A 56,930-nucleotide genomic window follows, 5' to 3' on the forward strand; every position below is an offset into this window, starting at 1 on the left:
CTCATCGCCGACGAGATAACCACCATGCTGGACGCCGTCACGCAGGCCCAGATATGGAAGGTCATACTGGGGAAGGTGAAGGAGAGCGGCCTCGGAGTGCTGGCCATAAGCCACGATGCCTCCCTTCTCAGGGTGGTGGCCGATCGCGTGGTGGAAATGAGGGAACTTTCCCCTTCCGCGGGGAAGGCTTCGTGAAGCGGGTCGAAGCGGGACGGGCATGTTCCTCCCTTGGTCGATTCACGCCTTGCGGGCGAGGTTTCAATCCCTCGAAGACCTTATGCGCCGGGCCTTCCTGCCGTCCCTCGCCTTCCCCGGCCCGCCCGCCATCCCTTCCATGGCCAGGCGGATGCATTGCCGTCCCGCTTCCCGCAGGGAGTAGGAGCCGTCCACCAGGCACCAGGCGAAGAGGGTGCCCACCATGCCGCGGTAGAGAACGCGGGCCAGCTCCTCCGCGCCCAGGTCCGTCCTTATCTCTCCCGCCTCCTGGCCCTCGGCGATCATCCTTTCCAGTTCCTGGTGGGGCCGGAACATGTCCGCGGTGGCCAGGGAGTACTTGAAGCCGGGCTCGATCTGGGTGGCGAAGGCCGTCTTCAGCGCCTCAGGGCCCGCCTCCTCGATGTACTTGAAAAAGAGGTCGGCGTAGCGGGACAGCCTTTCCAGGGCGCTGCGACCCTCCTCCCGGGCCCGGTGGTTGAGGGCCTGGTAGAATGAGTCCACTTGCCTGGCGAAGGGGAGGTACCTCTCCAGGAGGATCTGGTCCTTGGACCGGAAATAGTGGTAGAAGGCGCCCACCGAAAAACCCGCCTCGCGGCAGATATCGGCGATGGTCACCTTGTCGTAACCCCGCTCGTCGAAGAGGCGGACGGCCGTCTCCAGGATCCTGCGACGCGATTCTTCCGCCTGTTTCTTCCTCCGATTGGCTCTTTCCACGTCCCGGCCTCCTTCTCCACCCCCCGACCTTCGCGGCGTTATCTCCTCCGGGGGTGAATCATTGACAACACTGTCTGCCTTTATCATAATGCAGAATGTATTCGGCGAATGTATTCGATAAATGTTCCGCTGGGCGGTGGGTTAGATTTGACCGTTCCTGGGGCGGCGCATCCTGGACGACCAGGGCGCGTAGACGCACCGTGGGTTCGGGCGGAAAAAAATGACCCGTGAACCCGGGCCCGAGGTCGAAAATCGTGTAATTAACGGGAATCCCGGGAACGGCGCTCGTCGACCCAGGCGTATGCGGGCAAGTGAAGACATGCCGCCCACCGACGGTGAAGTCGGACCGGTAAGCCGGGCTCGAAGAAGGAAAGGGGGTTGCGTCCATGGGTTCCCTGTGGTTGGAAAGCCACCCCGCTGTGCTTTCCGAGAGGATAAGGCGTCTCAAGGAGGAGGCGCTGGCCAGTCCTCTGCATATCGACCTGGCACGCATCCGTGCCTACACCAGGGTTTGGAAGGAAATGGGGGAGGAAGGGGAAAGGAATCCCTGCCTCCGCGCCGCCCTGGCCCTGCGCGAGACCCTGCGCACCGTTGACGTGACCATCGGGGAACACGACCTCCTGGTGGGCACCAAGGGCGCCAGCCTGATGACCGATATCATCCCCATCGAGAGGTACAACTTCGAGGGCGCAGCCAACGCCATATCCCTCCTACCACTGTACATCGCCATGAATCCCCCCACTCAGAGGGAGTTCATCCGCGCCCTGGAGGGATGCAGGGAGGAGCTGGACAGGGACATCCTACCCTTCTGGAGGAAGAGGACGGCCCAGGAGAGGAAGATGGAGGCCTGGAGGAACGAGGGTCTCTACCGTCCTCTGGCGCTGCCCCTGAAGAACCCCCTGGACATGCTTCGGGCTTACCGTGCCTTCGGGGGTTGGCAGAAACTTAAGGGCATCGCTTCCGTGGCCCGGGGAGACATGGAGGGAGGGGTGGGAACGCAAAGAGAGGAAGCACGCAGGTCCCGCCCGGCGTTCCGGGAGAGGGTGCGGCGCCTCAAAGCCGCCTGGGGGGAGGCGCGCACCGCCCTGGGGATGTCTACCTTCCGGGGGGCGGTGCGCTTGCCCGCGCGCATCCTGGCCTTCATGAACGAGTGGTTTCCCTATTTCCTGTGGTTCAGCGGCGCCATGCAGGGTCACCTGATTCCCGGCTTCCACCGCGTCCTGGAGCTTGGCTTCGAGGGCATCGCCAAGAGGGCCCGGGAAGGTCTCTCGCGCCTGGACGAGGCGGACCCGGATCACCATCGCCGGCGCGACTTCCTGGAGTCGGTGGTGGTGGCCGCGGAGGCCATGGGAGAGTTTGCCGGGCGCTACGCTGACCTCGCCGAACGCCTGGCGGAGGGCGAGGAGGATGCTGCCAGGCGAGAGGATCTCCTGAAAATAGCGGAGAGATGCCACCGGGTTCCCATGAAACCGCCGCGGGATTTCATGGAGGCCCTGCAAAGCCTGTACCTGACCCACGTGGCCCTAATCATCAGCTACGGTTTCGACAACGTTTTCTCCGCAGGAAGGGTGGACCAGTATCTCTACCCCTATTACCGCCGGGACCTGGAGACGGGGAGGATAACCAGGGAGCAGGCTCTGGAGGCCCTGGAGGAGTACCTTATAAAGATATCGCGCAACAGGTTCTTTGGCCCCAACAACGTGACCATTGGTGGACTGGACAGGGAAGGCCGGGACGCCACCAATGAGCTTTCCTACCTGTTCCTGGAGGCCTTCGAGAACCTGGGAGGAGTGGGCAACGGCCTCTCGGTGAGGATATCCCGCCATACCCCCAGGGACTTCCTGGTGCGGGCCTGCGCCGTGAACCGTCGCACCGCCGGGATATCCCTCCTCAACGACGAGGTTATCATCCGGGACCTGGTGGCCGACGGCTACGCCCTGGAGGATGCCCGGAACTACAGCATCGTGGGATGCGTGGAGCCTCACGGCACGGGGGACAGCTATTCCCCCACCGCCCTTAACGGGTTCTGGCTGGCCGGGGTAGTGGAGATGGCCCTGAACGGCGGGAGGAGGAAGGTGACCGGGTCACGCCGCATAGGCGTTCCGACGCCGGACCCGCGCAGCTTTCGGTCCTTCGAGGAGGTGAAGGAGGCCTTCGCGAGGCAGCTGTCCTTCGTGATGGAGAAGGCGGCACGCATGAAGGAGTCCTCCGACCGTGTGTTCGCTGACTCCTTCCCCAATCCCCTCCTCTCCTCAACCATCGAGGGATGCCTGGAGTCGGGGATGGACGCCACCTGCGGGGGAGCCCGTTACAACCACGGTTGCATAAACATCCAGGGACTGGGAACGGCGGCCGATTCCCTGGCCGCCGTCAAGTGGGCCGTTTTTGACGAGAAGATAGTAACCATGGACGAGCTGCTCCGGGCCCTGGACAATGACTTCCGGGGCCACGAGTCCCTGCGGCAGACCCTGTTGCGCAAGGCGCCCAAGTACGGGAACGATGACCCCCGGGCCGATGAGATAGCGGCATGGATATCCCGCGTATTCACCGAGGAGGCGAAGAAATACCGCAGTTTCCGCGGGGATCCCTACCGATGCAGCTGTGTCTCCTCCGCCACCCAGCTGGTGGAGGGTTATTTCTGCGTGGCCACCCCGGACGGGCGGCGGGCCCTGGAGCCGGTCTCCAACAGCATGTCCCCGACCAACGGGATGGAGAGGACCGGGCTCACGGCGGTCCTCAAGTCGGCGGCGGTGGCGGGAGACGCTAATTACAGCGACGGCACGGCCCTCAACGTCCGGGTCAACCCCCTCGCCCTGAGGACCGGCGAGAACGTGGAGAAACTAGCTTCCCTGGTCGAAGCCTACTTCGCGATGAAAGGCAGGCATGTGCAGCTGAACCCGGTGGACGCGGCCACCCTGCGGGACGCCCAGGTGCACCCCGAGAAATACCCGGACCTCACGGTCAAGGTTTCGGGGTACTCCGCCCGCTTCGTGGAGCTTCCCCGGGCGCTGCAGGACGACATCATAGCCCGCACGGAATTCGAAGGGCTTTAGGCCCCGGCTCGGGGTGGTGCCGCCCTGCGGGCGAGGATCGTGTGCCGCATGTGATTATAGGGGAATTCTGGCTTCAGGCATGGAAACGTCAGGCCTTGGGTTTACCATCATGGCCATCGTGAGCGGACGTCTACAGAGAAGCTCTTAGGTGCGGACACGCAAGTCGAGTACGCCGCGGTGGTAATGGCCGTCGCGAGGGGGCATCTACGGAAAGGAGGTCCACATGTTCGTTCCTAATATAATCCCTTATACCCGGGAAGCCGAACAGGCCCTGGAGCAAGTGAGAAACATCTCCAATTTACAGTGGTCCATCCTGCCCCTGGTCGCCGTCCTGCTCTACGTTTATGCCCGGGAGATCCAGGAGAAGAATTACAACACCTTGTTCACCTGCCTCGCCTTCGCGGGATGCGGCCTGCTGCTGGAGATGCTCAACGCGCTCATCCTGCACTGGACGGGGAGGGCGGCGCTGTGGATGGCGGCGGGCGAATCCTCTTACCTGATCTTCGTGGGCATCAACATCGAGATAATCCTGTGCTTCTCCATTATCTGGGCGGCCGCCGCCAGGGTGTTGCCGGAAGATCGCGAATTGAAGATCTTGGGTATCCCCAACCGCCCCCTCTTCGCCGCGACCTTCGGTTTCCTGAGCATGTGTACCGAGGCGCTGCTCAACCGGGCGGGACTCCTAGTCTGGCAATGGTGGTGGTTCAAGTGGCCGTATGCGCTGCCGCAGATATTGGTGTTCTACACCCTTGCCTGGTATGGACTCATCCGTTTCCAGGATTCCGGTATTTCCTTCAGGGACAGGTGCAAGGCGGTAGGTGTCATCTACGCCGTGCTGATACCGGCGTTTATCGTTTTCGCCGTGGTCCTGAAATGGGTGTGAGAGGCTTCAAGGGAGGCGCGAACCCCTTTCACCCTTGCATACTCCTGTTTCCGGGCGAGCCCGAAGAAGGGGGTGACGGGATTCGCGGGAGGCCTGTCGCCGGGAAAAGATCGCCGAGGAGACGCGGTGGAGGACGTTCCCGGCGGGACGGAGACGCGGTGAAGCGGGTGAATTACGAAAGGGATCGACGACCCGTACGGATGGAGGGAAGGAGAGGTCATGATAGGCAAGCTTTCCCCGTACCAGGTAAAGATGGCTCTCAAGTTGACGGATTTCCTGGACCGGCATCCCCGCCTGGTGAGAAGCCTTCTTCGGCCCATCGCCAATGCGCCCTTGCTTCGGAGATACCTCTGGGTGGGAATAAGGGGATTCATGGGGGCCTCCGCCTTCGACTGCCACGTCATCGATGCCTCCAACGGGGTGGTCGATTTCGGAGGTGTCAAGGAGACCTTCTACCCGTCATGCATGACCACCATCATGCGGGAGACCCTGGTGCAGAAGGTCGGAGAGGAAAAGGCGGAGGAGGTCATCAGGAGAATCGCCCGGGAGTCGGTATACATGGAGGTGAAATTCGGCACGGAGGGCCGCTGGTTCCCGAGGCGGTTTCTCTCCTTCATGGGTGATTCCTCCGCCCTGGAGGCCATAAGGTCGGATCCCCACCTGCTCCGCCTGGTGACCAAGGGGTTGCACCTCACCAACCGCTTTATACATGACGAGGGCGGCTACGGCCGTATCGAGGTGGATCTCGCGGCGGATCCCATCCGGATCACCATCACCAACTCCCTTTCTGCCAGGCTCGCGGGACGTTCCGACAGGCCGGTTTGCGCCGCGAGTTGCGGCATGATGGAGGGCGCCATTAGTTACATGCTTGGAAGGAACTTCCGTGCCAGGGAGGTTCAATGCGCCGCCATGGGAGCTCCGCGTTGCGTCTTCGAGCTGAGCGAGGAGAGCACGCCCTGATGCAGATGTGGCTGCGGGCAAGCGGGATCGTAAGGTGCGAAGGAGGCGGAAATGAAAGCGGGCATCTCACGTGAAAAAGCGCTTAAATACCTTGGTTTCATCGAGTTCGCGAGAAATCATCCCTTGTTGTGCCGCGCGGTGTTTAACCTGGCGTACGGAATCCCGGCGCTGAAGAGAGCCCTGCCCATTTCCACGAAAATCTTCATGGGCGGGAGAATACTGGAATCATCCCGGGTGGATACGGGTAGGGGAGAGATAGGCTTCGCCGGCGTCGACAGGCAGATCGTGGGATCGGAGTTCCTGGAGGTGGTCTACCGGAACCTAAAGGAGCTGCTGGGGAAGGAAGAAGCGCAGAGGATTATGTACGACATGCATTTCCGGGTCATGGAGGAGCAATTGAAGAACCTGGATCTCGATGAAATTTTCCCGGCTTTCTGTGCCCCCCTTTTTCGCGAGCCCGTTGATCCGGCGCTCCTGGAAAGCGATCCCTCCCTGGCGCGCCTGTACGGAGAGCTTGAATCCATGCTGCTCAGGTTGCTCTTCAGCGAATCGGGATGGGGAAGCCCTGAATTCGATTCCACTCCCGTTCCGACCAGGGTGACGGTGCACGGATCTGTGGAGTCGGAATGGATACGGCCTTCCGCGGAGCCGGTTTGCTACGCCATGGCGGGGTCCCTGGCCGCCTTCGTGAGCTTTATCGCGGGGGAGAGATACGGAGCACGCGAAACGCGTTGCGCGGCCACCGGGGGGCCCGATTGTGTTTTCGTCGTGGAAAGGGAGGCATGAGCGTCTTTTGGTCCAGTTTCGGGACGGGTGTAATAAAATGGTTGTACGTGGTGGGCGCCTGGCTTGGACCCGGGAGGCCGGAGGTAGCTTGGCGGGAGCCGGAATAACCCCGGAGAGGAAAACATCGGAAGGAGGCGCGCATGGGAGAGCACCTGGAAGGAGTTTCCAGAGCCCTGGCAGAACTGGACCCGGACGCGGATATCGCCGCCATGGTTGAGGAGGCGCTGCGAGCGGGCGAGAAGGCCGGGGATATCCTGAGGGCCATGAGCGAGGGCATGGTGGAGGTCGGGAGGCGCTTCGAGGCCGGCGAATACTACCTGGCCGACCTGGTCCTGGCCGGGGAGGAGATGAAGGAGGGCCTGAAGATGCTGGAGCCCCACCTGGAGGTGGGGGATACTGGAAAGAAGGGAACGGTGGTCCTGTGCACCGTGAAAGGTGACATCCACGACATCGGGAAGAACCTGGTAGGAACCATGCTCAAAAGCGCCGGTTTCCGGGTGGTCGACCTGGGCGTGGACGTCCCGGCGGAGAGGGTGGTGGAGGCGGCGAGGTCGGAGTCGGCCTTCGCCGTGGGCCTCTCCGTGCTGCTGACCACCATGACCGGCTCCATAGGCGAGGTGGTGGAGGCGCTGCGGCGTGCAGGCCTGCGGGACGGCGTGAAGGTGGCCATCGGAGGCGCCTGCACCACCCCGGAGATGGTGGAGCGCTACGGGGTGGATGCCCTGGGACGCGACGCCGTGGAGGCGGTGCGCATCTTCTCCGAATGGGCGGCATGAGGGGACGGCGCCGGTCCCTCGGATGGAAGGAGGTGGAAGGATGGCTTTCGTGGCCGGATTCATCGCTCACGCTCCGGACGCGGATCCGGAGAAGCACCGCTGCGTGATAGACACCGGGAAGTACCGCCTGATCGTGGTAGTGGTGAGCAATCAGGAACAGGCCCTGGAGCAGAGCCGCAAGATGGTGGAGGAGGAGGGCATACACTCCATTCTCCTCTGCCCGGGGTTCACCCACGCCGACGTGGCGGCCATCGCTGAGGCGGTGGGGGGAAACGTGGGAGTCAACGTGGCCCGGGGGGACGGGCCAAGCAACCGCATCGCCGTGCAGACCATCGCCCGGGAATGGGGTTCCTTCCCGCATGGCTGAGAGACCCCGCGCTTTCGTAGCATGACCTTGATCCACCGCTGGTGAGGCATGATGCTTGGGACGACCCGAACCCAATCCCGGAGGGGAATGGCGAACATGCCTCCACCGTGCGGCGGAAGCCCCCGGTTCGATTAAGCGGTTGCCCCTTCCCTAGGTGTGCAAGAAAAGAAGCCATGGTATCCGGCGAGTCATGTCGAGGGGTTGCGTTGTTGGTGGCCGGGTGGGGTTTCCCTCCGCCGTGAGGGTGGGGTAAAGTTCCCGGGTCGTGGGCGAGGGAAAGGATGCCAGTGGTTCCGTGCATGAGTTGATGCACCGGACAAGGATGCGGCGTCTCCCTCCGCCCCCCGGCCGCGCGTGGGGGCGGGGGCCTGGGGAAGGAAGTTTCCACCTTCCCTCTCAAGCGGGTTTCTCGGCCTTGATGATGCCGTACCCGAAGAGACCGTCCCGGAAAAAGGAGTCCAGGATCTCGCACCCGGCGATGAAATCCTTCACCTTGTCCTCGGGGAACGCGCCCGGTTTCTCCTGCAGGGCGCGAAGGGCATTTTCCCTCCAGAGCCTGGGGGTAGGAAGTACCCGGTCCGTGATGTCCAGGATGGCCACTTCCCCGAAGCCCGCCTCCACCAGGCGGTCGGCGTAGGTGCCCATGGTGGGGAGCTGAGCGGGACCCCAGGCCTTGAGTAGCTTGTAATATTTTCCCAGGTGGACCAGAAAGAAAAGCAGCCCCTTGTGCGGCGAGAGCAGCTTGCGTTGCATGATATCGCACATGATCAGCGTACCTCCCTCGCGGAGGACGCGATGGCACTCGGTGAAGAGCCTGCGCTTGTCAAACATGGTGTGGGCGGCCTCCATTATCCAGACCAGGTCGAATGATCGGTCGGGATATCCGTTGTCCATGCCGTTGGCCACCCGGAAACGCACCTTGTCGTATCCCCGCTCCCGGGCTCCCTCCAGGGCCAAGCGCACGCACCGTTCGCTGGTGCTGATGCCCTCCACGAAGCACCCGTACCTCTCGTGGAGGCGGAAGGCCGGCGTGCCTATACCGCAACCCACGTCCAGCACCCGGGTGTCCGGGGTTATGTCGCACCACTCGGCCATCCTCTCGATCATGGCCTCGGCGGCCTCGGAGAGTTCCGTTTCCGGCCCGGCGAAGTAGCCGAAGTGAAAATTGTCCCCCATGAATTCCTTCCAGGCGTCGGTGATATTGTCGTAGTGGGTCGCAGAGTCCACCGGCATCGAGAAACACCCCCTTTTCGCTTCCCATCCCGCCCCGGGATCGAAATTCTTCCAGGACCACCCGCCGCCGAGCAATTTCCACGGCCCCACATCAGGTGACTTATTAATTATCCCCGTTGGGTTCGGTGGGCGCAACGGCAGTCGGCGATAAGGGGCACGGCTTGCGGGCCCCGCCCCGGAATACCCTTTCGACCCACGACCTTCCGCCGGGTTCGATGAGGGGGGAACTTTCCGCATCCACCGCTTGAGCCTGCCGGCGTTCGTCTTTGCGGCGCTTTACCGTACCGGAGGCGTTCCACCACGGCGGGATCATCGGGGCAGGAAACGTGGGCCTCCCGCCGCTCCGCGGGTCCTCCCGCTTGCTGTCGGGATCGGGGTTGCCTCCGTCACCTGAACGTGTCGTCCTTCGGGCGACCTCAAGGTTTGTCCCGGCCGGGGGCATGGTGTAACTTATTTGTCGTGTTCCCGTAGGATCCCGACGCTTCGGTTGCGATTGGAAAAAGTCGAGAAAAGAGAAGCACGTATGGCTGGAAAAGGCGCTGACCGACTCGGCCGTCCGCCCGGAAAAGCGGTGTCCGGGAAGGGGAGGATATACGGCGGGCTCACGCAGGAGAAGCGGAGGGAAGCCCGCAGGAACCGGCTGCTGGAGGCCGGACTGGAACTTTTCTCCAGCGAGGGCTATCACCGCACCCCCATAGAGCGGCTCTGCGAGGTATCCCACGTGACCACCCGCCACTTCTACGAGCTGTATCCGGGTAAGGAGGAGTTCTTCCGTGACCTGCTCGACACCCTCATCGAGGACTCCCGGCGTGCGGTGCTCGAGGCCCTGGGAAAGGAGTTCGCGGACCCCGTGGAGACGGCAAGGGCGGGGATATCCGCCTTCGTGCACTCTTACCTGGACGACCCGCGCCGGGTGCGCGTCATCCTGGTGGAGGCGGTGGGTATAAGCCCGGAGATGGAGCGGCACCGGCGGGGGCTCATCCACGACTTCGCCGGTATCATAGAGGCGAAGGCAAAGGAAATGGCACGCCGCGGCATGATTCCGGAAAGGGATTATTCCCTGGGGTCGCTGGCCCTGGCGGGGGCGGTGAACGAGCTCATGATCGACTGGGTGTATTCCGATTCACCGCCTCCCCAGGAAAGGGTCATCGAGGAGATCGTGGACCTTTTCCGCCTGGTGATCTTCGGGTTGAACGTTCTCAGGGGCAGGCTTTGAGCCCCTTTTCGACGGCGCGGCTTTCTACTTCACGTACCACTTCGCCGGGTGGGAGTCCTTATCGGACCGTCTTCAGGAAGGGCGGAACGGGGGCGTTCCTACCCGTACGCGCATGGCTTATAATGGACACAGGTGGGCGACTGCCGGGGCAACACGCGGAAGGGTGACCGAGCTGGCCTAAGGTGATCGCCTGCTAAGCGATTGTGCGGGTAAAACCGCACCGTGGGTTCGAATCCCACCCCTTCCGCCAGCAACCAGCCGGGAGAAGGACGCGGACTCTCCCGGTTTGCTTGTCCTTGAATCCGCTTCGGGCTGGGGGAGTCGGCCCGCTGAAAGGCGGGACCGTGGCGGAATGGGTATTCGCCGACGGACCGCATGGGACGGGCAGAAGCTCCACGGCCGCAGGGAAAGGATCCAAACCGGTCGGGAAAGGAGGAGGAATTGACCAGGAGAAGGCTGCGCAAGATAGTCGCCCGGGAGATGGGGCGGAAGTCCGTCGGGCGGGAGAGGCACCGGGAGCGGAGGAGGGAGAGGAGGCGCCGCGGGAGCAAAGTGGCTTTCCTGCTGGGTGCGGGAGCGGGGGTCCTTGCCGCCCGCGCCTACTTGGAGAGGCCGATCCCGGGCGCGGGAAGGGTGACCCTGGCCGATGAACAGCCCGGGCCCCTGAGCACCATGATGGCCGAGCTCATGAAAGGGCTGCTCAAGGACCCCCAGAAGAAAGCCCTGGCTGACGGCCTGAACCTCTCCTTGGCCCTGCAGGACCTGAACAACCCCGACCTGGCCGCCACCATGCGTTTCGCGGGAAGCGACGTCACGGTGAGCAACGGCGTGGCGGAGGACACCGACGTGTACGTGGGGACCGAGCTGGGAGTGCTCCTGAGCCTGGCCAAGGCGGGCAAGGGCAGGCAGTTCATCGAGTGGCTGCGGTCCGAGGAGGGGAGGAAGGTCGTCGAGGCCGTGCGCGGGGGGCGTTTCAGGATAAGGGGCGTGGCGCGCAAGCCCCTGCAGATGCTCCGCTTCCAGAAGCTTCTGACCCCCTCCGGCTGACATACGGCAGCGCGGGAGGTTTTTCACCGCCGGGAGGAGCCGTTGCAGCCCGGTTTACCTCCGGGAAAGATCAGCCTCTTGACCGTCTCGCGCAGCTCCTCGAGCTTGAAGGGCTTGGTTATGTAGGCCTCCGCGCCCATCTCCCGGCATCTTGCCCGGTCCTCCATCCCGCTCTTGGCGGTGAGCATGATGATGGGGATGTCCCTGGTCTCGCCGGAGGCCTTGAGCTGCCGGAGGACCTCGTAGCCGTCCATGCCGGGCATCATGATGTCCAGCAGGATGATGTCCGGTTTTTCGGCGGCCGCCAGGCGCAGGGCCTCCCGGCCGCTGGGCGCCGTGTACACCTTGATGCCTATCTTGGCCAGGTTGAGCTCCAGCAGTCGGAGGAACAATTGATCGTCGTCCACCACCAGGGCTCGAGCTTCCATTATTTCCCTCCGAAGCCCGGCCGACACCCTACCCTATTAGTTTACCCCGCTCTACTTCCCGCAAAACCCGCTTTTCCGGGAAACGAAGTGCCCGGTACCGCTCCGGGTTTCCTTTCCCGCCCCGCTTCATGCGAAACCCGGTACCTCGCAGGTGGCAGGATCTCCCAAGCTACCATCCTTTTCCCATGATACATTTCCTCGGCAGCCATGTTTTCGGAAAATGAACCCCCCTTCAGGTATCCCTTGAACGGGATCTCTGCCTGCCAAGTGGTGAATCTTGCATGCATCTGCTCCTTGGCGCTCCACGCGCCGGCAGTTGAGGGCTTCCATTGGGCACGGGGAGGAGACGGGAGAAGCAATCGGCGGCAAGGAGGGGATCCGGGCCGGTACGGCCTTTGGCAAGGTGACCGGAAAATGACGGAAAGACGCGGTTATCCCGCATGTTTGGCGGTATTGAATTGGATTGACACCGGCTTTCCTCTTGCAAGTTTTCGATTATCGATCTGCCGGATGATTCCGGGTGGTCCTCCAGGGACGAGGCGGACAACCCGTGGCAGGGGAAGCAAGCACCGGGATATCCCGTTTTTTGACCCTCGGTCCCGGAGCTCCGCTCGGACCTCAAGCCGCGATGTGTCGGGTCCCGTTGACAGCCCGGGGAGCGGACCCTAATATATGACTGACTGTCCAGTTTTTTCCGATACTATGAAATGTATGCCGCAAAGGAGGAAGGCTTTGGCGCGAAAGAAAAACCAGGCGACGAAGAAGGAAGGCGCAAGGCGGTCCGCGCCGGGCTGGGAGGCGGAGGAGTTCCTGCGGGTCTTCCGGAGCCGGACGGGAAACGCCGTTACCCGCAACCGGCTGGAGCGCTACCTGCGGGAGGGGCTCGTGTTCCCGCCGGGGAAGGATGGCCGTTTCGACGAGACCCACCTGGAGCGTCTGCAGATGCTTGAGCACCTGCGCTCCCGCTACGGGATGAGTATGCGGGACATGGCGGGGATATTCGGGGTGCTGGAGGGTAAGCGCGAGGAGCCCTCCCGGGAGGGGGCGGCCGAGAGGGGGGATGACCGGAGGAGGAAGATCATCGCCAACGCGGCGCGCCTCTTCGCCGGCAAGGGCTACCACGGCACCACGGTGGACGAGATCGTGCAGGCCACGGGGATCGCCAAGGGGACCTTCTACCTCTATTTCGAAAGCAAGGAGGACCTGCTGGTCGAGGTGATCAAGAACCTCATCGACGAGACTCTGCAGAGGATAGACGAGAAACTGCGCGGGAAGGGGAGGAGCGATTTCATAACCCGCATCGAGGCCAAGGGGGAGGAGCTCCTCGGGCTTTACCTCGAGAACAGCGAGCTACTGTACATGCTGCTCGGGGAGACGGTGGGCAACCACCGCCTGCAGGAACAGCTCCACGAGGTCTACGAGCGGCTCGCGGAGCGGCTGGAGGAGGACCTGCAGTGGGGGGTGCAGGAGGGGGAGATATTTCCCTACCAGGACCTGCGGACGGTGGCCTACGCCCTGGTGGGCATGGGGCAGACGGTGGCCATCCTGGTCTCGGGGTCGGACCGGGAACAGCTGCCCAGGATACGGGCCACCGTGGACCAGCTCATCCGGCGCATTTTCTCGCGCTGAGTCCAGCTCCCGCCCGTAGGCAGGGCCAGCCTTGCCTTCTGGTGGGTAAAGAAATTACGCCTCTCTCTTTCTTAAGCCTCCCCCTTTCCTTGTCGGGAGGGCGCTTTAGCGCGTCTTTGGAAGGGGCAGCTGCCGTCTCCCCCCGACGGGAAGTTTGATGGAAGAGGCTCCTGCCCGCGGTTCGGCCCACAAAATAGAGGACCCCGGTTTCCGGCAAACCGGGGTCAGCAGGGAGGGAGGTGCTCCGGTAGGGGTACCAGAGCACGGATGAGGTCACATCCTTATCCACCGTCCTTCCCTGATCCCCCTCCGGGGGCGGGAAGGTGTTAATAAGTGATGCTACCTTCAGGTTTACATATATACACCTTTTCGGATGAATAATCAAGACATTTGTTTTTTCGACTTTCCGGTTCCCTCCAATTGCCGCATAAGCGCCTTGATGCGCCGTGCACGGTGGTCCCGGCTATGTGGTAGAGCCCTCCGGGAACGGGCCGAGCGGTTGCCGCCGGAGCGACTACGGGCGCGGTCCGCGGGTACTGCCCCGCATCCCGTTCGGAGAGGCTTTTGTCGTAAGGGATAAAGCCGGGGCCCGGACTCGCGGATGCAGGGCTCGGAAAGTCGGACGGCCGCTTTCTCGCCCGGTCGTTCGCCTTCCTTCTGTTATAATGGCCTTAACCGTTTGGCGGGACAGGGTTTCTCGCAAGAGTCAGGGGCAAAACGACCGACGCTTTCGATTCCCGTCGCTCTTGAACAGGCCGGCTCTTCCGGCGGACGGGACGGCGGGTGCTCCCGAAGTCGGCGGAGGAGGAAAAAGGAGGGAAGTGTCTCATGATGGGTGGTAACTGGGGCAAGGTCCTTAAGGTGGATCTCACGGAGCGGACCATCGAGGAGGAGGTCATTCCGGAGGAGCATTACCGGGATTTCCTGGGCGGAAGCGGGTTGGCCGCCAAGTGGTTCTTCGACCACCGGGGCTGGGAGGCGGAGCCGCTTTCCCCGGAGAACCCCCTGATGATCATGAACGGACCGCTCTCGGGCACCAACTATCCCGGGGTCTCCCGGCTGGAGATCTGCGCCCGCTCTCCCCTGACCGGGATATGGGGAGAGGCCTCCATGGGGGGCCACTTCTCCCCCCAGCTCAAGCGCACGGGCTATGACGGCATCATCGTCCTGGGAGCCTCCGAGAAACCCGTTTATCTCTACGTGACCGACGAGGGTGCCGAGATACGCGACGCCTCCCACCTGTGGGGCAAGGACACCTACGAGACGGAGGAGCTCCTCAAGCAAGAGGTGGGGGACAAGCGCGCCCAGGTGATATGCATCGGGCCGGCCGGCGAGAACCTGGTAAAATTCGCCAACGTGATGAACGACCGTGGCTCCACAGCGGGGCGCTGCGGCATGGGCGCGGTGATGGGATACAAGCGCCTCAAGGCGGTGGTGGCCCGCGGCAACAAGAAGTTCCCGGTGGCCGACGAGGCGGGATTCAAGGCGGCACGGGAGAAGATGTCCGAGGCGCTCAAGTTCAGCATGGTGGCCGAGGGGCTGCATGCCTTCGGGTCCAATGTGCACATGGAATACGGCATGGCCATCGGCGACGTGCCGACGAAGAACTGGCGGGAGGCCTACTGGGCGGAAGGACCGGAAAAGCTGGGCGGGACCACGGTGGCGGAGACCATCCTCACCCGCACCCATTCCTGCTTCGCCTGCCCCATCGCCTGCAAGCGCATCGTGGAGATAAAGGAAGGGCCTTATCGCATGGAGGAGGGGCCGGGCTCGGAGTACGAGGCGGCGGCCGCCCTGGGGACCCTCCAGAGGATGGACAGCATGGAGGCCAACCACAAGGCCAACGAGCTCTGCAACCGCTACGGGATGGACGTCATCTCCTGCGGGGGAGTCATCGCCTACGCCACGGAGGCCTTCGAGGCGGGCCTGATAAAAAAGTCCGATACCGGCGGTCTCAAGCTGGGTTGGAACCAGCCGGACACCCTGCTCGAGCTCATCCGGAGGATCGCCTTCCGCGAGGGCATCGGGGACGAGATGGCGGAGGGCGTGCGCTCCATGTCCCGCAAGTTCGGTGGGGAGGAGTTCGCCATCCACGTCAAGGGGCTGGAGTGCCCCATGCACGACCCGAGGGCTCTCTGGGGCATGGCCCTCACTTACGCCACCTCCATCCGGGGCGCCTGCCACTGCGCGGATTCCAACCTCTACGTGGACCTCGGTCTGCTCAACCATAACGAGCTGGGGGTGAAGAGGAGCTGGCCCTACCGGGCCAAGGGGAAGGCGGCCCAGACGGTGGCCTCCCAGAAGAAGGGAGTCATCGCCAACTCGGCGGTCATCTGCGAGTACGCCTGGAATGCAGCGGGAGGTTCGCTGGCGGAGATGGCGGAGGCGCTTCGCGCGCTCACCGGTTTCAATTATACGGTGGAAGAGCTGGCCAAAGTGGGGGACCGCATATGGTACATCAAGCGGGCCATCGGCAACCTCTGCGGGGCCACGCGGGAGGACGACCGCCTGCCGCGGCGCATCCTCGAGCCCCATCCGGAGGGGATAACCTCCAACCTGCACCTGGCGGTCTTCCCCCAGTTCATGTCCATGGTGCCCATGGGGAAGCTCAGGATGGAACGGGTCAAGGAGACCACGGCCAGCCTGATGAAAAAGTACCTCTTCCCCAACATGGACAAGATCCTGACCTCCCTCAACAAGCTGCCCGTGTTCTCCACGCGGGGGAAGAAGCTGGAGAGGAAGGACCCGGAGGAGATAAGGCGGAGGACGGTGGCCTTCGACGAGATGCTGGAAGAGTACTACCGCCTCCGGGACATCGACGAAAAAGGGAGGCCCAGCCGGCGGCGGCTGGAGGAGCTGGGCCTCAATGACGTGGCCGACGTCCTCCATGGATGAGAGGAGGGCGCGTCAGGGCGGGGATGAGGAGATGCCCCTGGTAAAACTCTACGCCACCCTGCGCAAGGCGGCGGGGGAGAAGGAGTACCCGAGCCAGGCTCGCACCGTGGGCCAGGTGCTCGAGGAGCTGCGGGAACGTTACGGCGACGGGGTGATCCGCTACCTGCGCGGGTGCATCGTGCTGGTCAACGGGCAGAACATAGGGTACCTGAAGGGCAAAAGGACCAAGCTCAAAGCGGAGGACGAGGTCTCCATATTCCCACCTTTGGCGGGGGGTTAGGCCCGGGACCCGATCAGAGGGGGGTGACGGTGAAGCCCCCGCCGCTGGGAGTCCCGCCCACCTGGAGGGCGGCCAGCTCCCTGACGCAGCCGGCGAGCATCTCCTGGGCGGCGCCCACCTCCTGGAGGGCATCGGCTATTCGTTTGGAAACATCTACCAAAGAGGTGTTGGAGGCCAGCGCCGACCACTGGCGCAGGTGTTCGGCCTCCTGCCGCAGACGCTCCGAGCTGTGCTTGAGGGCCACCTTCAGGGTGACCAGGTCGATGCCTTCGCGGCACATTGTGTTCACCTCCCGCCAAGCCAGCGACTTCTATCCCCTCCAGTGTATAACGCACCTTCGCCGCACGTCACACGCAGGCCTCGGGGGCCGCCTTGCCCAGTTCCACCATGGCCCGGCGCAGTATCTCCTTCCCCTTCTCCGTCATGCCGCTCAGGGGGAGCCTCACCCCTCCGACTTCCACGCCCATCCAGTTGAGGGCTTGCTTGATGGCCGTGGGGTTGGGCTCGCAGAAGAGGGCGCGCACCAGCGGGAGCACTCGGTAGTGTATCTCGCGGGCTTCCTCCCACTTCCCCTCCCACACCAGGCGGCACATGCGCCCGAATTCCTTCCCCAGGACGTGGCCCACGGCGGCGATGCATCCCTGCCCGCCCAGGCAGAGGACCAGGAAGGTCACCGCATCTTCGCCGGAGTAGACGGAGAAATCCATGCCCGCCTTGCGGGTCTCCTCGATGATGGAGCTGACCTGCAGGATGTCGCCCGAGGCCTCCTTGATGCCCACGATGTTCTCCAGCTCCGCCAGGCGGAGTACGGTATCCACCTCCACATTACGGCCGGTCCGGAAGGGGATGTTGTAGAGGATGAGGGGGAGGGAAGTGCTTTCAGCGATGGCCTTGAAATGGTGGTAGATGCCCTCCTGGCTGGGGCGGTTGTAATAGGGGCTGACCTGGAGGCTGCCGTCCACGCCGATCTTTTCCGCGGCCACGGTCATCTGGATAGCCTCCTCCGTGCTGTTGCTCCCGGTGCCGGCGATGACCGGTACTCGGCCCGCCGTTTCCTGGTACACGATCTCGATGACCCTCATGTGCTCCTGGTGGCTCAGGGTGGGCGATTCGCCGGTGGTTCCGCAGGGTATGAGGGCATCGGCTTCCTGTTCCTCGATGAGGTAGTTGACCAGCCTGCGCAGCGCCGGCTCGTCCACCCGGCCTCTCTCGTCGAAGGGGGTGACCAGGGGGATAAGACAGCCCTTCACCTTCCAGTCCACCTTGCCGACCTCCTCTCTCGCTTCGCCGATCCTCGGATGGCGGGGGTCCCCGACCGGAAGGCCCTCGCGACATTCGCCGTCGTGAACCGGACACCGTTTCAGTGGGTGCCCTCCCGCCGTTCACCGCCGCGGGGCGGGCCCGGCGAGAAACCCTCCCACAAGCGCACCCGCGAGGGTTGACGGACGAGGAAGACCTCCGCCGGCTCGCCACGTGCCCGGTATGCGCCGGCACGGGGCGCGGTCGTCCCTTGCTCCTCCTGTCCCCGCCGCGGCGGTATAGGTGTAATGATAGCAGAATGGGACCGGCGTAAGATGTTACTGACAAAAAGTCGTATTTGCCATTATATGGAATCTCGCTCTCGGGGACCGGAAATTACCCCCCACCCTATTGACAGCCGGAAAAGCGATGATAATATGAAAGCGTTCCGGCTGAGCTCGGGAAAAAACCGAATCCAAGCGCTTGTATTATTGCGCACCCGGAACGTAGGTAGGAACCCAGGATGCCGAGTAGAAAACGTCGCGGCTTCGCGCCCGACGGTCCCAAAGGTATCTTGGGTTTCTACTATTTTTAAAACCCTGCGCTTCCCGCGGAGCGCAGGCGGATGGAAACGGGAGGTGCTTCATGTCCGACGGGTTGGCGGGCAAGAAGGTGGTGGTCATCGGGACAGGCATAGGCGGCTCGGGGGTTTCCGCCCTGCTGGCCAGGGAGGGGGCCCAGGTGCTGGTCCTGGAGAGGAACTCCTTTCCGGGAGGAAAAGCGGCCAGCTTTGAGCGCGAGGGGTTCACTTACGACACTGGAGTTCATTGGCTCTCGCGGGGCGACAAGGGCCCTCTGGGGGAGATAGCCGACCTGGTGGGGGCGGAGGTAAGCTACCGGTCACTAGAGCCGGCCATGCAGTTCACCGCGGGGGGGCGGACGGCCACCCTTTACCAGGACATGGACGACCAGGAGGTACTGGAGCGACTCTTCGAGGAGATCGGAGTGCTCTCCGAGAACCGACCCGGAGCCCGGGCGCTCTTCGAGGACCTGGCGAGGGAACGCTCCCCGCGTGAGCTCGAGGAACTGGACGAGGTTTCCTTCTCCGATTACTGCGCGCGGTTCGTGGACGACGAGCAGTTGAACCGCTTGCTGGACGGCTTCACCGGCATGTACATGTGCATCTCCCGGAGGGCCGCCTCGGCGGCGGAGTTCATACTGTGCTTTTCCAGCCAGGTGAAGGAGAAGAACCTATGTTATCCCGTGGGAGGGATGCGCGCCGTTCCCGTGGCCTACCTGAAGGCCCTGGAGTCCATGGGCGGGGAGGTGCGATACTCCACCCCCGTGGAACGCATCGTGGTGGAGTCGGGTAAGGTGCGGGGCGTGGAGGCTGGAGGGTTCATACCCGCCGACCTGGTTATCAGCAACACCGGAATAAAGGAGACGGTGGCCCTGGCCGGGAGGCACAACTTTCCCGACGACTACCTGGCCCGGGTGGACTCCCTGCGCCTTTCTTTCGGGGCGGTGAGCGTGAAGTATGCCCTTGATGCCCCGGTGGTGAAGCCCCACCTGTTCTGCTATTTCCCCGACTTCCGGGATCCCGGGCTTGCGGAGAGGCAGGCGGCGGTGTTCGTCCCCGTGCCCTCCGCCGCCGACCCCTCCCTGGCGCCTCCCGGCTGCCAGCTGGTCCTGGCCGGGTCCCTGGCCCCTCCCGGCCTGGAGGACAGGAAGCGGGCGGCGGAGATATGCGAGGAGATCCTGGACCGCATCGAGAACACCATGCGGGACCTCTTCCCGGGCATCGAGGACCATATCGTCTGGAAGATAAGGACGGACACCCGCTACATCGCGGAGATATCCGGGAGATGGACGGGAGAGGTCATCGGGCTGGCCCAGAACCGGCACCAGGTGGGGAAGAACCGTCCCTCCCAGATAACGCCGGTGGAAGGGCTCTACCTGGTGGGGGCGGACGCCGGGGGCCGCGGGGTGGGCACGGAGATGGCCGCGGACAGCGCCCTAAACCTGTGGAGGTTGCTGCTCCATTCCTGAAGACTGCCCCCGTAAGCGGCGGCATGGCGGAAGGGGGTCAGCCGGCCTTGGCCAGGGTGCAGGACCACTCGCCCTCCATCACCCCGTATTCCGACCACAGGAAGAGGATCTCCCGCAGGAAGGACTCCGCGTCCGGAGCTCTCCGGTAGGCCTCCTCGAGGCGTTCGCGGATCAGTTCGTAATCCATCTCCTTCACCTCCAGGGGCATGATAGCTGGGAGGGGTGACAAAGCGCGAAGAGGCCGCCGGGAAGATGTCCGGCTCAGGGAGAAAGGCTGAAGCTTCAAAGGGGAGGATGGTAGGAACACGGAGGCAAGCGGCAGCGGGGTGGTGCATTTCATAGCCGGACAATATGCGCCAGGCGGAGGAGTTAGAACGAACGTGGAGGCAAGCGCCGGCGAGGTTGTGCGTCCTCATTCCCGGTAGCGCACCAGGTTGCGACCGGATTCCTTGGCCTCGTAGAGGGCGGCGTCGGCCTTGGCGACGATGTCCGAGCGGTCCTGCACGTCCGGGGAGGGGAAAGAGGTCACGCCCTGACTTACGGTGACCCGCACCGGCTTTCCTCCGGGGGCCGTGAACTCGTGGTTTTCCACCGCCATGCGAATGCGTTCCGCGGTTTGCACCGCGCTATCCAGGTCCGTCTCCGGGAGGAGAATGGCGAACTCCTCGCCGCCGTAGCGGGCCAGGATGTCCATGCTTCGCAGGCACCCCTTGATCAAGGAAGCGGTTTCCTTGAGGATCTCGTCGCCGAAGAGGTGGCCGTAGGTGTCGTTTATCTTCTTGAAAAAATCGATGTCCAGCATGATGAGGGAGAAGACGGTGTTGTAGCGCAGGGACCTCTTGTACTCCTTCTCGAAGAGCTCCTGGAAAAAGCGGTGATTGTAGATACGGGTCAGGCCGTCGGTGATGGCCATGCGCTTGGCCCCCTCGTAGAGGCGGGAGTTGTCCACGATCATCACCAGCTGGTTGCTCACCAGGTTGAGGATGCTGGGGGCGTCGCGCCGGAAGGCGGGCGTGGGGGGGCCGGCAAGCAGCAGCAGGCCGATGGGCACCTGGTGGGCGACGAGGGGGATGTGGATGTAGGACAATTCCGCGGGTTTTTCCGGGGGCAAGGTGACCAGGTTGTCCTCGAGGAGGACCGTCCGCCCCACCGACTGCTCGTCCCCGGGCCGCCAGGCGTACCCGGTGGCGGTCTCCAATGCCTGGGAGACCACGTTCTCCAGGATGTCCGGGGTAACGGGGCGGTTGAGGTAGAGGTAGAGCTCCCTTTCCTCGAAGAGCAGCAGGGCCCCCGCGTGGTAGTTGAAAAGCTTATCCAGTATCTGGAAAATAGAACATACCGTTTCCGTGAAGTCCTGCATGGATTCGGCGAGGGAGGCGATGTCGTTCAGGATGGTGGTCTCGAAGAGCTTGCGGTCCAGGAGATCAGTTATCTTGTTGATAACGTAATCCTCGCTGACCTCCTTGCGCCGGCGGCGGGCGAGGTCCCGGGCTTCCCGGTTCTTTTCCGAGGACGACAGCAGCGCCTCCACCTCGCGGAGGAGATGTTCGGGCTTGAATCCCTTGGTGATGTAGGCGTCGGCGCCGGTCTTCAATCCCCAGAACATGTCGGTCTGGTGTTCCCTGCCGGTGAGCATGATGATGGGCATCCAGGAGGTCATGGGATCCTCCTTCAGGAGACGGCAGACCTGGTAGCCCTTGATCTTGGGCATCTCGATGTCCAGGATCATGAGGTCGGGGAGAAGGGAGAAGGCCTTCATGGCCGCCTCGATTCCGTCCCAGGCCACGTCCACCCGGTAACCGGCCTTCTCCAGTATGGACCCGGTGACCTTGACCACCAGCTTGTTGTCGTCCGCCAGGAGCAGGTGTTTCCCGTCTTCCATAAGGCCCCCTCACCTTTCCGCCCTTGATTTATCGGCGGGCGGAGCGAGGAAATTAAATCGCTCATCAAGGTCACGGCGCTTTGCCCGGCGCCTTGCGCTTTTTCCCGCCCTTCCGGAAATTCGCTGAACGCTCAAAAATGGGGTCGGCGTGGATGCCGGCCTCAACCCCTCGATCCTCCGGGAGGAAAGGTCTTCCCGGTCCTCCGCCCCTCCGCAAGGGTGGAGGTGGTGGAGCTTTATGCCGGGGAGAGACAGAAAGCGATAGTAAACGTGGACGTTAGCCTTGCCTACCGTTATTAAACGGGAAACACCTGGTCTCATCCGGCAAGATATCGTTTTTCCACCAGCCTTCGAAATTCAATCTTCTCGGGAGCGCAGGAGAACCTCCACCCGCCCTTCCTTCAGGGCGGTGGCCAACAGGCAGGCCTCCTCGGGGGTGACCTCGAGGAGAAGGCAGCCGGAGGGCAGAGGGGTTGAGCCGGATGAGGATTCCCAGGAGGAGGCGGAGTTTTCCGTAGCGGTCATCCCCAGCACCTTCACGTTCTCCAGGCCCAGGCGGGCGGAATCCCCCTCCACGAAGACGATGTCCACCCGTCCCTCCGGGGGAAGGGAGGAAAGGGGGAAGTTCGTCGCTTCCTGGGGGAGGGGAAAGGCGCGGAAGCCGGGTGTGATAGACTCGCATGCCTCCTCGCCTTCGCTGGAGAGGAGGGCACTTTCGAGGATCGGCTCTCCCTGCCGCACCGGGCGAGCCAGGCGCCTTCCGGATACCCGGGAGAGCTCGGTGTAGGTCCCCGGCAGGAGGTAACGGTCGGGGAAGGGCACCAGCTGGAGGGAGGAGGAGTCGAGGACCTCCCCGCCCCGCAGGTTCCTGGCCGCCACCACCAGTTCCACCAGCCGGCCGGCCTGGGCTACGCGAGCGGTCACCCCGCGCAGGTAGGCGAAGACAATGAGGGCGGATAAGGCGGCGGCTATGGCGGCCGCGACGAGGTAATAGCGCGAGCTCCGCAGCTGAAGCAGTTCCAACTCTCGCCTCCTTTCTTCTCGGTAATTCGAGATCCTCGGTCGGCCGCGGGCCGGGGGAGACACGGGCCGAGTGGACTTCGGGTCGGCCCGCCGTACTACTCCCGCGGGAAACCCTAAACCGTAGACGGCATCGGGCTCCCGGTTCGGCTGCCGTTAAAATGCGGATTCCATCACGGTGTTAAGGTGTCCGGCACCGTCACCGGTGAGGTCCCGTTTACTTCAGGGGGATGAACTGGAATAGATTGGTGGAGGTATCCAGGAACAGGAAGCCGTGCCGGATGGTCTCTCCACCGCAGATGACCTTGACCACCTCCTGGGCCTGCAGGGTGGCCACCAGGGCGGGGGTGGTAGGAGGGTTCCCCTCCACCACCTCCACACCCCGCTCGCCGGCGTCGCCGTAGAGTACCCTCAGGCCGGGGTCCCCAGGGTAGACGGTCATCACCTGCCCGGCGTGGCCGGCGATGGCGCCGTGCACCATTGGCACGCCCAGGCGGGCGCAGCCCTCCTCGAGGGCCAGGCGGGAGGGGACGTTGTCCAGGGCGTCAACCACCACCTCGGCTCCCGAGAAGACCTCGGTCACGTTTTCCGTGGTTACCAGGAGCTGAAGGGCGATGACCTGGAGGGAGGAATTGACCTCCCGCACGCGCTCGCCGGCCCTCTCCGCCTTGGGTCGGCCGAGGTCCGACTCCCGGCACAGGAGCTGCCGGTTGAGGTTGTTCTCCTCGAAGGCGTCCCCATCGACCAGGATGAGGCGGCCCACCCCGTAGCGGGCCAGGAGCTCGGCCACGTATCCCCCCAGCCCCCCGAGTCCGCAAACCCCCACGCAGGAACGCAGGAGGCGGAGCTGCCCCTGCATGCCCAGAGTCCCCATGTTCCGCTGGTAGCGCGCGGGAACCAACCCGGCCTCCAGGCACGCCATCTCCGCCTCGATGGGCGCGAGTCCCGCCCGACGCGCCGCTTCTCGAATGGCCCCGTGAGGCACCACCCGGAAGCCTCCCTCCTCCCGGGAGGCTCCTTTCAGGTACTCGACCAACCCGACGTCCATGGTGGAATTATATAACATGTATAACTTATGCACAAGACCCGGGCGTAACCTCCGCTCCCGGGAATATCGGGCGAGCAGGAAGGACGGTGAGCAAGACTCGGGGCACGATCTCCCCTTCCCAGGGAATACGAAAACCCGGGAGGGCGTTACCACCGGCCGTCCGGGCTCAGCCGATCTTGGTGCCCAGCTGGCGGATGATCTCCTCCGCCTCGCTCACCGTGCGCTCTATGACTTCCTTGACCGTGGGGATGTCGTGGAGAAGGCCGGTCACCTGCCCCACGGGGAGCACGCCGTTGACCGTGTCCCCGTCCTCAGTGGCGATGCGGATGAGCTTGAAGGCGTTGGCCATGTAGGCCAGCTGCTTGGCGTTTTGCCATCCCGAGGCCAGGACCCCGATGAAGAGCTTCCAGTAGGGGAGCTTGAGCATCTGGGCGATGGCCCGGGAGTTGGGGATGGCCTTGAGCATCTGGATGGGGTTGAGGCCCCGCTTGATGGCCTTGCGCGCCCCTTCGGTGTCCAGTACCCGGCACCACAGCCCGTCGAAGCGCTTGGAATAGAGGGTGTCATAGACGTCCTTCTCCAGGGAGAGACGCTTGTAGTTCTCGTGCAGGGGGCTCTCCACGGTGGTCATGAAGCGGGTTCCCATGGCCACCCCTTCTGCCCCAAGCGCCAGCGCGGCGGCCAGACCCCGCCCGTCGCCCACTCCACCGGCGGCGATGACTGGTATGTCCAGGTTGGAGGCCAGGCTGGGCACCAAGCAGAAGGTGGTCACCTGTTCCCCGTGGGCGGCCGCCTCGTTCCCGGTGGCGATGATCGCGTCGCAGCCGTATTCCTGGGCCCGGCGGGCATGGCGGAGGTTGGTCACCGTGGCCAGCACCTTCCCCCCGTACTCGTGGGCGGCCTGCACTATCCAGTCTCCCTTGCCCAGGGAAAAGTTGATGACCGGCACCTTCTCCTCCAGGAGCACCTGGGCGTTCTGGGCCGCGCCGGGGAAGAGCAGGGACACGTTGGCGCCGAAGGGCTTGTCCGTGAGTTCACGGATTTCCCTCACCGCCTTCCTGGTCTCCTCCGTGTCCAGCACCCCGGTGGCCAGAAGGCCCAGGCCTCCGGCGTTGGAGACCGCCGCTACCATGCTGGGCACGCTTATCCAGCTCATGCCGGAAAGAAGTATGGGATGCTCGATGCCCAAAAGCTCGGTGATGCGCGTTTTCATGGGCTGCTCCTTCCTCTACTCCGTAAAGCCTTTCACCCTTCCCTCCCCGCCGCTCCCCTCCCCGTCGGTGACCCGTGCCGGGATGTGGAGCGTACGCGCGGTCTTAAGTGTAATTATTATATTATCCCCCCACCAGGCGGCGCACGTCCGAGCGGATGACGACGCCCTTGAGGCGGCCCTCCTCCACGACCCACAGAAACTCCCTGCCGCTTTTTTCCAGGAGGGCGAGGGCTTCCAGCAAGGGGAGGTCGGGCGTACAGACCTCTCCTGCCCGCACCGGGGCGGCCACCGAGCTCACCGGCGTCTCTCCCCACAGGTCGCGGCGCACCTTCTTGAGGTGGGTCAACCTGACCTCGCCCACCAGCTTCCCCTGTCCCAGTACGGGGACGGTGGTCCCGGGAGCCCTTTCCAGGTATACCCTGTAAACTTCTTCCAGGGTGGCGGAGAGGTCCGCGGCCGGGGTTCCGGGGCGCAGGATTTCTTCCACCCGGCGTCCCTGGAGGGCGGAATGCAGGCGGGTCTGCCGGTAGCTGCCGGCGGCCGCCTGGATAAGGAAGGTCCCGATGAGGATGAACCAGGTTCCGGAGAAGAGGAGGTCATATCCGCCGTGGACCATGTCCAAGAGGAGCATTCCCGCGCCCCCCAGGACCAGGAGGGCGCCCACTCCCTGCCCCAGGCGGCTTGCCGCCCGGGTGCTTCTTTCCAGGTCTCCCCAGTGGTGCCAGAGGAGGGAACGGAGTATCCTGCCCCCGTCCAGGGGGAATCCGGGAACCAAGTTGAAGGTCCCCAGCCCGAAGTTGACCGCCGCCAGGAGGGTGAAGCCAAAGGACATGCTCTCCAGTCCCAGGGCGAAGGCCGCGTAGGCCAGGGCTCCGAAGAGCAGGCACAGGGCGTAGGAGCAGAGCGGCCCGGCCACGGCCATCTTGAACTCCACTCCCGGAGAAGTTACCTCCCTGCCCATCTGGGCCACCCCACCGAAGACGAAGAGGGTGATGCGGTTGATGGGAACTCCGTTGCGGTTGGCCACCAGCGAGTGGGCCAGCTCGTGGAGCAGCACGGAAAGGAAGAAGAAAAAGGTGGTCACCAGAGCCGCCGGAAGGTAGGAGGCGGTGCCGGAAGTCAGGTTGTCGTGAAAGAACTGCATCACCACCCAGAAGAGGAGGAAAAAGACCACGAACCAGCTCCAGTGGAGGAAGATGTCGATGCCGCGGAAGGTGGCGATGCGCAGTCCTCTTCTGGGGATCACCTTATCCTTCTTCTCTCAGGGAGATTCCTCCAGCTCGAGGGGGCTGATGGTGGCCTCGTCCAGCACGGAGGCACAGTCGCAGGTGCGTTCCGCGGCTAGGGCGGGAACCAGCTTCTCCAGGAGAAGGAGCAGCTTTTCGTTGTTCTCGCGGAACACGCGCCCCACCTCCTCCGCGGTCACCGTCTTGACACCCTCCTCGTCGGCCACCCACACGTCCCAGTCGGTGACCAGGGAGATGTTGAGATAGCACATGCCCAGCTCCCGTACCAGGACCACCTCGGGATACTGGGTCATGTTGATGACGTCCCATCCCTGGGCGTGGTACCAGCGGCTCTCCGCCCGGGTGCTGAAGCGCGGCCCGTTGATGATCACCGCCGTCCCCCCGTTCCGGCAGGGGATTCCCAGCTCCCCGGCCAGGCGGGCGCAGACCTCGCGCATCTCCGGGCAGTAGGGCTCGGCGCAGCTTATATGCACCGCGGCCGGACCATCGTAGAAGGTGCACTCCTGGCGCCCGGTCCGGTCGACGAACTGGTCGCAGAGGACGAAGGTCCCCGGAGGGATCTCACGCTGCAGGGACCCGCAGGCCCCGGGGGAGATGATGCGTTCCACGCCGAACTCCCGCATCCCGTAGACGTTGGCCCGGTAGTTGATGCGGTGGGGAGGGAACTGGTGATACCTGCCGTGCCGGGGCAAAAAGACCACCGGTATCCCGGCCAGCTCCCCGTGGGTGAAGCGGTCGCTGGGTGGTCCGAAGGGGGTGTGCACGGCGTAGCTCTTCCCTCCCTTGATGAAGGAGTAGAAGCCTGATCCTCCAAATATCCCTATCCTGGCCTCGGGCAGTCCCATGATTCCCCCTTCACGCCTTCCCTCGCTTCCTCCTCAGGTGCCGGGGCTTTCCTCCCCTCCCACGGAGGCCTTTTCCTCCACCTTTTCCGCCTCACCGGCCGCCTTTTCCGCTCCCGCTTTCCCCTTCCCGTTGTCCGAGGCGCGGGAGTCGGTCTTGTAGAAGCCGGAGCCCTTGAAGATTATCCCCACGGGGTGAAAGAGGCGGCGCACCTTCCCGCCGCAGCGGGGACAGTTATCCACGCTCTCGTTCATCCCGTGCACGGTCTCGAACACGTCGCTGCAGTCGAGGCACTTGTACTCGTAGGTCGGCATGTTCGATCACCTCGCTTCCGTTTTTGCAGTTGAAAATATACCGTTTACCCGCCTTCAATTCAACTTTAACCCGGCGCGGAGGACGGTGGATTGAGCTCCCTCATCCCGGAAGCGTGGATCCGGAAATGGAGAATAGAGGGGAAAGGGGTGGAATTTCGCGGTCCTGCAGCCCGCGCCGGGGTCCCCGGTGAACTAAAGGGGAGGAAACGGGGGAAACTGGGTTCATATCCTCCGGAGGCGGATTCCGGAAGCGGAGGAAAAACAGGCGCGGTGGCACAAGTCCCCGGGTTTGCGGTCGGAAGTCCACGGGGATTTCGTGGGCAGGGAGCGAAGGGTACAGGTTCATATCCTCCGGAGGCGGATTCCGGAAGCAGGGAGGTTTCCGGGCGTATCCTGCCCGGGGCAAGAGCCGGGACGGGCAGCGAGGATGCGGCGACGGGCGCGTGGTAAGCTAAGGACGGGTATAAGGGGACGGGCGCGGGGCGCGGCGAGGGAAAACCCGTCCCGGGGAAAAACGGAAAGGAAACGGAGGTAGGGATGAGCATACTGGTGGTGGGCTCCGTGGCCCTGGACTCGGTGCGTACCCCCTTCGGGGAGGTCGAGGAGGTGCTGGGAGGTTCGGCGACCTTCTTCAGCGTGGCGGCCTCCTTCTTCAACCGTGTGAGAATGGTGGCCGTGGTGGGGGAGGACTTCCCCGACGAGCACCTGGAATTTCTTCGTTCCCGGGGAGTGGACCTGCGCGGGCTCCAGGTGGTGCCCGGTAAAACCTTCCGCTGGCGCGGCTACTACGAGTACGACCTGAACGACGCCCACACCCTGGAAACCCAGCTCAACGTCTTCGAGAACTTCCGGCCCGAGATACCAGAGGAATACCGGGACTCGGAGTTCGTTTTCCTGGCCAACATCGATCCAGCGCTCCAGTCCATGGTGCTGGACCAGGTGCACTCTCCCCGGCTGGTTCTCTGCGACACCATGAACTACTGGATAGAGAACAAGCGCGACGAGCTGTTGCGGACCATCGCCCGGGTGGATTACCTCCTGCTCAACGATGCCGAGGCCCGCCAGCTGGCCGGCGAACCCAACCTCATCGCCGCGGGAAGGAAACTTCTGGAAATGGGTCCCAGCCGGGTGATCATCAAGAAGGGAGAGCACGGGGTGATCATGCTCGGGGAGGGGACCTTCTTCTCCCTCCCGGCCTATCCCCTCGAATCGGTCTTCGATCCCACCGGGGCCGGGGATTCCTTCGGGGGCGGTTTCCTGGGTTCCCTTTCCAGGGCGCCGGAGATAAGCGAGGAAGCCATCCGCCACGCCGTGGTGTACGGGAGCGTCACCGCCTCCTTCGCCGTGGAGGACTTCTCCTGCCGGCGCCTGAGTGCGCTGAGCAGGGAGGACATCGAGGCCCGCTACCGTGAGTTTATGGAGATAACCTGCTTTTGAAGGAAATGCGCCCCGACTCCGATCGAAAGCGCGGACGAAACTTCCCCGCATCCTTCTCCGGCGCGGGGAAGGTTTCTGCCTCGGATCCCGGGTTTCAGGCCTCCAGCTTCCTGCTCAGCTTGTCCGCCTTTTTCTGCAGCTTGGCCTCTTCCTTCTCCAGCTTGGCCAGCTTCTTTTGCAACTTCCCCTTCAGCTTCTCCAGCTTGGAGAGCCTTTTTTCCGCCTTGGACAGCTTACGAGCCTTCCCCATGGCCGGATCCTCCTTTCGACATGCCGGAATGTCTTACCATGTACATCCTCAAAGTATAACATCAGGCTCCTTGAGCTACCAAACCGGGCCCGCCGGTCGCCCAGGTGCCGTTCCGGATGAACCCCGTCATCTCAGCGGCCGCATGGACGGGTGACCCCCCGCGATAGGGCAGGGCCTGCGGTGCGCCTCAGGCGGGGAAGCACCCGGGAATCATGCGCTCAAGTCCGCCTTCTGGTATCCTCGGGGGCATGGAGACGAAGGGACTGGTGGACTACCATCTGCACACCCCGCGCTGCGGCCACGCCGTTGGGGACCTGGAGGAATACGTGGCCAGGGCCATGCGCCTGGGCCTCTCCGAGGTGGGCTTCTCCGACCACTTCCCACTCCTCCACCTGCAGGACCCCACCTTGAGCATGGGCCTGGAAGAATTGCCGGAATACGTGAGGGAGGTGAGCCGTCTCGCGGAGAGCGTCTCCGGGATCCGCGTCCGCCTGGGGATCGAGGTGGACTACCTGCCGGGCTACGAGGAAAGGACGGCGGAGATCCTCTCCGCGCATGCCTTCGATTACGTCATGGGCTCGGTGCATTTCCTGGACGGATGGGGTTTCGACGACCCGCGGTACGTGGAAGGATACCGCGGCCGGGACCTCCACGCGCTCTGGGCCAGGTATTTCCAGGTCCTGGGAGACGCCGCCGAGTGCGGGCTCTTCGATGTCCTGGCCCACCCGGACCTCATAAAGAAGTTCGGCTTCCGGCCCCGCGGGGACGTGGGGCCGCTCTACGAGTCCTGCCTGGACCGAGTGGCCGCGGCGGGGCTGGCGGTAGAGGTGAGCACGGCGGGGTTGAGCAAGCCGGTGGGCGAGATGTATCCCGGTGAGGATTTCCTGCGCCTGTGCCGGGAAAGGGGCATACCGGTGACCCTCGGTTCCGACGCCCATTCACCCGAGGAGGTGGGAAGAGATTACGGGGCGGCGGTGGAGTTGCTGAGCCGGGTGGGGTATCGGGAGATAGCCCTTTTCGAGCGGCGCAGAAGGACGCTCGTGCCCCTCCCTGACTGAGCCCGACGTTCGCCCGGAGACCCTTACCTGGAAATGATATCCAGGGCCATCTTCTCCACCTGGTCCTTGGTGAAGGGCTTCTCCAGGTAGTCGTCCACCCCCTCCCTCTTCGCCTGGGCAATGGTCTGAGGCGAGGAGTAGGCAGTCATGAGGATGATCTTGACGTGTGGGAATTCCCCTTTCACGATGCGGGCCAGCTCGATCCCGTCTATCTTGGGCATGCGGATGTCTGCCAGGATGACATCGGGCGGTTCCTTCCTCACCATCTCCACCGCTTCCGCACCGTCGCTGGCCTCCTCCACGTGGAAGCCTGCCCGTTCCAGCCAGCGGGATACGAGGTGGCGGACGCCTTCGTTGTCGTCCACGATAAGCAGCTTGGTCTCAGGCCTGGTGTCCATTGCCGACCCCTCGAGTCGGGAGCTTGAGGGTGAAGACCGTTCCCCCGTCCTCTCGTGAGCGTACATCTATGCCTCCTCCGCAGTCCAGAAGGATCTTCTGCACGATTGACAGTCCCAGCCCGGTGCCCCCTTCCTTGGTGGTGAAGAAGGGGTCGAATATGGATGGGAGGACGTCCGCGGGGATGCCGCAGCCGGTGTCCTCCACGGTCATCTCCACGAAGCCGTTTCCGGTGTCCCTGGCCCGCACCGTGACCATGCCCCCGCCGGGCATGGCATGGAAGGCGTTCTCTAGGAGGTTGAAGAGCACGTGGCGCAGGTTGTCCCTGGTGAACATGACCGGGGGCAGGCCGTCGGGAAGCTCCGGCACCACCTCCACGCCCTCCCTCCCGTTGGCGCGCAGGAAATCGGCGATCAGGGAGGGCACCTCCTCGCTCAGCAGGAGGGTGGCTTTCTCGGCGGCCGGGAAGGAGGATCGGCTGAAGGCGAGCATCCCGGAGATCCACTGGTTGCTGAGGGTCGCTTCCCGGCGGATCATCTCCAGCAGCCGCTTCTTGCCCGGGTCCTGCTCCTCCTCCTCCAGCTCGTCGGCCAGGCCGATGATGGCGAAGAGCGGGTTCTTGACCTCGTGGGCGATCTTGGCCGCCATCTGTCCCAGGATGGACAGGTGGTCCTGCTGGCGCAGCCTCCGTTCCATCTCCTTGACCCCGGTGACGTCCATGAAGACCACCGCCGCACCCATCATCTCTCCCTTGGCCCGGTGCAGGGGGAAGGCGTTGAAGTTCAGGATCATGCGCCGCCCTTCCGGGCCTTCGATGACCAGTTCGTGGTGGCGGAAGGTGCGGCCCTCCTCCATGCACAGGCGCAGGATGGGCTGGAGATAGGAGAGGGAACGGAACTTCTCCCTCTCCCTTACCATGTCCCGGTAGTTTATCCCCAGCACCTCCTTGGCCTGCAGGCCCAGCATCTCCGAGGCCTCGCGGTTGAAGTAGATGACGTCTCCTTCCGCGTTGATGACCAGCACCCCGGCTAGCATCTCCTGGATGAAGTGTTCCGTGTATTCCTGCGTATCTGCTAGCCATTCCAGGGTCCTCTGGCTCTTCTTGTACAGTTCCACGTTGATCATGGCCACCGCCAGCTCGTGTCCCAGGCTGGTGAGAAGGTTGATCTCCTCCGGCTTGTACTCGTGTTCTTCGCAGGTGGCGGTGACCGCCAGCCCCACCACCTGGCCCTTGGCCTTGAGGGGCATGATCACCTGGGAACGCGGGCTCTTGCCGCCGGTATAGGTCTCCGCGGCCCGGGGATCCCGGGGCAGGTTGTCGCGGATGGTCATCCTGCCGGTGAGGAAGGCCTTGCCCACCGCTCCCTTGCCCACGGGTATCTTGAGACCCCGCACCGCCTCCTCGCGGAATCCGCGGTGGGAGAGCACCTGGAGGTGTTTCCCCTCCTCGTCGGGGACCAGCACCACCCCGATACTCGAGTTGGTGAGGGCAAGCATGACCCCCAGGATGTTCTCCACCAGCTCCTTGAGGTCCAGGGTGGAGCTCACCGCGCTCACCGCGTCGGCCAGGATGCCGAAGCGCAGGTTGAGGTCGGTTATCTCCTCTATGTATTGCTTGTTCTGTTCGCGGTAGCGCCACCAGTCCCAGGCCAGGAAGACGCCGAGTCCCACCACGCATGCCCCCAGCGCCCCGCCGACGAGGTACCGGTAGGGCGGGCCCATAAACGTGGTGACCGCCATTATCCCGGCGGTGAGCACGGCGACGACCGCCGCCATGAGGACCGGCAGGTACCTCTCCGGCCGGCGGCTTTCCCGGCCGCCGTCCGGAAGTCTCGGCCTCTCCTTTTCCATTTCCTACCCCCGGATGTCCAAGTCTCATTATCGGCAGATAGGGCTTCATCCTTTGAGGGTCGGGATTATGCATGGTAATGGCGCCTCCGTGGGAATGTCTTCTTCATCATTCTCGAGGAATCGGGCCCTTATCTACGTGCGACGGGAAAAGGAATGCTGATGCCGCTTCCGCCCATCCCGCAAACCGATGTCGAGCGGGCCCGTCGCGCCAGGTGGAATGACGGATATTCCGCCGGAACGGACGCTCCATCCCTGAGGGTTCGGGAATGACTTCCCTACAGGCGTCTTCCTCCTTTCCACGAACGTTCCATCCCCAGGTGGTTCGGGGCTTTTATCCGGATAACGCCGGGAGAAGCCCTTTACGGTCGCGAACGCGCGCGGCGGGCTCAGAGGTGATTGCCCAATTTTTCCAGCATCTCCTCGGGCTGCAGGGTGGAGAGGTGGTAGTAAGCGGCCCCCATGGCCTCGGCGATGCGCCGAGCCTGGGTGGCGGCGGCTCTTCCCAGGCGGAAGTTAGGGTTGGAGGTGTCCAGGACCACGCCCTGCAGGCCCTCGGAGCGGATCTTCTCCGCGATGGCCAGGCTTTCCCTCCAGGGGTCCTCGGAGGCCAGGCTCACGTTGCCGTGGCCGTCGGTTATAAGCACCAGGAGAGGGACCAAGTCGGGATCGCGGCGCAGCTCCCGCCTGGCCACCATGAGGCCCATGGCCAGGCCGTGGTTCAGGGGAGTGGCCCCTCCGGTGGCCAGGTCGCGGATGCGCAGGTTGGCCAGGTGTACGCTGGAGGTGGGGCTAAGCACCAGCTGGGCCTTGCGGTCCCGGAAGGTTATCAGGCCCACCCGGTCCCTTTTCTGGTAGGCGTCCACGAGAAGGCGCTGCACCACCTTCTTGGTGGACTCGATGCGCTCCCGGCAGCCCATGGAGGCGCTGGCGTCAAGGATGAAGAGGATAAGGTTGCCCACCTTGCGCTTGCGGATGGAGGCCCGCAGGTCCTCGCCGCGGATGGTGAAGGGTTCGCCGCTTCCCGCCGTCCTTCCCGCCGCGGCGCGCAAGGTGGCCTCCACGGCCAGGCTGCCGGATCCCAGGTTCTCGTCCGGGCGGGGAAGGCGGTGCCCCACCTTCCTGCCGTTTCCCGCTTCCGTGACCGCCGTGCTCCTCTTCCCGTTTCCCGTCCTCACCGCGCCCGTGACCAGGGCCTGGAGAGGGGGGACCTCCAGGTCCGGGGATACGGGCGGGGAGGGCTTTTCAGCCGCCTGCTCCCGGGCTCCCGCATGGGGACCGTCGCCCGGCCCGGGCACCGGGGAGCTATCCTCCTCGGGGAGGGGGACGTCCTGCAGGGGGAGCTCCAGGGATTTTCCGCCCCTCCGGATGAGGCGATCCAAGCGTTCCAGCTCCTTGAGCTGATCGTCGAAGGGAGTGCGGCGTAGGCGGTGGAGGAGGGCCATCTCCGCCGCCTCCCGGACGTGGCCCTCCTCCACCCTCCCCTTGCCCTCCAGGGCGGCCATGGCCCGCGCCGCCTGAAAGGTAGCGATGTCCGCCCGGTGGCCGCAGACCCCCAGCTCCACGCAGATGCGGGCGATGAGCTCCATGAGCTCATCCGGGACCTCCACCGAGGAGAGTTTGTTCCGCGCCTCCATTACCCTCCGGCGCAGCTCCTCCTGCTGAGGCTGGAAGCGGGCGCGCAGGAGGTGAGGGTCCTCCAGGAAGAGGCGGCGCCTGCGCATTATCTCCATGCGCCGGGCCACGTCCTTTTCCCCGTTCACCTCCACGCAGAGGCCGAAGCGGTCCTCGAGCTGGGGACGCAGCTCGCCCTCCTCGGGGTTCATGGTGCCCACCATGATGAACCTGGAGGGGTGGGAGAAGGAGACCCCCTCCCGTTCCACCACGTTGACTCCCATGGCGGCGGCGTCCAAGAGCAGGTCCACCAGGTGGTCCTCGAGCAGGTTGACCTCGTCCACGTAGAGTATGGCGCGGTTGGCGGCGGCCAGGATTCCGGGCTCGAAGTCCTTCACCCCCTCCCGCATGGCCTTCTCCAGGTCCAGGGTGCCCACCAGGCGGTCCTCGCTGGCGTTGAGGGGCAGGGTCACGAAGCGCATGGGCCGGCTGGCCACCGGAAGTGGCTCGCCCCTTTGCCAGCGGGAGAGGCAGGAGGAACACATCTCCTCCTCGTCGTGGGGATTGCAGGAGAAGGGACAGTCGGCCACCACTTCCATCTCCGGCAGGAGCTCGGCCAAGGCCCGGGCGGCGGTGGATTTGCCAGTGCCGCGCTCTCCCCTGACGAGCAGCCCCCCGATGCTGGGGTCCACGGCGATGACCAGCAGGGCGAGCTTCAGCTTCTCCTGCCCCACGATGGCCGTGAAGGGAAAGAGGGCGCGATCTTCCTTCATGCCGACTTCCTTTCCTTGACTACAATATATAGGAAAAAATTTTGCAATTCAATACTACATGTTGTATTATACCCGTTTTCGTGGCCCGCGGTGGGCGGGGCCTGCCTCTCATCCCGGCGCAACGGCACCAACGGGGATAACGCTTCATTCCCTCGTTCCCCGCGGGCCGTCAAGGGGGCGCTCCATCGGCGCGGTCCTTGGCGACATATTTTCGCGGGCTTTTGGGGCCGGGGAGGCAAAGGCAGGCAGGGGGATACGTTTTACCCCCTCCCGAGACGCACGAGCGGGTTAAACAGCCCCCGGCGGATGCCGATAACTTCACTGTCGGACGAGTCGGTCGAGGTAAGGAACGGGTCCCGGAGAGGAGGTCGGTCGATGGAGATAGCGGTGTCCCGGCATGGCGACGGGGGCGAGATTGCCGTGGTCAGGGTCTCCGGGGTGGTGGACTCCGAGACCGTGGAGGGTTTCGGCGAGGCGCTGCAAAAGGTCATGAATGAGGGTTGTTACAACCTTGTCCTGGATATCGAGGGTCTTACTTACATTAACACGGCGGGCCTGAGCATCATCGCCGACGTCTTCAAGAAATGCTCGCAGAACCGCGGCAGCCTCAAGATCCTCCGGGCGACGGAGACCATCCGGGAGCTCCTGGACGTGGTGCGCTTCACCAAGATCATCGACATCTTCGAGGACGAAGGGGAGGCACTGGCGAGTTTCAAGTGAGCGCTCGAATGCCCGAGGAGGAAGCCGGAAAGGTCCCCGGGGGGCGGGAGTCCCGTGAGGATGAAGGGGAGCTTCTCCGCCTGGGGAGGTTTCTGGCCTCCACCCTCAGCCTGGAGAACCGGCTGGACCGCGTGCTGGACCAGGCCATGGAGCTCCTGGAGGCGGAGAGGGGAAGCATCATGCTCCTCGAGGAGGATACCGGGGAGCTGGTGGTGAAGGCGGCCCGGGGCCTGGACGGGGAGCGTGACTTCCGCGTCCCCGTGGGGCAGGGCATCTCCGGGTGGGTGGCCAGGACCGGCGAACCCCTCATCCTGCAGGACGCGGTGGCCGACCGGCGCTTCCGGGGCACCGACCCATCGGTGAAGAGCGCCCTGGCCGTTCCTTTGCGGGCCGGGGAGAGGATCATCGGGGTCCTCAACGTATCCAATTGCACTAGGACCCACCGCTTCGACCACCGCGACCTCGAGCACCTGCTCTCCTTCGCGGACATGGCCGCGGTGGCCATCGAGAACGCTCGCCTCTACCGGGAACTGAAGCGGGAACAGGAGCAGCTGGGGAAGGAGCTGCGCCTGGCCAGCCGCATCCAGCGGTCCATCGTCTCCACCCACGTGCCCTGCGCCTCGGTGCGCCTGGTCTCCCGGCTGATGCCCGCCTCGGCGGTGGGCGGCGATTTCTTCAGCGTGATACCCCTGGCGCGGGATTCGCGCTTCTGCTTCTACTGTTCCACGGACACGCAGGACAGGTGCCAGAAGCTGCGCACCGAGTTCTGCCCCCAGAAGTTCGGGCTGATGATCGGGGACGTGGCCAACAAAGGCCTTCCCGCCGCCCTGATCATGTCGGTGCTCACCGCCGTGCTCTACGAGCTGGGGCGCCACCATATCTCGCCGCGCACCATTCTGGACGAGGCCAACACCGCCTTCCGCCGCTTCTTCTCCGAGTCGCAGTACGGGTTCGCCACCCTCTTCTACGCCTTCTACGACAACAACGAAAACACGCTGACCTACGCCAGGGCCGGCCACGAGCCCCCCCTTCTGTGGAGGAAGGAGGACGGGATTGTAGAGGTGCTGGAGGGGGAGGGCTTCCCGGTGGGCCTCATGGACGACGGTGGATACCAGGAGCGGACGGTCAAGCTGAACAGGGGCGACCGCGTGCTCCTCTACACCGACGGCCTGACCGGGGCGCTCAACGCGCGGGGGGAGGTGCTGGGAAGGAAAAAACTGGTAGAACTGATGAAGGCGCGTGGCGGGGAGGACATCGAGGGCTTCCTGGACGTCCTGGTGGACGAAATCATGCTCTTCGCGGGAGATGCCCCCCAGCCCGACGATATCGCCGTCATGGTGCTCGAGTTGGAGGAGCTCTACGACCTCACCATGACCGTGGGAACCGACGTCCGCCAGATAAGGTACGTCATCGACAGCGTCCTCGAGACCCTGCGCGGCTTCGAGGGACTCAGCGACCCCCTCATCCTCCGCCTGTGCCTGGAGGAGCTTCTGCACAACGCCATGGAGCACGGCAACCGCTGCGACCGGACCAAGAAGGTCTACATAACCGTCAAGGCGGAGCCCAGGCGGGCGGTCATCAGGGTGAGGGACGAGGGGGAGGGCTTCGACCACCGCCTGCTGACCTCGGGGGAGGGAGCTCCGGCCGATGCGCTCTCCGAGAGGGGAAGGGGCCTGGTGATCGTAAGGCATTACGCCGACGAGCTGAGGTTCAACCGGGAGGGAAACGAGGTCACCCTGATATTCACCGCACGCCAGAAGGGATAGCGGGGGTAAGCCCCGGACCGTGAACGGCCGGGAAACCTGCCGTTTCCACGGATATTTTCGATGTGGGAAAGTCAATGAACAACCTCGTTATCCAGGCGAAACGGACAGGTTGAACAGGAGGAAGTGGGCGATCTCCCGTGCCGTAAACCTCGACCCCGCGTTTGATGCGGTATCGCCTCAATAGGCGCTGATGCCGTATCGTTTCAGTGGCCGCTTCTTAGGGTTGAAAAAGATTGAGAGACCACCCTATCATCACGACTGAACAGAGGAAAATTTCAGGAAAAGGGGTGATCTCTCTTGCTGCAATCCATAGTACTGTGTTGGCCTTCATTTCCGGTCCGGGGGAAGGTTATGTTATCATTCTCCATGAATTGTTTTATGGAGGGTGGAATTTGAGGAAGAGCGTGGAGATGGAAAATACAGGGATTGGAAGGAACGGAAGGTTGAGAGGAGCGGTTCGCGCCCTGGCTCTCCTTATAACCTTCGTGCTGGTTCTCCTCACTGTGGCCGTATCGCCTGCGGATCCGGTGCAGGACAAGAAGCGGGAACTGGAGCGGATAAAGGACGAGGTCCAGAGGATAGACGCCAGGTTGGAGACGATAGTCGAGCAGTATAACCTCACCAATTACCGTGTGCAGCAGACCAGGGCGGCCATAGCGGAGAAGGAGAGGCGCCTGGCGGCCCTGACCGCTGAGATGGAGAGGCGGAAGGACATATTGGGCCAGCGGGTGAGGGAGCTCTACAAGTCGGGGAACGCGGACATCCTGGAGGTCCTCACTGAGTGCCGGACCGTGGACGACCTCTACACCAACCTTGACCGGGCCCGGCGCATCAGCGGTAACGACGTGGAGATCATCGTTTCCTTGATAACCTCGCGGCAGGAGGTGGAAGCCGTCCGGACGGAGCTGGAGGCGCAGCGCGCGGCCCTGGATGCCGAGATGGCCCGCCTGGCTACCCAGAAGAGCCAGATCGAGGCCGACCTGCAGAGGAGGAAGGAGCTCCTGGCCGGAGTGGAGGCGGAGGTCAACCGCCTCATCGCCGAGGAGGAGGCCCGAAGGGCAACGGTAACCGTTTCCCGCCCCGCGGTCACCAGCCGTCCCCGCACTCCCCCACCGCCCGCCCCGCCCTACGCTCCGGACGTGGTAAAAATAGCGTATGCTCAACTCGGAAAACCCTATCGGTACGCGGCGGCCGGCCCGGACGCCTTCGACTGCTCGGGCCTGGTGATGTACTGTTACGCCCAGGTGGGCATCAGGCTCCCGCACAGCTCCTACATGCAGGCCCGCTGCGGGGTGCCCGTGTCCTATTCCGAGCTGCAGCCCGGGGACCTAGTCTTCTTCCACGGGTACGGGCACGTGGGTCTTTACATCGGAAACGGGCAGTACATCCATGCGCCCCGCACCGGGGACGTGGTGCGCATCGCCGACCTGGGGAGGAGAAGGGACTTCTGCGGGGCAGTACGCATAACCAGATGATGCGGAGGAGCCGCACCCGGCTTCTCCGGTGCCGGGAAGGAATTTAAGGTTATCTCACCCGCTCACGGTTGATTCATCGTTCCTCCTCGCACTTTAGGGTGGGGAGAGGCGCAAGGCGCGGCTGAGTTTCCGAGCCTCGCCGTATGCAACGGGCGTGGAGTTGCGGTCCGCTCCCCCGCTCCGGGGCGGGGGAGCACGAACGGTTCACGGGGGTAGGGAGATGAGTCGCACGGCGGTATTTTACGATCCCCTTTTCCTGGAGCATGACACCGGTCTCGGGCACCCGGAAAGGGCGGAGCGGCTGGAAAAGGCCATGGAGATGCTGGAGAGCACCGGCCTCGCGGAGAAGGTGCGCGTCCTCTCGCCGCGGGACGCCGCCGTGGAGGAGGTCGAGCTGGTCCACCCGAGAGCTTACATCGAGAGCGTGAAGAGGGTGGCCGATTCCGGGGGCGGGTGGCTGGACCCGGATACTCACGTGGGCACGCGTTCCTACGAGGCGGCCCTGCGCTCGGCGGGCGCGGCCCTGGAGGGCCTGGAACGCATCTTCTCCGGGGAGATCGACAACGCCTTCTGCCTGGCTCGCCCGCCGGGACATCACGCCACCGCCACCCGGGGTATGGGGTTCTGCCTGTTCAACAACAACGCGGTGGCGGCAAGATTCGCCATGGAAAGATTTGGGATTTCCAGGGTTTTCATCGTGGACTGGGATGCCCATCACGGCAACGGCATCCAGGACATCTTCTACCGGGACGACCGGGTGCTATATGTCTCCCTTCACCAGTACCCCCACTATCCGGGTTCCGGGAGTTACCGCGAGCTGGGCGAGGGCAAGGGGGAGGGCTACACGGTGAACTTCCCCCTGCCGGCGCGTACCGGGGAGGAGGTCTACCTGGCTGCCTTCGACCGGGTGATCATCCCCCTGGCCCTTCGCTACCAGCCTGAGCTGGTGCTGGTTTCTGCCGGTTACGACGGCCACTTCAGCGACCCCCTGTGCTCCATGCTCCTCAAGTCCACCTCCTATGCGGAGATGGCTGCGCGTCTCAAGAAACTGGCCGAAGAGGTGTGCGGCGGAAGGATGCTTGTCTGCCTGGAGGGCGGGTACAACCTCACCGCGGTGGCCAGGTCCATCGCCAATACGGTGGCCGTGCTGGCCGGGGAGGAGCTGAGGGTGGAGGACGAGGAGGTGCACGGGAAGGGGCTTCCCGCCTCCGACCGAGGCATAGAAGTGGTGGAGCTCGTCCAGGGGACCCTCCGACCTTATTGGAAGATATAACCATACGTCATTCCCCGGAAAGGGCGAGTCGCAGGCGTTCCATGCATGCCGTTTCGGGCGCGGTCTGTGCTATCATGAATTCGTCGAAGGGCGGTCAAAGGCTTGGAAGGGTGAAAACCGGCGAGGGATGGAGATGGATATCCAGGCGTTGCTGCAGTACATGGTGGAGAAGCAGGCTTCCGACCTGCACATAAAGGCGGGAAGCCCGCCCTATTTCCGCATCGACGGGCAGCTGGTGAAATCGGACTTTCCGCGCCTCTCGCCCACGGACACCGTGGAGGCCGCCTACGCCCTGATGAACGAGAAGCAGGCCAAGAAGTTCGCCGAGCGCAGCGAGGTGGACTTCGCCTACAGCGTCGCCGGCCTGGGGAGGTTCCGGGCCAACATCTTCAAGCAGAGGGGGACGGTGGGCATCGCCATCCGCCGCGTGCTCACCACCTCGGTGCCCTCCTTCGAGGAACTGGGGCTGCCGCCCGTTCTCCGGCGCCTGGCCATGGAGAGGAGGGGGATGATACTGGTCACCGGTCCCGCGGGGGCCGGCAAGACCACCACCCTGGCGGCCATCATCGACTATATAAACAGCAACGAGCAGCTGAACATCATCACCATCGAGGACCCCATCGAGGTCCTGCACGTGGACAAGAAGAGCATCATCCACCAGAGGGAGATCGGGACGGACACCGAGAGCTACGCCGACGCCCTCAAGTACATAACCCGCCAGGATCCCGACGTCATCCTCATAGGGGAGATGCGCGACCCGGAGACGGTGACCGCGGCCATGAACGTGGCCATGACCGGGCATCTGGTGCTCTCCACCTTCCATACCATAGACACCACGGAGACCGTGAACCGGATAATCGACTTCTTCCCGCCCCAGCAGCAGAAGCAGATTCGCCTCACCCTGGCCAGCGTGCTCAAGGGAGTCATCTCCCAGCGCCTCCTTCCCCTCAAGGACCACAGCGGCAGGGTGCCCGCAGTGGAGGTGCTGGTGATGACCGGACGCATGGCGGAGGCCCTAATAAACGAGGAGCCCACCACCGTGCTGCGGGAGATCATCGCCGAGGGCGAGTTCTACGGAATGCAGACCTTCGACCAGTCCCTGGTGGACCTCTACCGTTACGGCCTGGTGGACTTCAAGACCGCCCTCTCGGCGGCCACTAACCCCCATGACTTCACCCTGGCCGTGAAGCAGCTGGGCCTGGAGGTGGAGGAGGACCTCCTGAGCAAGTGATGGCCTCCAGGCTCCGCAACCCCTCCATTCCCCGGCCGCGGGTCCGGTGCGGGAAAGCGCTCTTCATGGCGGCGGCCTTCGTCGCCTTGGCTCTGTTTTTCGCCGCGGTGATCAAAAGAAGTCTTCGTGCGGGGCCCGCCGGTGCACCATCCCTTCCCTGGAAGGAGGCGAGACCGGCGGAGATCTTCGGGGCGGGGCCATGAAGGTTCTTATCCTGGGCGCCGCGGGCCGGGCGGGAAGGGCGGTGCTCGGCGCCCTCCGCTTCCTGCCCGGGGTGGAAGCCGTGTTCCTAGCCGACAATGACGCCGAGGGCCTCACCAGGATGGCCTCCCAGCCCGCTCCCTTTCCGCTGCACCTACGCTACCTGGAGGCCGCGGATCCCCGGAGCCTGCGCGAACGACTCTCCGAGGCCGACCTGGCGCTGGGCTGCCTGGGGCCCTTCCACCTCCACGAGGTGGAGGTCTTCCGGGCGGTTCTGGAAACGGGGCGCGACTACCTCACCCTGTGCGACGACGCTCGCATCACCGCGGTGCTCCTTTCCCGCCGGGAGGAAGCCGCGGCATGCGGCTCCCGGGTGCTTCTTGGCTGCGGGATGGCCCCCGGGCTATCCAACCTCCTGGCCCTCCGGGCCGCTTCCCTCCTGGACCGGGTGGACCGCCTGGGCTTCTTCTGGCGCCTGGAGGGGTTGTCTTCCCTGGGATGGGCAACCCTCCGCCACTTTGCGCATTCCCTCTCCGGAAGGGCGGTGATAGTCCGGGGGGGCCGGGAGGAACGGGTGCGGGCAGGGGGTTGGCCGGAGGCGGTGGACTTTCCCCCGCCCGCCGGTCCCGCCGTCCTCGCCTACCTGCACCGGCCGGAGCCGCTCACCCTCCCCCGCGTCGTAAAAGGGGTGAGAGAAGCCTTCTTCAAGGCCGGGATGGGCGCAAGGGGAGAGGATTTCCTCCTCCAGGTCCTCTCCCGGCTGGGGGAGGAAGGGTACGCGGAGATTCTCTTGAACCTCCTGAGATTGGCCGGGGGAAGAGCCCTGGCGGCGAAAAGGGAAGGGCCCTGCCCCTCCTCCCTCCGGGTGACGGCGGAGGGCGTCCGCGGGGGAAAGCCCCGGCGCGTGCACCTGGCCGCCAGCGGGGATTATTACCGGGTCACGGGGGTGATGACCGCCGCGGCCGCGGCGTGGCTGCGGGCCGCCGACCCCCCTCCGGGGATCTACGCACCGGAGGAGGCGATGGACGCCGGGCACGCCCTCCCCTTCCTCGAGGCCTCCGGGACTCGTTTCTTCCTGGCCGAGGAGGCTTCCTTTTGAAGGACGCGGAACCCGCGACCCGGGCTCCTCCGTCCGGTCAGGCGGGGCCACCGGAAACGTCGTTACCGGATCGGGCGCAGGCTGCTATAATTTCTTAATTGAACGCCGGGAGGACGACCCGAGCGACGCAAGGAGCTTTACCTTGAAGGTACTGGTAACCGGGGGAGCCGGGTTCATCGGATCCCACCTGTGCGAGCGCCTGGTGGAGGAGGGGCACGCGGTATGGTGCCTAGACAACCTATGCACCGGGAGCATGGAGAACCTGGAAGGCCTTAAGGGACACCCGCGCTTCAGGTTCATCCTGGCCGACGTGGCCGATCCCCTGACCCTCGAGGTGGACGCCGTGGCTCACCTGGCAAGTCCTGCCAGTCCGGTCGATTATCACCGCATGCCGGTCGAGACCATGCTGGCCAATTCCATGGGCACCTACCAGGCCCTCGAGGTGGCGCGCAAGAACGGCGCCCGGTTCCTCCTGGCCTCCACCTCCGAGGTCTATGGTGACCCCCTGAAGGTTCCCCAGGACGAGGAATACACGGGCAACGTCAACCCGGTAGGGCCGCGGGCCTGCTACGACGAGTCCAAGCGGTTCGCCGAGGCGCTCACCTCCACCTACCGGCGGCTGTACGGGACGGAGACGGTAATCCTGCGCATCTTCAACACCTACGGCCCGCGCATGCGGCGCGAGGACGGGAGGGTGGTTCCCAATTTCATCCAGCAGGCCCTGGCCGGGGAGCCTCTTACCGTCTACGGGGATGGCTCCCAGACCCGGAGTTTCTGCTACGTGGACGACCTGGTGGAGGGAATATGCCTGGCCCTGCGCAGCGAACGCGCCGTGGGGGAGGTTATCAACCTGGGCAACGATCGGGAGATGACCGTGCTGGAGCTGGCCCACCGCATAAGGGAGATGCTGGGCTCCACCTCGGAGATAACCTTCCTGCCCCTTCCCCAGGGCGACCCGCGCAGGAGGAAGCCCGACCTCACCCGGGCCCGGGAACTTCTGGGATGGGAGCCGGCCACCGGCCTGGAGGAGGGCCTGCGTCGGACGGTGGAGTGGTTCCGGCGGTGACGTGCGGGGAGGAAGCCTTGGAGGACAGGGAATCGCGGTACGAGAGGATAATACGTTTGCGCTCCGACCCCTCCACCTTCTACGCCCTCCTGGGCATGAGGGTGGAGGAACTGGAAGAGGGGAGGTCCCGCCTGACCCTGCCGGTGGAGAAGAAGCACCTGAACGCCGGCGGGGTGGTGCACGGCGGGGCCCTGGCCTCCCTGGCCGACGCCTCCATCGCCGCCGCCTTGGCCACCCTCATGGACCTGGAGCGGGAGGGCATGATCACCGTGGAGATGAAGATAAACTACCTGGCACCGGTGCGCGACGGGCAGGTGAGCGCGGAGGGCAAGGTCATCCAGAAGGGGAAATCCATTGCCGTGGGCGAGGCCTGCCTTTACGGTTCCGGCGGAAGGATGGTAGCCAAGGCCACGGCTACCTTCATGATCCGGCAGCGGAATTGAGCTTTCTGGCTCAGGAAAGACCGCCCAGCCTGATGACCCGGCGCAGTATCCAGGAGCCCTCCTCGGGGTGGTGGCTGAGCAGGTAGAGGTCTCCGTCGTCGGCTCTCACCCGGAAGCAGACCCTCCGCTCCCGGCCGGTCTCGTCCTCCTCGAACCAGCTTCCCTCGATGTCCATGACCGAGAACTCGCGCCCACTGAGGATGAAGCTCAAGGGCCTCTCGTCGGCCTTGAACCCGGAATAACACCTGACCTGAACGGGGAAGTTGGCCTCCTCGGTCACGGGGTTCCACGTCTCGATGGTCTCGCTCAAAACCGCATCCTCCCGAATACGATTCCCGTGTCCCGTTTACATGCGTAACTGCCTAATACAACACATGGCCCGTGGGCGTCAACCCCCGGTGAAGACTCGCTCCGCCGGTTCGAGAGAACGGCCGCGGAGGAAAGGCCGGTGTTGACCGGGAAGCACGGGGTACCCGGTCCCGGCACGGGGCTCAATCCTCGCCGGGATTGGTGCGGCCGGAGAGAAGGCCCTGCGCGCTCTCCAGGTCCTTCCCGTTGCCGAAGTCGGCGGTGGTGAGCATCCCCTCCGGCTTACCGGCGATGAAGTCCTCCACCATCTGGCGGGCGACATCGTCGGAGTATTGCACTGGAGGGGATTTCATGAAATAGGCGGAGGGCCCGATGAGAGCTCCAGAGAGCCCACGGTCCATGGCCAGCTTGCAGCAACGCACGGCGTCGATGACGATGCCCGCGGAGTTGGGGGAGTCCCACACCTCCAGCTTGAACTCCAGCGAGACGGGGACGTCTCCGAACTCCCGTCCCTCCAGGCGGATGTAGGCCCACTTGCGGTCGTTGAGCCAGGCCACGTAGTCGCTGGGCCCGATGTGCACGTCGTCCTTGTCGATGCTGTGGTTGAGCTGGGAGACCACGGCGTCGGTCTTGGATATCTTCTTGGACTCCAGCCTCTCGCGCTCCAGCATGTTCATGAAGTCCATGTTCCCGCCGATGTTCAGCTGGGCGGTGCGGTCCAGGACCACCCCGCGGTCGTTGAAGAGCTTGGCCAGGACGCGGTGCACGATGGTCGCCCCCACCTGGGACTTGATGTCGTCGCCCACGATGGGGAGCCCGTAGCGGCGGAACAGCCCCTGCCAGATCTCCTCCCTGGCCACGAAGACGGGTATGCAGTTCACCACCCCGCACCCCGCCTTGATGGCCTCCTCCACGTAGAAGCGGGTGGCCTTCTCGCTCCCGACCGGCAGGTAGTTCACCACCACGTCCACCTCATGGCGGGCCAGGGTCTCGGCCACGTCCACCGGCTCCGAGGGGTCTTCCTCGGCCACCTGGCGGTAATATTTCCCGAACCCGTCCAGGGTGGGGCCGCGGTAGACCGGGGCCCCCAGGTGCGGGACGTCGCTGATCTTGATGGTGTTGTTCCTGCCCCGGAAGATAGCCTCGGAGACGTCCCTGCCCACCTTGTCCGCGTCCACGTCGAAGGCGCACACGATCTCGATATCCCGGATGTGGTAGGGCCCGATGCGCACGTGCATGAGTCCCGGGACCAGGTCGCCTTCCTCGGCGTCGCGGTAGTACTGGATGCCCTGCACCAGGGAAGAGGCGCAGTTCCCCACCCCTATGATGGCTGTCCTCACCTTTCCCATATGTTCAACCTCCCTTTAACCCGTTATATGCATATCCCGTCGGGGATAGACTTTCCTCCTCGTTCACGCCTCCGGCCCTCACGCCTGTATGGGCGTGGCCTTCTTCAGTGATTCTCCCTCCAGGAGCAACTTCTCACCCCCCTTCTCCCCCTTCCTCGAGGTGCCCCTTTCCCGTTCCTTCTCCAGGAGATGCTTCCTCTCCTGCTCTATAAGCTCGTCCAGCCACCGGATGTCGCTGCGGAGCAATTCCTGGCGGTGCCGGAAGAGCCCCAGGCGGTAGCTGTCGGATTCCTTGTAACGCGACTTGCCGGTGCCGCTTATCTCCTCGAGCCTCTCGGCGAGGTAGTTGCGGCGCTTCTCGAGCAGCCAGAGCCTTAACTCGGGTTCCAGGTACTGGAAAAAGGCCAGCCGGAGGCTGAACTTGTCGGAATCGGTTATCTCCGACGACTTTCCGGTGTCCTCCAGCAGCTTGCGGAATATCTCCTCCCCCTTGGGGGTGATGCGGTAGACATAGCGGTTGCGGGTCTTTTCCTTTACCGTGTAGGCCCTCTCCACGGCATCCTTGGCCTCCAGCCGCTTCAGGGCCGGGTAGAGAGATCCAAAGCTTATCTTCCACAGGTGCCCCAGGAGGAAGGAAAGTCGCTTCTTGAGTTCGTAGCCGTGCATGGGCTTTTCCTTGAGGGCGCCCAGTATGGCCAGTTCGAGCACCTTTACATCCTCTCCTTCCGGCGTTATTATCTACACCGGCATCCGGTTTATAGCCTATCGAATCGATATATCAAATCGATATATCTTGGCGATATATTACAGCATTTCCCGCAGCGCATGCAACTCCTGCCTGTTTAGCCGGGACGATAGGATGGCGTCTCTGTTCTTTCAACCCTGAAAGTGCCTACTGAAACGGTAGAGCATCCTCCTCGCTTCCGGGCATCACAGGCGCCCGTAATTGCGCAGGTAGTCCTCAATGTACCTGCGCACCTCGGAGGCGGGGCGGATGACCCCGAAGTGTCCCTCGCAGAGGATATCCGCCTTCAGTTCCAGGAGGCGCCGCATGGAGGTCGCCCAGGCGTCGAGGTCGGAACCGAAGGAGGCGTAGAAGGGGCCGTGGATGTCCTGCCCGAAGAGCACGGTGTACAGGCCGTTGTTCAGGTGCAGGGATATGGAACCCGGGGTATGGCCGGGGGTATGGAGCCAGCGGAGGGGAACAACTCCCCCGGGGAACTCGCCTTCCTCCCCTCGCAGGACGTTCCTGATCTCCAGCGGCTTGAGATCCACGCCGTACCACTGGGCGGCGGTGCGCCTCAGGTCCCCCTCCTGGAGGGGTTGGGCGTCCAGTTCATGGACCGCCGGCTTTATTCCATATCTTTCCAGGAAATAGGCGGCTCCTCCCACGTGGTCGATATGACAGTGGGTGAGGACCACCAGGCTCAGGTCCTTGGGGGAGTAGCCGAGCTCCTCCAGGTTGCGGACCAGGAGGGGCGTGGAACGGCCCGCTCCGGCGTCCACCAGGATGGGACGACCCAGGTCCACCAGGTACACGCAGCAATCGTCCGGAGAGGTCAGTTCCGGCCCCCCGACCATGTACACGCCCTCGGTTATCCTGTAGGGTTTCATGCGCCTCGTTCCCCTTCACGTCGCGACCTCGGCGGGACGCGGGACCGCTATCCCCGACCATCCCCCTCGCAGGCCCTCATCTTCCTCCGCTCCCGGCGGAGAGCAGCCGATAAATCCTTTTTACCACGTCGGGAGCGGCGGGGCTAACCTCCGCGGGAGAGGGCGCGAGCCTGCCAGGCGGGAAAGGGGACCCTTCAGGGTGGGGAAGGGTTGGAGCCTGTGGTTCTCCACGGGCCGCGCCGGATGGGATACCTGTCCGGGCGGGAACGGGAGTAATAAAATGGATCCGGGACCGGCCGGCGGGAATGATGGCGCCCGCGGAGGTGTTGCCGGCAGGGCATGCGGCCTGGACATCCGGCCTTTTCCCGCGGGCGGCAGGGACGTCAAGGGGGGGTCAGCGGATGCGCCTGGGATGCCACGTGCAGATAAGCGGGGGCCTGGGCAAGGCGGTGGACCGCGCCGTGGAAAGGGGCTGCGAGACCATCCAGGTCTTCGTCTCCAACCCCCGGGGGTGGAAGCAGTCCGACATCCTCCCCGGGGATATCGACGCCTTCCGGGAAGGTTGCCGGAGGGCGGGCATCGAACCGGTCTTCGTGCACACCATCTACCTCATCAACCTGGCCGCCCCCGAGGGGGAGGTGAGGGAGAAGTCCATAGCCGCCCTGATCATGAACATGGAGGCCGCGGCGAGGCTCGGTTCCTCAGCCGTGGTGACCCACCTGGGCAGTCACGGGGGGGAAGGGGAAGAAGCGGGCATTCAGAGGGTGGTGCAGGCGGTCGGGGAGGCCTTGCGACGGGGGCCCGAAGGCGTGCCCCTTCTGCTGGAGACCACGGCCGGGTCGGGGAACAGCGTGGGGCATCGTTTCGAGCAGCTGGGCGAGATCGTCAGGGCTTTCCCCGGCGAGGAGAGGCTGGGGGTCTGCCTGGACACCTGCCACGTCTTCGCCGCCGGTTACGAGATACGTACCCGCGAGGGCCTGGAGGCCGCCCTGCGGGAGCTTGACGAGGAGGTGGGCCTGGACCGCCTGAAGCTGGTGCACGCCAACGACAGCCGGGGCGACCTGGGTTCCCGGGTGGACAGGCACGAGCACATCGGCGAGGGGAAGATAGGCATGGAAGCATTTTCCATGCTGGCGCGGCATCCCGTGTTGCGGAAGCTGCCCTGGATACTGGAGACGCCGGAGATGACCGTGGAAAGGGACCGGGAGAACCTGGGGCGGCTGCGACGGGCGGCGGGAAAGAGAGCCCGTTGAGCCCGCGCCCCGCGGGCCGGCCCTTCTCCGGCGCCCGGGTAGGATTCGTGCGGCGGAAGACCGGCACGCTCGTAACGCATCCTTCTCCTTTAGCGGGAAGGTTTCGGCATGCCGGCCCCAGGCCGCTCGGGACCGCGCCCGACCCGCTCACTCTGGCGCGGCCGGGGCGTGGGAGGCTTCCGACCGTCCCTCCTCGCGACATGCGCCTACACCGGGAAGCGGAGGTGTTAATATGGTCGGGAGAGGCCAGGGCCTCGGCCATAAACGGCGTATCTCTAAAGCGGCGAATATAATCTTAATAAGCGACGAATATAATAGAGGAGAAAGGACAGGAAAGCATGGCCGTGGTTCACAAGCGCCTGGAGTTCGAGACCGAGGGCAACGCGCAAATCGTGGAGATAACCGAGGAAGTCTCCGCCCTGCTCCGGGAAACGGGCCTGCGCAGCGGCATCCTGAACGTATTCGTACCCGGGGCCACGGGTGCGGTGACCACCCTGGAGCACGAACCGGGTGTCTGCAGGGACTTCCAGGAACTCTTCGATTTCCTGGCCCCCGTAGACCGCGATTACCACCATAACCGCAGGGGGGTGGACGCCAACGGGCACTCCCACGTCCGGGCGGGGCTCCTGGGCCCCTCGGTGACCGTACCCTTCGAGGAAGGCAGGCCCCTCCTGGGTAGGTGGCAACAACTGGTATTCGTGGACTTCGACGAGGTCCCCAGGTCGCGTACCCTGGTGGTAACCTTCGTCGGGGAATGATGTTCGAAGGCAGGTGTTTTCCGGATGCACGCCTTTCAGTACCTGGACGGCATCCTGCACGGTGAGGAGGTTCCCCTGGACCGCATCGCCGAGAAGGTGGGAACCCCCGTCTACGTGTACAGCAGGCGTACGCTGTGCGACCATTACCGGCGCCTGGACCAGGCCTTCGCCGAGGTTCCCCACCTGATCTGTTACTCGGTGAAGGCCAACTCCAACCTGGGGGTGCTCTCCGTCCTGGCCCGCGAGGGAGCGGGTGCGGACATCGTCTCCGGAGGGGAGCTCTACCGGGCTCTCAAGGCGGGCATCCCGCCGGAGAAGATAGTTTTCGCCGGGATAGGGAAGACGGTCGAGGAGATGGCCTACGCGCTGCGTTCCGGAATACTCATGTTCAACGTGGAGTCGGAGGACGAACTGCTCCTCCTGGACCGGGTGGCGGCGGAGACGGGGAGGAGGGCGGACATCGCCCTGCGGGTCAACCCCGACGTTGACCCCGGCACCCATCCCTACATTGCCACCGGGATGAAGGAGGCCAAGTTCGGCATCGACATGGAGGAGGCCCCGGCGGTCTACGAGCGCGCGGCCTCGCTGAAAAACGTGCGCGTGGTGGGGATCCACCAGCACATCGGCTCCCAGATAACGGAGGTGGAACCCTTCCGAGACAGCCTGGAGAGGACCGGAGAGCTGGTGCGCTCCCTTCGGGAGCGGGGCTTGGACATAAGGTATATAAACATCGGAGGGGGCTTCGGCATCCCCTACGACGAGGAGGAGGTCCCCTATCCCATGGATTATGCCCGGGCCCTGGCACCGGTGCTCAAGGAGCACGGCTGCACGGTAATCCTGGAGACGGGACGCATGATCGTGGGCAATGCAGGCGTGCTGGTCACTAGGGTCCTTTACCGCAAAAGAAGCGGGAATAAGAGGTTCCTGGTGGTGGACGCGGCCATGAACGACCTCATCCGCCCCAGCCTCTACGGGTCCTTCCACCGCATACTTCCCGTAGTGGACAGCGGAAGGGAGGAGGAGACGGTGGACGTGGTGGGACCGGTCTGCGAGTCGGGGGATTTCCTGGCCCGGGACCGTTCCCTGCCCAGGGCGGAGCCGGGGGAGCTCCTGGCGGTGATGAGCGCCGGAGCCTACGGTTTCGTCATGTCCTCCAACTACAACTCGCGCCGCCGGGCTGCAGAAGTGATGGTGGATGGAAGGGATTTCCTGGTGGTCCGGGAGAGGGAATCCCTGGACGACCTGGTGCGAGGCGAGAGGGTGGTGTCCTGAGGGGTTCCCCGGCAGCCAGCAGCGCTGGCGTAAGGGGGTGAAGCTCATCGCGGCCAAAGAAGCTGACGTCGGCGTGGTGAACAGCGGAAGGCGCGGGAATCCGCCGGACGCTCCCTATTTTGCCCTGGAGATGGAGCCCGGGGATTCGGGCGGTCCGGTGTTCGCGGCCGCGGTGTGCTCAGAGGGGGAGACCCCCGAGGAGCTGGAGGTCCGGCGGTATGCCATGGGCCTCCTGCACGAGTTCTTCCGCCGGCGGGAGGAGGTGGTCAGGTCCACGGACTGCCGGGTGGTGCTGCGCAACTCCCTCCGCCATATCCACCGCCACATCCTCGACCGCTACGGCGACGGTGGGCCCCGGCTGGACCTCCTGCTGGTCCTCGCCGACCCCCAGCGGCTTTACGCCGCCCGCTGCGGCGAGAATGCTCTTTTCGTCCACAGCGGGGAGGAGACCGGTGCCCTTTTCGGCGGCTGGGAGGGGGAGGGAGGACTCCTGGGCGACGCGGCGGGGGAGAGGATAGAGATACGGGAAGCGCCGGTGCATCCGGGGGATATGGTGGTGCTCTGCAACCCGTCGGTGGCCCGGGTGATGGGGGCGTGGGACGTGGGCGTCATACTCAGGAGGGCGCGGGAAGCGCGCAAGGCGGCCCTGTTCCTCTCCGCCATCGCTGAGAGGAAGGGGGCCCAGGGGGTGCTGGTGGCCCTGCTCTGGGAGGTCCCCAATTACTGCGGCGCAGCCATGCTCGCCGAGGAGCCGGCGCAAGAGGGGGAAGGCGGGCCTCCCGGGATCCCCTCGGAAGAGGGGGAAGAGGGAGCGGTGGAGGAGGTTTCAGGGGAGGAGGAACATGCCGAGAAGGCCAAGAGGCAGTGGCTGAGCAAGTGGCGCCGCCGAAAGGAGGAATGAATGGACTAGCTGGTAATTACTTCCTCTTCTCCCACTTCTCCAGGTAGGCCACCTGGGAAAGGGTGGAACCGGCTTCGATCTCCCCGCGCAGGCGGTTTTCCTTCTCCAGGACGTCCATGGCCCGGTTGGCCATCTCCACCACCTTGTCCCGGGGGATGACCACCACGCCGTCGTCGTCGCCCACCAGCCAGTCCCCGGGGAAGATCCTCCTTCCGCCCACGGTCACCGGCACGTTTATCTCCCCGAAGCCCTTGGGCTCCCCCGCCGTGGGGGTGATGAGGCGGGCGAAGGAGGGAAAGTTGAGCCGCCGTATCTCCACCGTGTCCCTAATGGCCCCGTCGATGACCACTCCGGCCAGCTTCCTCTGGATGGCGCTGTGGGTGGCCAGCTCCCCCCACAAGGCCGGCCCCACTCCGCCGGCGTCGATGACGATGACGTCCCCCTCCTCGGCCACGTCGATAGCCTCCACGGGCTTGGCCCAGTCGCCGGGGTAGGCCCTCACCGTAACCGCCGGTCCGGCCATCTTCATCCCCGGGCTGATGGGCAGGATGCCCTCCAGCTCGCCGGAACGGTGCATGGCGTCGGATATGTTGGGCGTGGACACCTTGAGGAGGACCTCCCGCACGTTCTCCAGGTTTACGCGCTTGTAGAGGTCGGTCTTCACCGCCTGCCCGGTGAGCATGGCCCGTTTTATCTCCTCCGCGGCGCGGCGGGCGTCCTTGCTCTTGATGATGGCCCCGCCCACGATGACGATGTCCGCGCCGCTCTCCACCGCCCGCGCCGCCGTCTCCGAGTTGATTCCCCCTGCCACGGCCACGGGGATACTCACCGAGTTGGCCACCAGCCGCAGCCGCTCGAAGGGGTCCACGCCCCGCATCTGCATGTCGATGGCCGTGTGCACGGCGATGTAATGGGCGCCCGCCGCCTCCGCGGCCCGTGCCCGGTCCACGGGATCCCCCACCTCGATGAGGTCCACCACGATCTCCGCCCCGTAGTTGTTGGCCGCCTCCACGCATTCCCTGACCGTGGCATCGGAGGCGGCGCCCAGGACGTCGATGATGTTGGCTCCGGCCTTGGCCGCGGCCTCCACCTCCGCCCGGCCGGCGTCCATGGTCTTCATGTCGGCCACGATGACGTGGTGGGGAAAACGCTCCCGCAGGGCGCGCACGGCGTTGAGGCCCTCGCTCTTGATAAGAGGGGTGCCGGCTTCGATCCAGTCGGCGCCTCCCGCGACGGCCTCCTCCGCGACTTTGATGGCCCTCTCCAGGTCCACGAAGTCCAAGGCCACCTGCAGCACGGGTTCTTTTATCCTCATGGCAGGATTGATTATAGTACGGGCCCTATCTCCCCGCCACCTCGCTCACCTCGGAAAAGCGGGAGGTCCAGCGGGAATGCCAGGCCGGAAAGAGAGGAAACCCCTCCCGCGCGGTATGCGCCGCGTGTTTCCGGCTGCTAAAATACCTTTATTCCGGGTCTTACCATATCGTGGACGGAGATATCGGAGGGGAAATGTCGGAAGAAAGAAAGGCCGTAGTAGTGGGGCAGATCGGCTGCGGCACGGTGGGCTCCGGGGTGGTGCGCATCCTCCGGGACAACGCTTCCATAATCTCCCGGAGGGTGGGGATGGAGATAACCGTGAAGCGCATTGCGGTGAGGGACCTGGCCGACCCCCGCTACGTGGAGGTCCCCGAGGAGATGCTCACCACCGAGGCCATGGAGGTGATCGGTGACCCGGAGGTGGACATCGTGGTGGAGGTGATGGGAGGCATCGAGCCGGCCCGCACCTTCATCCTGGAGGCCATATCCCGGGGCAAACACGTGGTGTGCGCCAACAAGGAGCTCATGAGCACCCACGGGGAGGAGATCCTACGTGCCGCCGAGGAGAGGGGTGTGGATCTGGCCTACGAGGCGGCGGTGGGGGGCGGCATCCCCATCCTCATGCCCCTCAAGGAATCCCTGGCGGGCAACGTCATAGATCAAATCCTGGGGATCGTGAACGGGACCACCAATTACATCCTCACCCGCATGAGCGAGGAGGGCCTGGACTTCGCCGAGGCCCTGGCCAGGGCCCAGGAGCTGGGCTATGCCGAGGCCGACCCCACCTACGACGTGGAAGGAAAGGACGCCGCGGCCAAGCTGGCCATACTGGCCTCCATGGCCTTCAACTCGCGGGTGACCCTCTCCGACGTCTATGCCGAGGGCATCACCTCCATCACCCCGGACGACATCTCCTTCGCCCGCGAGCTGGGTTACGTCATCAAGCTGCTGGCCATCGCCAAGGACGAGCCGGACGGGATAAGCGTGCGCGTTCACCCCACCATGATACCCGCCCGCCACCCCCTGGCCTCGGTGCGGGACGAGAACAACGCCATCTTCGTGTCCGGGGACGCGGTGGGGGAGCTCATGTTCTACGGCAAGGGGGCGGGGTCCCTCCCTGCAGCCAGCGCCGTGGTGGGCGACGTTATCTCCATCGCCCGCAACATCCTGACCGGCGGACGCCTGGTGGGCTGTACCTGTTTCTTCCGTAAGCCCCTGAAGGACATGAAGGACGTGCGCTGCCGATATTTCATGATCTTCGACGTACCCGACCGGCCCGGGGTACTGGCCAAGATCGCCGGCGTCTTCGGCGAGAACCAGGTGAGCATCAAGTCCGTCATCCAGCACGGGACGGGAAAGGAGGCGCGTATCGTCCTGGTCACCCACGAGGTGAAAGAGGAGAACATCCGGGCCACGGTGCGGGGCCTGGAGGGCCTGGAGGAGGTAAACCGTGTAGCCAGCCTCATACGCGTGGAGGACCCCGGGGAGGACTGAGGCTCCCTTTCCGGGTGGAAAGGAAAGGTTGAGTCGGCGAGGGGATGAGGAGGCCGAGGGGACCTTGTCGAGCCCTGGTTTGCTGAGGAGGGAGGTTGGGGAGTCGTATCGCAGGCGGGGGGGCGAAGACGAACGGCGCTTCCAGCGCCACCTTGCGTGCGAGCGGTGCCGCAAGGGCGATTCGGCGGACGGGAGGGCAGGATTGAGGAATGAGACGCCGGCAGGTTGGTTCGGCCGCGCGTGAAGCCACCCCCAGGGTGGAGCGGCTTGCCTCTCCCAGTGACCGTACCGGCGGGATGAGGCCCGGGAAGCGGAGATGAAGGAGCGGAGACCAGGAGGTCATCGGTCTTGCGCGGTGAATGGCATGGTATCATAGAAGCCTACAGGGAATTTCTGCCGGTTACGGATAAGACCCCCGTGGTGACCCTGCTGGAGGGCAACACCCCCCTGGTGGAGGCGAAGTACATCAGCCGGCAGCTGGGATTGGATGTTTTCTTGAAGTACGAGGGCTTGAACCCCACCGGTTCCTTCAAGGACCGGGGGATGACGGTGGCCGTTTCCAAGGCCCTGGAGGAGGGGGCCCGCACGGTCATCTGCGCCTCCACCGGGAACACCAGCGCCTCGGCGGCGGCCTACGCGGCGCGGGCGGGCATCACCTGCGCGGTGATCATACCCAGGCAGGCCATAGCCCTGGGCAAACTGGCCCAGGCCCTCATCCACGGGGCACGGGTCATCGCCCTGGAGGGCAACTTCGACCAGGCCCTGAACATGGTGCGCCGCATCGCCGAGGATTACCCGGTGGTCCTGGTGAACTCCATCAATCCCTACCGCATCGAGGGCCAGAAGACGGGGGCCTTCGAGATATGCGACACCCTGGGCCGGGCGCCCGATTACCATTTCATACCAGTAGGGAACGCGGGCAACATCACCGCCTACTGGAAGGGTTACCGGGAGTACCGGGAGGCGGGAAGGGTGGACGCCCTGCCGCGCATGATGGGCTGGCAGGCGGAGGGAGCGGCGCCCATCGTGCGCGGCCACGTGGTGGAGAAACCGGAGACCATAGCCACCGCCATCCGCATCGGCAACCCGGCCAGCTGGAAACAGGCGGTGGCCGCGGCCGAGGAATCCGGGGGCCGCATCGACATGGTCTCCGACGCGGAGATACTGGAGGCCTACCGCTTGCTGGCTGAGCAAGAAGGCGTCTTCGTGGAGCCGGCATCGGCCGCCTCGGTGGCCGGCCTGTACAAGGCCTTCCGGCGCGGGGACCTGGAGCCCGGTTCCCTGGTGGTCTGTATCCTGACCGGGCACGGCCTCAAGGACCCCGAGCTGGCCATAGGGACGGTGGAAGAGCCGGAGCCGGTCCCCGCGGACCTGGACGCCGTTCTGGAAAGGCTGGGGCTTTGAGGTCCCGGGAAGGGGAAGCCGAGCCGCGGCGAGCCTGAAGGCCCGGGGTGGCGAGGCGGGGATCACCTACGCCTCACAGGTCTTGATGTCGGGGAGGTGGAGATGAAGTACGTCGTCCTGGTGCCGGACGGCGCCGCCGACCACCCGGTTACCACCCGAGGAGGGGCCACGCCCCTGGAGGCGGCTAGCCTACCGAACATGGATTTCCTGGCCGAGAACGGGATCTGCGGCACGGCGGTCACCGTTCCGGAGGGCATGCCGGCGGGGAGCGACGTGGCCAATTTTTCCCTCCTCGGCTATGACCCGCGTCAGCACTACTGCGGTCGGGGGCCGCTGGAGGCGGCCAGCATGGGAGTGAAGCTGGCCGAGGACCAGGTGGCCTTCCGCTGCAACCTGGTGACCGAGGAGGAAGGTCGGCTGGCGGACTACAGCGCCGGGCACATTCCCACCGAGGAAGCACGCCAGATCGTTCGCTTCCTGGAAGAAAAGCTGGGGGATCCCTACACCGCGTTCCACCCCGGGGTGGGCTACCGGCACCTCCTGGTCCTGCGGGGCCTGAAGCATCTGGACGACCTCTGCGTTCCCCCGCATGACGCCGTGGGCCGGAACATCGAGGAAATCCTCCCCCGGGGGCCGGGGTCGGAGCGGCTGCGGTCGCTGATAAGGCTTTCCCGGCGCTTCCTCGAGGACCACCCCGTGAACTGGTGGCGGAAGGAGCGCGGGCTGCGGCCGGCGAACATGATCTGGCCCTGGGGGCAGGGACGCTCGCCGGACCTCCCCACCCTCGGGGAGAGGTACGGCCTTTCCGGCGCGGTGATCACCGCCGTGGACCTCATCAAGGGCCTGGGTCTCCATGCCGGGATGGAGGTGGTGAACGTCCCCGGGGCCACGGGTTATTACGATACCGATTACGAGGCCAAGGCCCGCTACGCCTTGCATGCCCTGCGGAGGGTGGACCTGGTCTACGTCCACGTGGAAGCCCCCGACGAGGCGGGCCACGAGGGGAACTGGGAGGCCAAGGTGGAGGCCCTCGAGAACTTCGACCGTCATATCGTGGGGGCCGTGCTCGACGAATCGGTCCGCCGGCACGAGGAATTCCACGTCCTGCTCGCGCCCGACCATCCCACCCCCCTCGAGGTGGGCACTCACGTCCCGGAGCCGGTGCCCTTTGCCCTTTACCTGGGAGGCAGGGAACCCGACGCCGTGCGCGCCTTCAACGAGCGCGAGGCGGGAAGGGGCACCTACCGGGATATCCCGGGATGGAAACTCAT

The 56,930-nt window shown here is 64.4% G+C and carries 52 protein-coding genes and 1 tRNA gene (1 of these 53 running past the window's edge); 31 read left to right on the forward strand and 22 right to left on the reverse strand.

Annotated elements, in window-relative coordinates:
• Window positions 1–195 (forward strand): ABC transporter ATP-binding protein (locus tag QME84_04660; GenBank protein ID MDI6873556.1); only part of this gene is annotated, 195 nt, incomplete at its 5' end.
• 63 nt (window positions 196–258) lie between these two features.
• On the opposite strand, the gene QME84_04665 is transcribed toward QME84_04660, so the two are convergent.
• Complete coding sequence (locus QME84_04665; GenBank protein ID MDI6873557.1) at window positions 259–930, reverse strand: helix-turn-helix domain-containing protein; 672 nt, start codon at window positions 928–930, stop codon at window positions 259–261.
• Between the two features lie 386 nt (window positions 931–1,316).
• Here QME84_04665 and QME84_04670 point away from each other — a divergent pair, with 386 nt between their 5' ends.
• From QME84_04670 to QME84_04695, 6 genes are all read left to right on the forward strand, one after another.
• Window positions 1,317–3,983, forward strand: coding sequence for a pyruvate formate lyase family protein (locus QME84_04670; protein ID MDI6873558.1), 2,667 nt, complete (start codon window positions 1,317–1,319; stop codon window positions 3,981–3,983).
• A gap of 223 nt (window positions 3,984–4,206) precedes the next feature.
• The gene (locus QME84_04675) at window positions 4,207–4,866 is read left to right on the forward strand and encodes a hypothetical protein (GenBank protein ID MDI6873559.1); all 660 of its coding nucleotides are present in this window, start codon (window positions 4,207–4,209) and stop codon (window positions 4,864–4,866) included.
• A gap of 219 nt (window positions 4,867–5,085) precedes the next feature.
• Window positions 5,086–5,826 carry a 4-vinyl reductase gene (locus QME84_04680; protein ID MDI6873560.1) on the forward strand — a complete coding sequence of 247 codons (741 nt, stop codon included), beginning with the start codon at window positions 5,086–5,088 and terminating at the stop codon, window positions 5,824–5,826.
• Window positions 5,827–6,030: 204 nt separating this feature from the next.
• Window positions 6,031–6,612: a hypothetical protein gene (locus tag QME84_04685; protein ID MDI6873561.1), complete on the forward strand. Its 582-nt coding sequence runs from the start codon at window positions 6,031–6,033 to the stop codon at window positions 6,610–6,612.
• 140 nt (window positions 6,613–6,752) lie between these two features.
• Window positions 6,753–7,388 (forward strand): cobalamin-dependent protein, encoded by a 636-nt coding sequence (locus QME84_04690; GenBank protein MDI6873562.1) that lies wholly within the window; start codon window positions 6,753–6,755, stop codon window positions 7,386–7,388.
• Window positions 7,389–7,428: 40 nt separating this feature from the next.
• Window positions 7,429–7,755 carry a DUF6506 family protein gene (locus QME84_04695; protein ID MDI6873563.1) on the forward strand — a complete coding sequence of 109 codons (327 nt, stop codon included), beginning with the start codon at window positions 7,429–7,431 and terminating at the stop codon, window positions 7,753–7,755.
• 396 nt (window positions 7,756–8,151) lie between these two features.
• Here the strand turns inward: QME84_04695 and QME84_04700 are convergent, their stop codons facing one another.
• Entirely contained in the window at window positions 8,152–8,988 is an 837-nt protein-coding gene (locus QME84_04700; GenBank protein MDI6873564.1) for a methyltransferase domain-containing protein, read from the reverse strand.
• A gap of 523 nt (window positions 8,989–9,511) precedes the next feature.
• On the opposite strand from QME84_04700, the gene QME84_04705 reads away from it, so the two are divergent.
• The 3 genes from QME84_04705 (at window position 9,512) to QME84_04715 (ending at window position 11,251) form a co-directional block, all read left to right on the forward strand.
• Complete coding sequence (locus QME84_04705; protein MDI6873565.1) at window positions 9,512–10,204, forward strand: TetR/AcrR family transcriptional regulator; 693 nt, start codon at window positions 9,512–9,514, stop codon at window positions 10,202–10,204.
• Window positions 10,205–10,361: 157 nt separating this feature from the next.
• Window positions 10,362–10,454 (forward strand) — tRNA-Ser (locus QME84_04710).
• Window positions 10,455–10,645: 191 nt separating this feature from the next.
• Window positions 10,646–11,251, forward strand: coding sequence for a hypothetical protein (locus QME84_04715; GenBank protein ID MDI6873566.1), 606 nt, complete (start codon window positions 10,646–10,648; stop codon window positions 11,249–11,251).
• A 23-nt stretch (window positions 11,252–11,274) separates the two neighbouring features.
• Here the strand turns inward: QME84_04715 and QME84_04720 are convergent, their stop codons facing one another.
• Window positions 11,275–11,679 carry a response regulator gene (locus QME84_04720; protein ID MDI6873567.1) on the reverse strand — a complete coding sequence of 135 codons (405 nt, stop codon included), beginning with the start codon at window positions 11,677–11,679 and terminating at the stop codon, window positions 11,275–11,277.
• Between the two features lie 732 nt (window positions 11,680–12,411).
• Between QME84_04720 and QME84_04725 the strand changes: the two genes are divergently transcribed.
• From QME84_04725 to QME84_04735, 3 genes are all read left to right on the forward strand, one after another.
• Window positions 12,412–13,308: a TetR family transcriptional regulator gene (locus QME84_04725; GenBank protein ID MDI6873568.1), complete on the forward strand. Its 897-nt coding sequence runs from the start codon at window positions 12,412–12,414 to the stop codon at window positions 13,306–13,308.
• Between the two features lie 831 nt (window positions 13,309–14,139).
• Window positions 14,140–16,203 (forward strand): aldehyde ferredoxin oxidoreductase family protein, encoded by a 2,064-nt coding sequence (locus QME84_04730; GenBank protein MDI6873569.1) that lies wholly within the window; start codon window positions 14,140–14,142, stop codon window positions 16,201–16,203.
• Window positions 16,196–16,483: a MoaD family protein gene (locus tag QME84_04735; protein MDI6873570.1), complete on the forward strand. Its 288-nt coding sequence runs from the start codon at window positions 16,196–16,198 to the stop codon at window positions 16,481–16,483. Before QME84_04730 ends, QME84_04735 begins: the two co-directional genes overlap by 8 nt.
• 13 nt (window positions 16,484–16,496) lie before the next feature.
• Here QME84_04735 and QME84_04740 read toward each other — a convergent pair whose 3' ends face one another.
• Both QME84_04740 and dapA read right to left on the reverse strand, forming a co-directional pair.
• Window positions 16,497–16,763, reverse strand: coding sequence for a hypothetical protein (locus tag QME84_04740; GenBank protein ID MDI6873571.1), 267 nt, complete (start codon window positions 16,761–16,763; stop codon window positions 16,497–16,499).
• Window positions 16,764–16,830: 67 nt separating this feature from the next.
• Window positions 16,831–17,745 (reverse strand): 4-hydroxy-tetrahydrodipicolinate synthase, encoded by a 915-nt coding sequence (gene dapA, locus QME84_04745; GenBank protein ID MDI6873572.1) that lies wholly within the window; start codon window positions 17,743–17,745, stop codon window positions 16,831–16,833.
• Window positions 17,746–18,367: 622 nt separating this feature from the next.
• Between dapA and QME84_04750 the strand changes: the two genes are divergently transcribed.
• Complete coding sequence (locus QME84_04750) at window positions 18,368–19,771, forward strand: NAD(P)/FAD-dependent oxidoreductase (protein MDI6873573.1); 1,404 nt, start codon at window positions 18,368–18,370, stop codon at window positions 19,769–19,771.
• A 37-nt stretch (window positions 19,772–19,808) separates the two neighbouring features.
• Here QME84_04750 and QME84_04755 read toward each other — a convergent pair whose 3' ends face one another.
• The 8 genes from QME84_04755 to QME84_04790 form a co-directional block, all read right to left on the reverse strand.
• The gene (locus QME84_04755; protein MDI6873574.1) at window positions 19,809–19,958 is read right to left on the reverse strand and encodes a hypothetical protein; all 150 of its coding nucleotides are present in this window, start codon (window positions 19,956–19,958) and stop codon (window positions 19,809–19,811) included.
• A 225-nt stretch (window positions 19,959–20,183) separates the two neighbouring features.
• Window positions 20,184–21,653 carry a diguanylate cyclase gene (locus QME84_04760; GenBank protein MDI6873575.1) on the reverse strand — a complete coding sequence of 490 codons (1,470 nt, stop codon included), beginning with the start codon at window positions 21,651–21,653 and terminating at the stop codon, window positions 20,184–20,186.
• Between the two features lie 357 nt (window positions 21,654–22,010).
• Window positions 22,011–22,676, reverse strand: a complete 666-nt coding sequence (gene cpaB / locus QME84_04765) for a Flp pilus assembly protein CpaB (protein ID MDI6873576.1) — start codon at window positions 22,674–22,676, stop codon at window positions 22,011–22,013.
• A gap of 214 nt (window positions 22,677–22,890) precedes the next feature.
• Window positions 22,891–23,709 carry a HesA/MoeB/ThiF family protein gene (locus QME84_04770; protein MDI6873577.1) on the reverse strand — a complete coding sequence of 273 codons (819 nt, stop codon included), beginning with the start codon at window positions 23,707–23,709 and terminating at the stop codon, window positions 22,891–22,893.
• A 178-nt stretch (window positions 23,710–23,887) separates the two neighbouring features.
• Window positions 23,888–24,934 (reverse strand): nitronate monooxygenase, encoded by a 1,047-nt coding sequence (locus tag QME84_04775; protein MDI6873578.1) that lies wholly within the window; start codon window positions 24,932–24,934, stop codon window positions 23,888–23,890.
• A 121-nt stretch (window positions 24,935–25,055) separates the two neighbouring features.
• A complete protein-coding gene (locus QME84_04780) occupies window positions 25,056–26,180 on the reverse strand; it encodes a site-2 protease family protein (protein ID MDI6873579.1) in 1,125 nt (374 codons plus the stop codon).
• A gap of 15 nt (window positions 26,181–26,195) precedes the next feature.
• Entirely contained in the window at window positions 26,196–27,026 is an 831-nt protein-coding gene (locus QME84_04785; protein MDI6873580.1) for an S-methyl-5'-thioadenosine phosphorylase, read from the reverse strand.
• A gap of 33 nt (window positions 27,027–27,059) precedes the next feature.
• Window positions 27,060–27,338 (reverse strand): zinc ribbon domain-containing protein, encoded by a 279-nt coding sequence (locus tag QME84_04790; GenBank protein MDI6873581.1) that lies wholly within the window; start codon window positions 27,336–27,338, stop codon window positions 27,060–27,062.
• Window positions 27,339–27,875: 537 nt separating this feature from the next.
• Between QME84_04790 and QME84_04795 the strand changes: the two genes are divergently transcribed.
• Window positions 27,876–28,775, forward strand: a complete 900-nt coding sequence (locus QME84_04795; GenBank protein ID MDI6873582.1) for a PfkB family carbohydrate kinase — start codon at window positions 27,876–27,878, stop codon at window positions 28,773–28,775.
• Between the two features lie 94 nt (window positions 28,776–28,869).
• Here QME84_04795 and QME84_04800 read toward each other — a convergent pair whose 3' ends face one another.
• Window positions 28,870–29,025: a hypothetical protein gene (locus tag QME84_04800; protein ID MDI6873583.1), complete on the reverse strand. Its 156-nt coding sequence runs from the start codon at window positions 29,023–29,025 to the stop codon at window positions 28,870–28,872.
• Between the two features lie 248 nt (window positions 29,026–29,273).
• Here QME84_04800 and QME84_04805 point away from each other — a divergent pair, with 248 nt between their 5' ends.
• The gene (locus QME84_04805; GenBank protein MDI6873584.1) at window positions 29,274–30,083 is read left to right on the forward strand and encodes a histidinol-phosphatase HisJ family protein; all 810 of its coding nucleotides are present in this window, start codon (window positions 29,274–29,276) and stop codon (window positions 30,081–30,083) included.
• Between the two features lie 23 nt (window positions 30,084–30,106).
• Here the strand turns inward: QME84_04805 and QME84_04810 are convergent, their stop codons facing one another.
• The 3 genes from QME84_04810 to QME84_04820 form a co-directional block, all read right to left on the reverse strand.
• Window positions 30,107–30,481 carry a response regulator gene (locus QME84_04810; protein MDI6873585.1) on the reverse strand — a complete coding sequence of 125 codons (375 nt, stop codon included), beginning with the start codon at window positions 30,479–30,481 and terminating at the stop codon, window positions 30,107–30,109.
• A complete protein-coding gene (locus QME84_04815) occupies window positions 30,465–32,330 on the reverse strand; it encodes an ATP-binding protein (protein ID MDI6873586.1) in 1,866 nt (621 codons plus the stop codon). The genes QME84_04810 and QME84_04815 overlap by 17 nt, the downstream gene beginning before the upstream one ends.
• 386 nt (window positions 32,331–32,716) lie before the next feature.
• The gene (locus tag QME84_04820; GenBank protein ID MDI6873587.1) at window positions 32,717–34,714 is read right to left on the reverse strand and encodes a magnesium chelatase subunit D family protein; all 1,998 of its coding nucleotides are present in this window, start codon (window positions 34,712–34,714) and stop codon (window positions 32,717–32,719) included.
• A 375-nt stretch (window positions 34,715–35,089) separates the two neighbouring features.
• On the opposite strand from QME84_04820, the gene QME84_04825 reads away from it, so the two are divergent.
• From QME84_04825 to QME84_04860, 8 genes are all read left to right on the forward strand, one after another.
• On the forward strand, window positions 35,090–35,434 hold the full coding sequence (locus QME84_04825) for an STAS domain-containing protein (GenBank protein ID MDI6873588.1): 345 nt from the start codon (window positions 35,090–35,092) through the stop codon (window positions 35,432–35,434).
• Window positions 35,431–37,200: a SpoIIE family protein phosphatase gene (locus tag QME84_04830; protein ID MDI6873589.1), complete on the forward strand. Its 1,770-nt coding sequence runs from the start codon at window positions 35,431–35,433 to the stop codon at window positions 37,198–37,200. The genes QME84_04825 and QME84_04830 overlap by 4 nt, the downstream gene beginning before the upstream one ends.
• Before the next feature lie 443 nt (window positions 37,201–37,643).
• Entirely contained in the window at window positions 37,644–38,675 is a 1,032-nt protein-coding gene (locus tag QME84_04835) for an NlpC/P60 family protein (GenBank protein MDI6873590.1), read from the forward strand.
• 220 nt (window positions 38,676–38,895) lie between these two features.
• The gene (locus QME84_04840) at window positions 38,896–39,948 is read left to right on the forward strand and encodes a histone deacetylase (GenBank protein ID MDI6873591.1); all 1,053 of its coding nucleotides are present in this window, start codon (window positions 38,896–38,898) and stop codon (window positions 39,946–39,948) included.
• Between the two features lie 133 nt (window positions 39,949–40,081).
• The gene (locus QME84_04845) at window positions 40,082–41,179 is read left to right on the forward strand and encodes a type IV pilus twitching motility protein PilT (protein ID MDI6873592.1); all 1,098 of its coding nucleotides are present in this window, start codon (window positions 40,082–40,084) and stop codon (window positions 41,177–41,179) included.
• 199 nt (window positions 41,180–41,378) lie between these two features.
• A complete protein-coding gene (locus tag QME84_04850) occupies window positions 41,379–42,479 on the forward strand; it encodes a hypothetical protein (GenBank protein ID MDI6873593.1) in 1,101 nt (366 codons plus the stop codon).
• 142 nt (window positions 42,480–42,621) lie between these two features.
• Entirely contained in the window at window positions 42,622–43,545 is a 924-nt protein-coding gene (locus tag QME84_04855) for an SDR family oxidoreductase (protein ID MDI6873594.1), read from the forward strand.
• 17 nt (window positions 43,546–43,562) lie between these two features.
• The gene (locus QME84_04860) at window positions 43,563–43,988 is read left to right on the forward strand and encodes a PaaI family thioesterase (GenBank protein MDI6873595.1); all 426 of its coding nucleotides are present in this window, start codon (window positions 43,563–43,565) and stop codon (window positions 43,986–43,988) included.
• Window positions 43,989–43,998: 10 nt separating this feature from the next.
• Here QME84_04860 and QME84_04865 read toward each other — a convergent pair whose 3' ends face one another.
• From QME84_04865 to QME84_04880, 4 genes are all read right to left on the reverse strand, one after another.
• Window positions 43,999–44,298, reverse strand: coding sequence for a hypothetical protein (locus QME84_04865; GenBank protein ID MDI6873596.1), 300 nt, complete (start codon window positions 44,296–44,298; stop codon window positions 43,999–44,001).
• A 181-nt stretch (window positions 44,299–44,479) separates the two neighbouring features.
• Window positions 44,480–45,646, reverse strand: coding sequence for an inositol-3-phosphate synthase (locus QME84_04870; protein ID MDI6873597.1), 1,167 nt, complete (start codon window positions 45,644–45,646; stop codon window positions 44,480–44,482).
• A gap of 78 nt (window positions 45,647–45,724) precedes the next feature.
• A complete protein-coding gene (locus tag QME84_04875) occupies window positions 45,725–46,354 on the reverse strand; it encodes a PadR family transcriptional regulator (protein MDI6873598.1) in 630 nt (209 codons plus the stop codon).
• A gap of 222 nt (window positions 46,355–46,576) precedes the next feature.
• Window positions 46,577–47,260: an MBL fold metallo-hydrolase gene (locus QME84_04880; protein ID MDI6873599.1), complete on the reverse strand. Its 684-nt coding sequence runs from the start codon at window positions 47,258–47,260 to the stop codon at window positions 46,577–46,579.
• 401 nt (window positions 47,261–47,661) lie between these two features.
• Between QME84_04880 and QME84_04885 the strand changes: the two genes are divergently transcribed.
• From QME84_04885 to QME84_04900, 4 genes are all read left to right on the forward strand, one after another.
• The gene (locus QME84_04885; GenBank protein MDI6873600.1) at window positions 47,662–48,513 is read left to right on the forward strand and encodes a deoxyribonuclease IV; all 852 of its coding nucleotides are present in this window, start codon (window positions 47,662–47,664) and stop codon (window positions 48,511–48,513) included.
• A gap of 338 nt (window positions 48,514–48,851) precedes the next feature.
• Window positions 48,852–49,271, forward strand: coding sequence for a secondary thiamine-phosphate synthase enzyme YjbQ (locus tag QME84_04890; protein MDI6873601.1), 420 nt, complete (start codon window positions 48,852–48,854; stop codon window positions 49,269–49,271).
• A gap of 24 nt (window positions 49,272–49,295) precedes the next feature.
• A complete protein-coding gene (gene lysA / locus QME84_04895) occupies window positions 49,296–50,543 on the forward strand; it encodes a diaminopimelate decarboxylase (protein MDI6873602.1) in 1,248 nt (415 codons plus the stop codon).
• A 37-nt stretch (window positions 50,544–50,580) separates the two neighbouring features.
• A complete protein-coding gene (locus tag QME84_04900; protein ID MDI6873603.1) occupies window positions 50,581–51,444 on the forward strand; it encodes a hypothetical protein in 864 nt (287 codons plus the stop codon).
• Between the two features lie 16 nt (window positions 51,445–51,460).
• Here the strand turns inward: QME84_04900 and QME84_04905 are convergent, their stop codons facing one another.
• Window positions 51,461–52,759 (reverse strand): orotidine 5'-phosphate decarboxylase, encoded by a 1,299-nt coding sequence (locus QME84_04905; protein ID MDI6873604.1) that lies wholly within the window; start codon window positions 52,757–52,759, stop codon window positions 51,461–51,463.
• Window positions 52,760–52,953: 194 nt separating this feature from the next.
• Here QME84_04905 and QME84_04910 point away from each other — a divergent pair, with 194 nt between their 5' ends.
• From QME84_04910 to QME84_04920, 3 genes are all read left to right on the forward strand, one after another.
• A complete protein-coding gene (locus QME84_04910; protein ID MDI6873605.1) occupies window positions 52,954–54,255 on the forward strand; it encodes a homoserine dehydrogenase in 1,302 nt (433 codons plus the stop codon).
• A gap of 348 nt (window positions 54,256–54,603) precedes the next feature.
• Window positions 54,604–55,659 (forward strand): threonine synthase, encoded by a 1,056-nt coding sequence (thrC, locus tag QME84_04915; GenBank protein MDI6873606.1) that lies wholly within the window; start codon window positions 54,604–54,606, stop codon window positions 55,657–55,659.
• A 102-nt stretch (window positions 55,660–55,761) separates the two neighbouring features.
• Window positions 55,762–56,930: the 5' portion of a cofactor-independent phosphoglycerate mutase gene (locus tag QME84_04920; GenBank protein ID MDI6873607.1), read on the forward strand. 25 nt of this gene lie beyond the right edge of the window; only the first 1,169 of its 1,194 coding nucleotides appear in the window; it begins with the start codon at window positions 55,762–55,764; its stop codon lies beyond the right edge, outside the window.

The sequence above is a fragment of the Actinomycetota bacterium genome, assembly GCA_030019255.1.
GTDB lineage: Bacteria > Actinomycetota > Geothermincolia > Geothermincolales > RBG-13-55-18 > Solincola_A.

What these genes read in the sequence shown, in the direction of transcription:
- QME84_04700 (MDI6873564.1), bottom strand. Translation starts at nt 8,988, where the DNA reads ATGCCGGTGGACTCTGCGACCCACTACGACAATATCACCGACGCCTGG.
- QME84_04820 (MDI6873587.1), bottom strand. Translation starts at nt 34,714, where the DNA reads ATGAAGGAAGATCGCGCCCTCTTTCCCTTCACGGCCATCGTGGGGCAG.
- QME84_04840 (MDI6873591.1), top strand. Translation starts at nt 38,896, where the DNA reads ATGAGTCGCACGGCGGTATTTTACGATCCCCTTTTCCTGGAGCATGAC.
- QME84_04800 (MDI6873583.1), bottom strand. Translation starts at nt 29,025, where the DNA reads ATGGGGAAGGCTCGTAAGCTGTCCAAGGCGGAAAAAAGGCTCTCCAAG.
- QME84_04755 (MDI6873574.1), bottom strand. Translation starts at nt 19,958, where the DNA reads ATGGATTACGAACTGATCCGCGAACGCCTCGAGGAGGCCTACCGGAGA.
- QME84_04805 (MDI6873584.1), top strand. Translation starts at nt 29,274, where the DNA reads ATGGAGACGAAGGGACTGGTGGACTACCATCTGCACACCCCGCGCTGC.
- QME84_04910 (MDI6873605.1), top strand. Translation starts at nt 52,954, where the DNA reads ATGTCGGAAGAAAGAAAGGCCGTAGTAGTGGGGCAGATCGGCTGCGGC.
- QME84_04740 (MDI6873571.1), bottom strand. Translation starts at nt 16,763, where the DNA reads ATGTGCCGCGAAGGCATCGACCTGGTCACCCTGAAGGTGGCCCTCAAG.
- QME84_04675 (MDI6873559.1), top strand. Translation starts at nt 4,207, where the DNA reads ATGTTCGTTCCTAATATAATCCCTTATACCCGGGAAGCCGAACAGGCC.
- QME84_04825 (MDI6873588.1), top strand. Translation starts at nt 35,090, where the DNA reads ATGGAGATAGCGGTGTCCCGGCATGGCGACGGGGGCGAGATTGCCGTG.
- QME84_04850 (MDI6873593.1), top strand. Translation starts at nt 41,379, where the DNA reads ATGAAGGTTCTTATCCTGGGCGCCGCGGGCCGGGCGGGAAGGGCGGTG.
- lysA (MDI6873602.1), top strand. Translation starts at nt 49,296, where the DNA reads ATGCACGCCTTTCAGTACCTGGACGGCATCCTGCACGGTGAGGAGGTT.
- QME84_04790 (MDI6873581.1), bottom strand. Translation starts at nt 27,338, where the DNA reads ATGCCGACCTACGAGTACAAGTGCCTCGACTGCAGCGACGTGTTCGAG.
- QME84_04795 (MDI6873582.1), top strand. Translation starts at nt 27,876, where the DNA reads ATGAGCATACTGGTGGTGGGCTCCGTGGCCCTGGACTCGGTGCGTACC.
- QME84_04775 (MDI6873578.1), bottom strand. Translation starts at nt 24,934, where the DNA reads ATGAAAACGCGCATCACCGAGCTTTTGGGCATCGAGCATCCCATACTT.
- QME84_04810 (MDI6873585.1), bottom strand. Translation starts at nt 30,481, where the DNA reads ATGGACACCAGGCCTGAGACCAAGCTGCTTATCGTGGACGACAACGAA.
- QME84_04870 (MDI6873597.1), bottom strand. Translation starts at nt 45,646, where the DNA reads ATGGGAAAGGTGAGGACAGCCATCATAGGGGTGGGGAACTGCGCCTCT.
- QME84_04890 (MDI6873601.1), top strand. Translation starts at nt 48,852, where the DNA reads ATGGCCGTGGTTCACAAGCGCCTGGAGTTCGAGACCGAGGGCAACGCG.
- QME84_04685 (MDI6873561.1), top strand. Translation starts at nt 6,031, where the DNA reads ATGGGCGGGAGAATACTGGAATCATCCCGGGTGGATACGGGTAGGGGA.
- QME84_04750 (MDI6873573.1), top strand. Translation starts at nt 18,368, where the DNA reads ATGTCCGACGGGTTGGCGGGCAAGAAGGTGGTGGTCATCGGGACAGGC.
- QME84_04670 (MDI6873558.1), top strand. Translation starts at nt 1,317, where the DNA reads ATGGGTTCCCTGTGGTTGGAAAGCCACCCCGCTGTGCTTTCCGAGAGG.
- QME84_04880 (MDI6873599.1), bottom strand. Translation starts at nt 47,260, where the DNA reads ATGAAACCCTACAGGATAACCGAGGGCGTGTACATGGTCGGGGGGCCG.
- QME84_04885 (MDI6873600.1), top strand. Translation starts at nt 47,662, where the DNA reads ATGCGCCTGGGATGCCACGTGCAGATAAGCGGGGGCCTGGGCAAGGCG.
- QME84_04735 (MDI6873570.1), top strand. Translation starts at nt 16,196, where the DNA reads ATGGATGAGAGGAGGGCGCGTCAGGGCGGGGATGAGGAGATGCCCCTG.
- QME84_04760 (MDI6873575.1), bottom strand. Translation starts at nt 21,653, where the DNA reads ATGGAAGACGGGAAACACCTGCTCCTGGCGGACGACAACAAGCTGGTG.
- QME84_04680 (MDI6873560.1), top strand. Translation starts at nt 5,086, where the DNA reads ATGATAGGCAAGCTTTCCCCGTACCAGGTAAAGATGGCTCTCAAGTTG.
- QME84_04705 (MDI6873565.1), top strand. Translation starts at nt 9,512, where the DNA reads ATGGCTGGAAAAGGCGCTGACCGACTCGGCCGTCCGCCCGGAAAAGCG.
- QME84_04730 (MDI6873569.1), top strand. Translation starts at nt 14,140, where the DNA reads ATGGGTGGTAACTGGGGCAAGGTCCTTAAGGTGGATCTCACGGAGCGG.
- QME84_04690 (MDI6873562.1), top strand. Translation starts at nt 6,753, where the DNA reads ATGGGAGAGCACCTGGAAGGAGTTTCCAGAGCCCTGGCAGAACTGGAC.
- QME84_04720 (MDI6873567.1), bottom strand. Translation starts at nt 11,679, where the DNA reads ATGGAAGCTCGAGCCCTGGTGGTGGACGACGATCAATTGTTCCTCCGA.
- QME84_04845 (MDI6873592.1), top strand. Translation starts at nt 40,082, where the DNA reads ATGGATATCCAGGCGTTGCTGCAGTACATGGTGGAGAAGCAGGCTTCC.
- QME84_04695 (MDI6873563.1), top strand. Translation starts at nt 7,429, where the DNA reads ATGGCTTTCGTGGCCGGATTCATCGCTCACGCTCCGGACGCGGATCCG.
- QME84_04905 (MDI6873604.1), bottom strand. Translation starts at nt 52,759, where the DNA reads ATGAGGATAAAAGAACCCGTGCTGCAGGTGGCCTTGGACTTCGTGGAC.
- QME84_04785 (MDI6873580.1), bottom strand. Translation starts at nt 27,026, where the DNA reads ATGGGACTGCCCGAGGCCAGGATAGGGATATTTGGAGGATCAGGCTTC.
- QME84_04815 (MDI6873586.1), bottom strand. Translation starts at nt 32,330, where the DNA reads ATGGAAAAGGAGAGGCCGAGACTTCCGGACGGCGGCCGGGAAAGCCGC.